This is a genomic window from Dyella sp. AtDHG13 (assembly GCF_003201105.1).
Taxonomy (GTDB): domain Bacteria; phylum Pseudomonadota; class Gammaproteobacteria; order Xanthomonadales; family Rhodanobacteraceae; genus Dyella; species Dyella jiangningensis_B.
In genome coordinates this window covers 1-57,671 of sequence record NZ_QICJ01000002.1, presented here as the reverse complement: position 1 = coordinate 57,671, position 57,671 = coordinate 1, and the positions used below count along the sequence as shown (strand labels likewise).

Here is a 57,671-nt window from a genome sequence, read left to right as displayed (position 1 = left end):
CGCGTGTAGTCGAAGTACGCGCGGCGACCGTCGACCGCGAAGCCGTCGGCGCGGTCGTGCCGGCCTTCGTCGACATCGACTAGGCGACCCACCTTGGTGGACAGGGTGTAGCTGGCGCGCTCGACGCCGGACAGCGCATCGCCGATGCGGGTCTCGCTGAGGCCGTATCCGTAATAAGGGGCGGTGTCGAAGTGCCTGATGCCGCGTCGCCATGCATGGGCGATGGCCTCGCGCGCCACCTCGTCGTCCACGCCGGCATAGAGGTTGCCGGCCGGCGCACCGCCGAAGGCCAGCGCCGCCACGCGCGCATCGGCCGGGGCCGGCGCGCCGGAGGAGTCGTGGGCTTCGTGCTGAACCGGCATCAAGACCCCCGAGCCAGCCTCCCAAGGGAGGAAAAAGTGGTGCCACCGAGGCCCCGGCATGGCCGCCGGGGATGTCCGGCCGCATCGTACTACTTGTGCATGGATAAAAACTAGGTTTATATGTGAGCACGAAACGGGGCGCGGCCGGGGAGCATCCGCGCCCGGATGCGAAGCGCTTCGATGCTTTCGGTCACCTAATAAATGTTCGGTTTGGCCATGAACATGTCCAGACGTGCGCTACCGGGGTGGAGTGATGACGCCGTTATCGGATCGGGGCTTTGAGCCTGTGCCTGTGGACCCATCGCCAAAGCTCGGTGAGCCGCTCTTCCTCGATGGCCTGGATCGCGGCGGGCCATCGGCATCGCCCTTCCTCGCCGCGGACGTCGGCGGCACGCATGCGCGCATCGGCCTGGTGATGCCCGATGCGCAGGGCGGACGGCCGGACATCCTCGCCTACAAGAACTATCGCTGCGCCGATCACGGTTCACTCGCAGACATTCTTGGCGTCTTCTGCCGCGATCACGGCGTGCATCCGCAAGCGCTGGTGTTGGCCTGCGCGGGCTTTGTCGAACGTGGCGCGGTGGTCAACGACAACCTGGCCTGGCCGGTGGTGCTGGAGCGCCTGCGGATCGAGGGCGGCTTCGCGTCCGTCGACGTGCTCAACGACTTCCAGGCATTCGCGCACGCCATCGGCCAGGTCGACCGGGACAGCACCACGGTCATCGTCGACGGCGTGGCCGACCCGAACGGCGCCGTCGCCGTGCTGGGGCCGGGCACCGGGCTGGGCGCGGCGCTGTGGTTGCCCGGTAGCCCGGCCCGCGTGCTGCATACCGAGGCAGGCCAGATGGAGCTGGCCGTGCGGCCTGGCATCGAGCAGGCGATCCGCGCCGAGCTGGGGCCGGTCGATGGCTATGTCTCGTACGAGCACGTGTTGAGCGGCCCCGGCCTGCTGCGTCTTTATCGCGCGCTGGCCTCGGTGCGCGGTGTATCGGCGACCTGCGCCGACCCCAGCGAGATCACCGCCATGGCGCTCGCGGGCATGGACGCGCTGGCGATGGAGACGGTCGATCATTTCTGCCGCTGGCTCGGCGCCTTCTGCGGCGACGTGGCCGTTGCCTTCAGCGCCAGCGGTGGCGTGTGCCTGGCCGGTGGTTTTCTCGCGCGGCTGGCCAGCGTGCTGCGCGCGGGGCCGTTCACCGAACGGTTCCTGGACAAGGGCGTGATGCGCTCTTTCCTCAATCGCACGCCCGTGTTCGTCGTCGAGCATGGTCGGCTGGGCGTGCTGGGCGCGGCGAACTGGCGGCTGGGCCTGTGATGATCGCCGCGCCACGGATGGTCAGGCGGCATGACGAACGACCATCGCGCATGGCGATCTTTCTTTCCATCGGGGGCGAACGAGCATGATGAAAGCGGCTGCGCACGGCGTACTGCTGGCAAGCGTGTTGCTGTGCACCGGCGCGCTGGCGCAATCGGCCACGGCACCGACGGCCGACACCTTGTCGCCCGCCGCGCAGGATCAGGCCTGGCAGCAGGCGAGCGCCCGATTCGCGCCGCAGCGGAACGCCATCCTGCAGCGCGTGGCGAAGGGCGCCAACCAGGATCCGTTCCGCAGCGACTGGGCTTCCCTTGAGAAGTACCGTTCACCCGCCTGGTACGACGATGCCAAGTTCGGCATCTTCATCCATTGGGGCGTCTATTCGGTGCCGGCCTTCGGCAGCGAGTGGTACTCGCGCAACATGTATCAGCAGGGCACCAAGGAGTTCGCCCATCACGTGGCCACCTACGGCCCGCAGGCGAAGTTCGGCTACAAGGACTTCGTGCCGATGTTCAAGGCCGAGCATTTCGATCCCGATGCGTGGGCCAAGCTGTTCCGCGATGCCGGCGCGCGCTATGTGGTGCCGGTAGCCGAGCACCATGACGGCTTCGCCATGTACGACTCGGCGCTGTCGGACTGGACAGCGGCGAAGAAAGGCCCGAAGCGGGACGTGATCGGCGAACTGGAGCGCGCCGTGCGCGGGCAGGGCATGCGCTTTGGCGTGTCCTCCCATCGGGCCGAGCACGACTGGTTCTTCGATGGCGGCCGCGACTTCGACTCGGACGTCAACGATCCGCGCAACGCGGAACTATACGGCCCGGCCGTGGCGCACCTGAGCAAGGACGACCAGAACCTCGCCGACGACTGGACCTATGTCTCGCCCGCCTGGCTGGAAGACTGGCTCGCACGCACGGCGGAGCTGGCCGACAAGTACCACCCGGACCTGATCTATTTCGACTGGTGGATCGGCCACCCGACCTTCCGCAATACGTTGCCGACCCTGCTGTCGTACTACTACAACGAAGGCGCGAAGCGCGACGGCGTGGTGGTGAACTACAAGCTGGGCGACTTCCCGGAAGGCGCCGGCACACTGGATATCGAGCGCGGCCAGCTGCGCGGCATCCACGCCTCGCACTGGCAGACGGATACCTCGATCAGCAACGACTCGTGGGGCTACATCGAGCACGACACGTACAAGTCGCCGACCTTCATCATCCATCTGCTGGCCGACGTGGTCAGCAAGAACGGCAACCTGATGCTCAACGTGGGGCCGCGCGCGGACGGCACCATCCCCGAAGGCGCGCAGGACACCCTGCGCAGCATCGGGCGCTGGCTGAAGGCCAACGGCGAGGCCATCTACGGCAGCAAGCCATGGCGCACGTTCGGCGAGGGTCCGACCGAAGTCGCCACCGGCACTTTCCAGGACACCAAGACCAAGCCGTACACCGCCGAGGATTTCCGCTTCACCACCGGCAACGGCAGGCTCTATGCGATCGAACTGGGCTGGCCCGCCACGCACCAGGCCACCATCCATTCGATCAAGCCCGAAGAGAAAGTGGCGCGCGTCGAGTCGGTGGCCGACAACCAGTCCATTGCCTTCACCCAGGACGCCGGTGGCCTGCACCTGCGCCTTCCCTCGCAACCCATCGGCAGCGACGCGTACGTCTACCGCATCACCTTCGCCTCGCCGAACTCGCTCAAGGCCACACCATGAAACGATGGATGTTCCCAGCCCTGTGGCTGTGTCTGGGGCTGGCGTCGACCAGCGCCTTCGCCAAGGCGCCGACTGCGCTGTTCTACATGATGGAATCGCAGAAATCGATCAACTCGCTCGAGGCGCACATCGACAAGATCGACCTGCTGGTGCCGACCTGGTACGGCGTGGACGGCAACGGCCTGGTCTCCGGCGGGCCCGACCTGTACGTGATGAAGCTTGCCAAGGCGCATCGCCTGCCGGTGATGCCCATCATTTCCGCGGGTGGCGACCGCAAGCAGTTCCACGATCTGCTGGCCAGCGAAACGGCCAAGAAGGCGATGATCGACAGCATGGTGGAGCAGGCGAAGCTGCATGGCTTCACCGGCTTCCAGTTCGACTTCGAGAACATCGCCTGGACCGATCGCGATGCGCTCACGCTGCTGGCGCGACAGACCGCCGAGGCGCTGCACAAGCACGGCCTCAAGCTCTCGATGGCGGTGGTGCCCAATGCGCCGGGTTACGCGGGCCAGGGGCCTTTCAGCAAATGGATGTGGGAATACTGGCGCGGCGCGTACGACCTCAAGGCGCTGGGGCAGGTGCTCGACCTGGTCTGCCTGATGACCTACGACCAGCACACCCGCTGGACCACGCCCGGCCCCGTGGCCGGCATGCCATGGGTGATGGAGCACCTGGACTACGCCATGAAACTGGTGCCGAAGGAAAAGCTCTCGCTGGGCATTGGCCTGTACGGCTACCACTGGTTTGCCGGCAACCCGGTGGGCGAGGACGGCAAGGAACACTCGAACATTTCCGCGCAATACATCGACGCGGACGAATCGTTCCCGCTGGCCAAGCAGTTCAACGCGACCATGCAGTGGGATCCGGTGGAGCACGAGTCGTGGTTCTACTTCTACCGCGACCAGATGCGCGAATGGGTGTTCCTGCCGGATGCCCACGCCTTCCGCGACCGCTACGACGTGGTCAACCAATACAAGCTGGAAGGTTTCTGCGCCTGGGTGCTGGGCGCGGAAGATCCCAAGATCTGGGAGGTACTGCCCGATGCCGTTCGCTAAGCCGGCGCGCCTTGCGTGGCGCGGATGGGCGATTGCTTGCGTGCTGGCGTTGCCCTGCATCGCGCATGCCGTCGGCACCTTGCCGATCATTCCGTTGCCCGCCCAGGCGAGCGTGAAGCAGGGCGGCTATACCGTGACCGCGGCGGACGCCATCCACGTCGCGCCCGGCGATCGTGCCGCGGCCAACGCGGCGCGCTATCTGTCCGACCTGCTCGCGCGCACGCGCGGGCTCGCCTTGCCGGTGATCGAAGACGCCACGGCTGCGCGTCGCGGCGGCATCGTCATCCGCAGCGATGCCGCCGCCAGCGTCGCGCAGGCCGAAGGCTATGTGCTCGACGTCGATGCGCATGGCATCGACATCCGTGCGCGCGATGCCGCGGGGCTGTTCTATGGCGCGGTGAGCGCCTGGCAATTGTTGACGCCGGACGCGGCCAAGGGCGCGGTCACGGTGCCTTCGGTGCACGTGGCCGACTGGCCGCGTTTTGCATGGCGCGGCCTGATGCTCGATTCGGCACGTCACTTCGAGCCGCCGGCCGAGGTCAGGCAACTGCTGGATGCGATGGCGCAGCACAAGCTCAATGTCTTCCACTGGCATCTCACCGACGACCAGGGCTGGCGGCTGGAAATCCGCCGCTATCCCAAGCTCACGCAGGTCGGTGCATGGCGCCAGCCGCCGGAAGGCGGCAAGCCCTATGGCGGCTACTACACCCAGACTGAGGTGAAGGACATCGTGGCCTACGCGGCGGCGCGCCACATCACCGTGGTGCCCGAGATCGACATGCCGGGACATGCGCAGGCCGCCGTGGCGGCGTATCCGGATATCGGCGTGACCGGCAAACAGCCGGCTGTGTCGATCGACTGGGGCGTGAATCCTTATCTGTTCAACGTCGACGATCACAGCATTACCTTCTTGCAGAACGTGCTGGACGAGGTGATGGAGCTGTTCCCGTCCACCTTCATCCATGTCGGCGGTGACGAGGCGATCAAGGATCAGTGGCAGGCATCCGCCGCGGTGCAGGCGCGCATGCGTTCGCTGGGCCTCAAGGACGAGAAGGCCTTGCAGAGCTGGTTCATCGAGCGCATGGGCCAATACCTGGCGAGGCATGGCCGTCGCCTGATCGGTTGGGATGAAATCCTCGAAGGCGGCATACCGCCATCGGCTTCGGTGATGTCCTGGCGCGGCACGCAGGGCGCCATCGATGCGGCACGCCTGGGACACGACGTGGTGTTGTCGCCGGCGCCGACGCTTTACTTCGACAACCTGCAAAGCCATCTCGACGACGAGCCTTCCGGCCGGCTCGGGGTGCAGACGCTGGCTACCGTCTACGCGTTCGAGCCGGTGTCGCCCGAACTCACCGCCGAGCAGGCGAAGCACGTGCTCGGCGCGCAGGCCAATATCTGGGCCGAGTACCTCACAGCGCCCTGGCAGATCGAGCACGCGGCGTTCCCGCGCATGGATGCGCTTGCGGAAGTCGCGTGGACGCCCGCCGACAAGCGTCATTTCGACGGATTCATCGCGCGGCTTCCCGCCCAGTTCGCGCGCTACCGACAGCTGGACATCCGCTACGCCGACAGCGCCTTCGCGGTCGGCATGCAGGCTAGGCGCACGGGCAAAGGCGTGGCCGTGACGCTCGCCACGCAGGTGCCCGGCGTCATCATCCGCTACACCACCGACGGCAGCGTGCCGGGCGCGGGCTCGCCCGTGTATCGCGGGCCGATCGACATCACGCTGCCCGCCACGGTCAGTGCTGCTTCGTTCGTCAGCGATGGCCTGCCATTGGCGCGCGTGCGCAGCCAGCGCTTCGACACGCAAACGCTGTCGAGCTTCGACGGTAGTGCGTTGCGCGGCTGCCCGAACGGCGATCTGGGTGTGCGCGTGCCGCTGCTGCCCGATGCCACCGCGCCCGCACCGGTCTACAACGTCGACGTGATGAACAGCTGTTGGACGCTGTCGCAGGTGTCGTTGGATGGTGTGTCCGGCATCGCCATCGATGGCGCGTGGCTGGCGCGCAACTACGGGCTTGCCCACGATGCGTCGAAAGTCGTCTCGCGTGCGGCGCATACGCCGGCCGGCGAGTTCGAAGTCCACCTCGATGGCTGCGGCGGCCCTGTGATCGCGAGTCTCGCCTTGCCGGTGGAAGCGCGTCCCGGCACGACCTATCGTGTCGCCGCGACGTGGGCCGCCCGCACCGGTACGCATGATGTGTGCGTCGTGTCCACGGCGCCGATCAATGGTTTGTTGTCGGCCATCAATCGCGTGTCGTTCACGGCTTCTGCCTCGGGAGAACGCTGAGGTGCCGGAGCATCGGGCCACGACAGGCGCCGGTTGCATGCGTGCGATCCGGTGCCTGGCCGTGGCGTTGCTGCTGGCTGCTCCCGCCGTTGCCATGGCAGCAACCGACCATGTGACCGAGCAGGCGGCGCAACTCGTCGCGCAGATGACGCCTGCCGAGAAGATCGCGCAGTTGCAGAGTGCGGCGCCGGCGATTCCTCGCCTTGGCATTCCGGCCTACGACTGGTGGAGCGAGGGCCTGCATGGCCTTGCGCGCTTTGGCGAGGCCACGGTGTTTCCGCAGGCCATTGGCCTGGCGGCGAGCTGGGATCCCGAGCTGCTGCATACGGTGGGTGGCGTGGTGGCGATGCAGGCGCGCGACAAGTTCCTGGCCACCGGGCAGCATCAGGATCACGGGCGCTACAACGGCCTCACCATCTGGTCGCCGAACATCAATATCTTCCGCGATCCGCGCTGGGGTCGCGGCCAGGAAACCTATGGCGAAGATCCGCGCCTGACGGCGACGCTGGCCGTGGCCTTTATCCAGGGACTGCAGGGCGATGACCCCGGGCATCCCACGGTGATCGCCACGCCCAAGCATTTCGCCGTGCATTCCGGGCCGGAGCCGGGCCGGCACGGTTTCGATGTGGACGTGTCGCCGCACGATCTGGAGGACACCTATCTCCCGGCTTTCCGCGCGGCCATTGTCGATGGCAAGGCGGGATCCATCATGTGCGCGTACAACGCCATCCATGGCGTGCCGGCGTGCGCGTCATCCTGGTTGCTGGGCGAGCGGCTTCGGCGCGACTGGGGTTTCAAGGGTTTCGTCGTCACCGACTGCGATGCGGTGGACGACATGACCGCGTTCCATCACTACCGCAAGGACAACGCGGGCTCCGCTGCCAGTGCGTTGCAGGCGGGCACGGACCTCAATTGCGGCGTCGCGTATGACGGCCTGCGCGCGGCGCTCGCCGACGGCCGGATCAAGGGCGAGGATCTCGATGCGGCGGCGACCCGCCTGTTCGCCGCGCGCTATCGGCTCGGCATGTTCGACGCGTCCGCGCCGGCGCTGCCTGACGATCCCGCAGCGGATCGCGCGCTGGCCTTGCGCGCGGCGGCCGAGTCCATCGTCCTGCTCAAGAACCGCGCGGGCACGTTGCCGCTGAAGGCCGGTGCCCGCGTCGCCGTCATCGGGCCGAATGCCGATGCCTTGTCCGTGCTGGAGGCGAACTACCACGGCACGGCACGCGACCCCGTCACGCCGCTCGATGGCCTGCGCCAACAGTTCGGCGCACGCAATGTGCGTTACGCGCAGGGTGCGGCGCTGGCCGAGGGCGTGCCCGTGCCGATTCCGGCGACGGCGTTGCGTGCCGGTGACGCGGACAACACGCAAGGCCTGAAGGGCGAATATTTCCGCGACACAAATCTGAGCGGCCCGGTGGCGGCTACGCGCGTCGATGCGCGGGTCGACATGGATACGGACCACGTCCCGCCGATGAAGGCGCTGGACGCGACGGCGTATGCCGTGCGCTGGACCGGACAGCTGTTGCCGCCAGGGCCGGGCGACTACACCTTGGTCGTGCGGGTGGATCGCTGTTTCGACTGCAAGGGGCACGATCCGGTACGGCTCTATCTGGACGGCCATCTGATCAGTGGCACGACGGGCGAAAGCGAGCCGCAGGCGGCAACGATCCATGTGGATGACACGCGTCCGCGTGATATCCGGATCGAATGGCAACACACCGGTGAGGACCAGGGCATCCACCTGCAATGGATCGCACCTGTGGAAGCGCAGCTGGCCGAGGCGCGCCGTGCCGCCGATGCGTCCGACGTGGTGGTCGCTTTCGTGGGCCTCTCGCCGGAGGTGGAGGGCGAGGAACTCAAGGTCGACGTACCCGGTTTCCTGGGCGGTGATCGCACCGATATCGGCTTGCCGGCCACGCAGCAGCGCCTGCTCGAAACCGTCGCCGCCAGCGGCAAGCCCCTGGTAGTCGTGCTGATGAGCGGCAGCGCCGTCGCCATGAATTGGGCCAAGGAGCACGCCGATGCCATCGTCGCGGCGTGGTATCCGGGCGAGCAGGGCGGCGCGGCCATTGCGCAGACGCTGGCGGGCGTGTTGAACCCCGCGGGCCGCCTGCCGGTGACGTTCTATCGAGATGCCCGCGAGCTTCCGCCCTTTATCGATTACGACATGAAGGGGCGCACCTACCGCTACTTCACGGGCGAGCCACTGTATGCCTTTGGCGACGGACTGAGCTACACCAGCTTCGCCTATGGCGCGCCGCATCTTTCAGCGACGCGAGTGAAAGCCGGCGAATCGATGGACGTGACCGTAAGCGTGCGCAACAGCGGCAGCCGCGAGGGCGCCGAAGTGGTGCAGGCTTATCTGGCGTATCCGGATGCGGCCGATGCACCGCGCCGCGCACTGGTTGGCTTTCGGCGCGTATCGCTTGCGGCGGGTGAGCAGCGCGAAGTGAGCTTTCATCTCGACGCGCGCGCCCTGAGCCTGGTGGATGCCGATGGCAAGCGCGCCGTGCGGGAAGGGCATTACGAGCTCTACGTCGGCGGCCGCCAGCCTGCGGCGGGGCAGGCGCCGGCACGCTTCACTGTGACGGGGCGGGCCGACGTGCCGCGCTAGGCACGTCGGTGGGCTATGCATTCGCCTTCGCGCGCACCGCACATCAGGCTGGCCACAGCCGATGCGCGACTACGCACCGGCTCATGGCGACGACAGCGGCGCCGCATTGAATACCTGGAACTCGCGGATGGATGCCGCGCCCACGCTGGACAGGATGTTCAGCCGCACGCGCTGCGCCGTGACCTTGGGGAACACGTCGATCTTCATGTGCCCGATCGCCTCGGCGCCAGCTACGGCGTGCCAGGCCTTGCCGTCGAAGACTTCGATGGCGTACTTGCGCACGTGCTGGCCGTCGTCCAGCCACTCCATCGCCAGCGTGCGGTCGAAGGTGACGGGATGGCCGAAATCCACTTCCAGCGTGGCATGGCGCGAATCCGCGGGCGCGGACCAGAACGTGTCCTTGTTGCCGTCGAGCGCGGCTTCGGTGTTCTCGTCCGTCGCCACGTGATGGCGCGCAAGATTGCTCGCGTCGCCGTAGCGCTCGCGCAGCGCCTTGCCGAAGGCTTCCAGGCGGGCGACGTCGGCATCGGGCAGCCGGCCATGCCGGTCCGGCGCGATGCCGAGCATCAACTGGCCGCCGCGGCCTACGCTGTTCTCCCAGGTGTCCACCAGTTTCGCCACGCTCTTGAGCGTGGCCTCGTCGTTGGGATGCCAGAACCAGTGCAGGTCGTGCAGCGGCGTGTCCACCTCGATGGGACGCCAGCGCCGGTAGCCGTGGCGATCGATGACGTTCCAGTTCTCGCCGCGGATATAGCCGTCTTCCTGGCCCACCCAGCGGATATCGCCGTATTCGAACAGCCCCATGTCGGCGAACACCATGGCGTTCGCCTGGTAGGTGCGCAGGGTTTCGATGTAGCGGGGGAAGTCATAGACGTGGCCCGCGCTTCCCGCGCCGTCCAGCCACCATTCGACCAGCGGGCCGTAGTGCTGCGCCAGCTCCTCGACCTGGGCCTGGTAGTAGGCGTCGTAGGCCTTGGGCTGGCTGTAGCGGGGTTCGTGGCGGTCCCACGGCGAGAGGTAGATGCCGAACTCGAGCCCGGCCGCGCGCGCCGCGTCGGACGCCATTCGCACAAGGTCGCCCTTGCCGCCCATCCACGGGCTGTTCTTCACCGAGTAGTCGCTCTGCGCGGTGGGGTACAGCGCGAAGCCGTCGTGGTGCTTGGCCACCATCACCATGTAGCGCGCGCCGGCTGCGCGGCTGGCGCGCGCCCATTGCGCGGTATCCACATGGTCGGGGTTGAACACCTTGGGGTCCGCCGTGCCGTCGCCCCACTCGCGGTCGAGGAAGGTGTTCGTGCCGAAGTGGACGATGACGCCGAATTCCAGATCTTGCCAGTGGATCTGCTGGGGAGACGGCCTGATGTCGTCCGTGCCTTGCGCTGCCGCCATCGGCGAGAGGGCGAGCGCCATGGCGGCACCCAGCAGAGATCGCGCGAATCGCTTCATGCTCCACCTTTGATCGGATCGTTTGGACGTAAAGACGTCCATTAGAGATAGGGCATTAAAGACAGTGTAGGAAGGCGTGTCAACGACATTCGAGCAGCTTGCTTGCGTGAAATCATGAGGGTTTCGCCGGAGGTGCCGGCTTGCTGTTCGTCAGTGCGGTAGTCGGCTCAATCGGTGGCTTGGTGGCGGGCGTGGCGCGGTCGGGACAGCGGCTTTCGGCTCGGTCGGTACCTTTCGGCTTTGGGGCATGGCTGGCCGGTGCCGCTCCGCCTTCCGGGCCGGACCGATCCGTCAGGCGCTTTAGAGGGCGCAGGGGCCGGGCGGTACGGTCGGGCGCGGCAAGTACCGAAAGTTCTTATGCGTCCGTGACTTAGGAGAGCGGCAAGGCTGGAGCAAGGTACATCCGCAAACTTCTGCTGCATTGCCCCTTTGCATCGATTCAAGTTCGGCCTATAAAGCTGCTAAGGTCACATATGAACTGAGAGTTCGTATATGAATACTATCTGTACGTGATGGAGGCGGGAGGGCCGGGTCGCGAACCGGTGCGGTGCAGCCCATGGGGAGTTGCGCGGCCTGGCGGTCTGGTCCACGCGGGGAAGCGCTTGCTGGCGCGCAAGTATCCCGTGTTCGCGGTTTGCGCGGGAGGCTTGACGGCAACAACGGCTACGGCATCGGCGGAGGTCCCGGGCGGCCGGGGTAGAGAGAACGGAGACGCCTGGTTCCGGTCAGGGGCCGCGAAAGCGGAGCGGAGCAGGCGGGCAAGGGCAGTGCACAAGAAGTGAGTCGTGCTGGCGGGCGCCATGCCCGGAAGCAACCACAACACCAGAGTTTCTCGGGGAGGACAAACCATGAACACCATCTGTTTGCGACGCAGCGTGCTCGCCAGTTCCCTTGCGTTGGCGCTTTTCGCGCCACAGGTTTTCGCGCAGTCGGCATCGTCCGCCGGCGATCAGTCGTCCGCGCAGCAGGCGACGGGCACGTCGTCGTCCGCCAAGCCTGAGAAGGCGGTGGAGCTGAAGGGCATCACCGTCACCGGCTCCATGATTCCGCGTGCGGAGGTCGAAGGGCAGGCGCCGGTGGTCTCCATCACCGCCGAGCAGATCAAGGACCAGGGCTTCACCACGCTGTGGGAATTTCTCGATTCGCTGCCGCAGGTGGGCCAGCAGCAGTCCGATCCCGCCTCGTGGGGTTCCAGTTCCGTCAATGCGCGCTCGGTCAACCTGCGCGGCGTCGGGCCGGGCTTCAGCCTGCTGATGATCGACGGCCATCGCGTGGTGGATTACCCGCAGCCGCTGAACAAGCAGAGCAACTTCCAGAACTACAACAACCTCCCCATCGGCATGATCGACCATGTCGAAATCCTTGCCTCGGGCGCCTCGTCCATCTACGGCTCGGACGCGGTGGCGGGCGTGATCAACGTGATCCTGAAGAAGAACTATCAGGGTGACGAACTGCAGGTCACCGGCGGCACCTCCACCCGTGGCGGCCGCAACTACGGCGACATCAACTTCTTCGGCGGCAAGTCCGGCAGCAACTGGCACATCCTCTACAACCTGGAGCAGTCCAACCGCACGGCGTTGTGGGGCAAGGATCGTCCGTATCAGGATTCGGTCTCCGACGCGGGCTACGGCGCCTGGGGCCCGGCGTCGCGCATGTTCGGCTACCAGTACGACGCGGCCGGCGCCATCGCGCTGTCCGCCACGGATGCCAACGGCATGTACATCACGCCGCCGGCGGGCACCTGCTCGAAGTTCACCAACTCGCAGCTGAGCCAGTCGCATTCGGTGACCACCAACGGCACGCAGATCACCGGCGTGACCAACAACGGCTACTACTGCTCGCAGCCGGCCCTGTTCCAGAACTGGGTGCTGACGCCCGGCAGCCGCAGCCAGAACGGCTACATCGCCGGCGAGTACGACTTCAGCAACGGCCTGCAGCTCTACGGCTCGGCCGCCCTGTACGACACGGTGGGCATTTCCAACACGCAGCTGCCGGTGGAAGTGACCGGCAAGTTCTACGACCAGACCACCGGGCAGGTGATCAACCAGGGCATCCGCCAGCTGACCGCACAGGAAATGGGTACCTCGGCCAACACGCACGACCGCGAGCAGAACTGGAACCTGCAGCTCGGCCTGAAGGGCACCTTCCTCGACGGCCGCTTCAACTGGGATTTCAATCTCAACAGCCAGAAGTACACGGTGCGCGAGGATTACACCGGCATCAACATCACGGCGATGAACAACTTCTTCCTCGGCCAGCAGAAGGGCACCACGGCCGACGGCCTGCCTATCTACGCGATGAACTGGCAGCAGTGGTGGAACCCGATCACGCCGCAGCAGTACGGCCAGTTCGCGGTGAACGGCGAGAACACGTCATCCTCGTGGCTGGACCAGGCGCAGTTCCGCATCAACGGCGAGCTGTTCAAGATGCCGTGGGCGGATGAATCCGTGGGTTGGGCCGCGGTGCTCGAAGCGGCGCACAACGGCTTCCTGCTTTCGCCCGATCCGCGCGCGCAGGATCCGAGCACGTTCCAGAACCCGTTCGGCGCCTACCTCACCGGCGGCGGCACCCGCCAGCGTTTCTCGCTGGGCACCGAGTTCCGCGTGCCGATCTTCAATCAGCTGACCTGGACCATCTCCGGCCGCGGCGACAAGTACAACGACGCCAGCAAGGCCGACGTGGCCAAGACCTGGGGCACCGGCCTGGAGTACCGCCCGTACGACGGCCTGCTGCTGCGCGGCAGCTACGGCACCAACTTCAAGGCGCCTGACATGCAGGCGATCTACCTGACCGGCTCCACCTCGCCGGTGGGTGATTACGTCGACCCCCTGCAGTGCATCAACGCGATCAAGGCCGGTCAGTCCAACAGCACGTGGTGCAGCCTGGTGCAGCGCCCGACCTCGCAGTACTACAACCTGAACACCAACGGCAGCCGCCTGCTGGAACCGCAGACCGGCCACTCCTGGACCTATGGTTTCGTGTGGCAGATTCCGGGCGTGCAGGGCCTGTCGGTGTCGGCCGACTACTGGCACATGGGCGTGGACAACGCCATCGAGTATCTGGACAAGGACACCGTGCTGGTCGACGAGGCGGGCTGCCTCACGGGCCTGCAGGCCAACGGCACCTCGGCGCTGTCGCCGTACACGGCGCACGTGCCGGGCTCGGCGTACTGCAGCATGGTGACGCAGATGGTCCAGCGCAACGCGGCGGGCCAGATCGTCTCCGAGGAGTCGGGCCCGATCAACGAAGCGTCGCTGTACGTGAGCGGCATCGATGCCTCGCTCGACTACAAGTTCCACACCGAGAACTACGGCAACTTCCGCGCCAACATCAACTACACCGACAACCTGTCGTACAAGCAGCGCGTGCTGGCGTCGGACCAGCTGCAGAACACCCGCTACAACTACGTGGCGAGCCGCATGACCTGGATCGCCGACTGGACCAAGGGCGACTGGAACGTGTCGATCTCCGGCGTGCGCGACGGCAGCATGCGCGCACCGAACTACGCCGGCTGCGTGGTGCTGCCCAACGGCATCCAGCCGGGCATGGTCAACGTGCAGAACGGCTCGGAGTCGATCAGCACCGGCGTGTGCCAGGTGACGCAGGATGGCGTCTCGGTGAACGTGCCCGATGCCACCTATCGTGGCCGCACGCCGGTGTGGATCACCTGGAACGCCGCGGTGGGCTGGCAGATGAATCCGGATACCAACCTGAAGCTCACGGTATCCAACATCTTCGACAAGGTGAGCTCCATCCCGTACTACGCGGGCGGCTTCGAGTTCGTCACCACCGGACAGACTGCCAGCGAATACAACGGTCGCGAGGTGTTCCTCACGTTCGACTACAAGTTCAAGTAAGCGAGCGTGTCTGACGTCGGGCCGGCACTGGCCGGCCCGATGGATTCGAGTCGCGCGGGTCCGTCCCGGCATGCCGGGACCGGTCCATCACGGATAACGCGGTGGAGGATGGTGCATGAGGTTCTGGAAGAAGGGCGGGGCAATCACACCCAGCGGCTTTTCGTTCGATGCCACTTCTTCACCGACATTGCGCCGCAGCCTTCGCTGGATGGCCATGGCTTGTGCGCTGGGCACGACAGTCGCCATTGCTGGCGAACAGCTGAAGGCATTCACGCCACCGGATGCGGTCGCCATCGAGCGCCAATGGGTGGAAGCAAACCGTCCTTACGATGGCGCGCGCCAGGCCATCCTCGCGCAGGTCCGGAAAGTGGCGTGGCAAGGCCCGATGTCGCCGGACTGGAAAAGCCTCACCGCGTATCGCACGCCCGATTGGTATCGCGATGCGAAGTTCGGCATCTTCGTCCACTGGGGCGTGTATTCGGTAGCGGCGTACAAGGGCGAGTGGTACCCGCGCCACATGTACGAGACCACGGGTGAATACGCCAATTATCACCAGCATCAGGTGGACACCTATGGGCCGATGCCAAAGGTGGGCTACAAGGACCTGATCCCGCGCTTCAAGGCGGAGCATTTCGATCCGCAGGCGTGGGCGGCGTTGTTCCATGCGGCGGGTGCGCGTTATGTGGTGCCGGTGGCCGAGCATCACGACGGTTTCGCCATGTACGACTCCCACCTTTCCGATTGGACGGCCATGAAGATGGGGCCGCACCGGGACGTGATCGGCGAACTCGCCAAGGCCATCCGCGCGCAGGGCATGAAGCTTGGCCTGTCCTCGCACCGCGCGGAGCACGACTGGTTCTTCGAATACGGCCGCCGCTTCGACTCCGACGTCAACGATCCGAAATATGCCGCCCTGTACGGCCCGGCGCATCCCACCGAGGGCGCCAAGGGCGCGGATGGCAAGGACGTGGACTGGACCTTCGTGTCCGATGCCTATCTCGACGACTGGCTCGCGCGTTCCTCCGAAATCGTGCAGGACTACCACCCCGACCTGATGTATTTCGACTGGTGGGTGGGGCAGCCGCGCTTTCGCGGCGCGCTCGCCGATTTCGCGGCCTTCTACTACAACCAGGCCGCCTCGCGCGAGCAGGGCGTGGTGCTGAACTACAAGCTCGACAACATGATGCCCGGCACCGGCACGCTCAATATCGAGCGCGGGCAGGCTGCCGATATCCTCGCGCAGCCGTGGCAGACCGAAACCTCCGTGAGCCCGGATTCCTGGGGCTACGCGGAAGGCGACACCTACAAGTCACCCGACGAGATCGTGCAGCTGCTGGTCGACGTGGTCAGCAAGAACGGCAACCTGCTGTTGAACGTCGGCCCCAAGGCGGACGGCACCATTCCCGATGAAGCCAAGGGCATCCTGTTGGCGATGGGGCAATGGCTGAAGACCAATGGCGAGGCCATCTACGGCTCGCGGCCGTGGCAGCGTTTTGGCGAAGGCCCTACCCAGGTCGCGGCGGGCACCATGCAGGACACCAAGACCAAGCCTTATACGCCGGAAGATTTCCGCTTCACCAAGCGAGACGGGCATCTCTACGCCATCGAAATGGAATGGCCGGCGACAGGCCAGGCGGTGATTCGATCCGTCACGCCTTCGATGAAGGTACGCAAGGTCACGCTGTTGTCGACCGGAGCGACCATGGCTTTCCATCAGAAGGCGGATGGCCTGCATCTTGAGCTGCCGGGCAAGCCGGCGGGCCTGCATGCTTACGTGTATCGCATCGATATGGCGGACGCTGCGCACTGAGGGCAGCCACGCGGATCCGACCACCGAATCGCGCATGTACCCGGACCGCCCGGCCGTGATGGCCGGACGGTCGGTTCGCCCACGGCATCCACTCAGTGTGCAGCGGCGGCCTTTTCGATCAGGCGTGCCACGGCATCCGGATGCGACACCATCACGACGTGCGATGCACCCTTGACCACGACCACTTCTTTCGCCGCCGCGCGCGTGGCCATGAAGGCCATGGCCTGGGGCGGGATGTTCTTGTCCGCATCGCCATAGATCCACCACGACGGCAGGTTCTTCCACGAGGCATCGCCCGCCTTTTCATCCAGCGCCGCCTGCAGCAGCGGGCGCTGCGTCACGGCCATCAGCGCGGCGTCGGCCGCGGGCACGTCCGCGGCGAACTGCGCATGGAACTTGTCCTGCTGGATGTACAGGTCCTTGCCGCCGCCGGCGAGGTCGGCAGGCGGCGCCAGCGCCTGGCCGAGCGTGCTGCCCGGGAACTTGCCGGTGAGCTCGCCCAGGCTCTCGCCCGGCGCAGGCGCGAACGCGCTGACGTAGACGAGCGACTTCACGTTGGCATGCCCGTTGGCCGCCTCGGTGATGACATTGCCGCCATAGGAGTGCCCGACCAGCACCACGGGCCCCTTGAGGTCGGCCACCAGGCTGCCGATGTACGCGCCGTCGCTCTTTGCGCCACGCAGCGGGTTGGCGGCGGCAATCACGAAGTAGCCGTCCTTCTGCAGGATCCTGACCACGCCGTTCCAGCTGGATGCATCCGCGAAGGCGCCGTGCACCAGCACGATGAAGGGTTTGTCCATCGGCTTGGACATCTGCGCGGACGCATTCATGGCGAGCATCGTGACGATGCCGAACGCCAGGGCGATAAAGGCTTTCCTCATGGTTTGTCTCCTTGATGTTGGGCGGGGTTGCCCGGGATGAAATCGGCCGCGTGCGGCGGCGGCTACGGGGCGTAACGGGTGAATACCCGGTCGTGATCCTTCACCCTGGCCTGGTGGCAGCCATCACAAGTGCGATGCTGGGCTTCGTCGGCCGGCGTGCCGTCGATGAACCGGCCATAGCCCCAGCCGCCGGTCGACGCATAGCGCGCGGAATCCTTGACCATCACCTGCACCGTGGTGGCGGCGCCGGAAAGGTGGCCGAAGCGAACTCGGCGGATGGCGTGCGTTTCCACGCCAGCTTGACCAGCACGCTGCCATCGGGGAACGGCAAGCTGCCTTCCCGGTAAGCCTTGATCGCCACGGCATTGCCGACCACCACGCGCAATTCGTCGAGTGGCGCGGCTTCCTCGGCCGGGGCGATCAACTCCCATTGGCGATAGCCCTCAGGCAGCGTGACGCCATAGATCGGCGACGCCGGGTTCGTGCCGCTCCGTGTCGTGGCGAACGCCATGGCGGTCATGGCGGCAGCGGTACCGGCGACGGCAAGCAGCGCAACAAGCATCGGCCTCATGGCTTCGCTCCGGCGCGAGGGCTCAAAGGTGATCGGCGTCGATGACGGCCTTGGTGAACGCCTCGGGCGCTTCCTGCGGCAGGTTGTGGCCGATGCCGCCGGTGATCAGGCGAAACTCGTACTTGCCCGTGAACTGTTTCGCATACGCTTCCGGCGCGGGATGCGGCGCGCCGTTGGCGTCGCCCTCCAGGGTGATGGTGGGCACGGTGATCCTGGGAAGCTGCGCCAGGCGCTGTTCCAGCGGTGCATAGCGGGCTTCGCCCTGGGCCAGGTCCAGGCGCCAGCGATAGTTGTGGACGGTGATCGCGACATGGTCCGGGTTGTCGAAGGCGGCGGCGCTTCGGTCGAAGGTCGCGTCGTCGAAGTTCCACTTGGGCGATGCCAGCTGCCAGATCAGCCTGGCGAATTCGCGATGGTTCTTCGCATAGCCTTCCTGGCCGCGGTCGGTGGCGAAGTAGAACTGATACCACCACTGGTATTCGGCCTTGGGCGGCAGGGGCGCCTTGCCGGCCGCCTGCGTGCCGATCAGGTAGCCGCTGACGCTGACCAGCGCCTTCACGCGCTCGGGCCACAGTGCGGCGACGATGTCGGCCGAGCGTGCGCCCCAGTCGAATCCGCCGAACACCGCGCGCTTGACGTGCAGCGCGTCCATGAAGTCGATCACGTCCTGCGCGAGCGCGGCGGGCTCGGCGTTGCGCAGGGTGTCCGCGGAGAGGAAATGCGTGTCGCCATAGCCGCGCGCGTAGGGAACCAGCACGCGGTATCCCTTGGCGGCCAGCGCCGGCGCCACTTGCGCGTAGCTGCGGATGTCGTACGGCCAGCCGTGCAGCAGGATCACGACGGGACCGTTCGCCGGCCCCATCTCCGCATAGGCCACATCGAGCACGCCGGCGTGAACGTGCTTGAGCGCGCCCCAGGCGTCGGGCGCCGGTGCCGACTGCGCATGCGCCTGTCCGGCGAGAGTCATCGGAAGGGCGAGCGCGGCGCCCAGCGCCATGCGCAACAGGCCGCGGATGGGGAATGTCGTGTTGACGTGCATGGTCGTCTCTCCATCGAATGGGTGACAGGCGAAAGCCCGGGAACGTCCGTTACCGTTTGGCGTATTCGGTAAACACGTAGTCGCGACCCTTCACGATCGTGTGGCAGGCGAGCCCGCATTTCGCATCGTTGCCCTGCGGCGGGTTGCTGGCCTGCGTGCCGGGCGAAAAGGCGTCCGTGTCCTTGTCGCGGTCGAACACGGCGTAGCCCCAGCCACCGCTGTCCGCGAAGCGCTTGCTGTCCTTCACCATGAAGTCGACGTCGTGCTGCGTGGCGGGCACTGTCGCGGCGGGGAAGGTCTCGAGCTTCTTGGTGTTCCAGTGCACCTTGGCCATCTTCGAGCCGTCCGGGAACGGCTTGCCATTGCCGGGAATGCCGGACTTGAAGGCCTCGATCATGGTGGGGTTGGCCATGACCACGGCGAGCAGGCCGCCGTCTTCGCTGACGGAAACGACCTGCCAGCTCTCGTAGCCCCTGAACTCCGAGAAGGCCAGGCCGCCCGGCACCTTCAGTGCATACTTGTCCTGCGTGGAGACGGCAAAGGCCACGCTGGCGAGCGTGGTCACCATCAACAGAGTTCCCGCTATCACGAGTGTCGTCTTGCGCTTCATGGCTGATCCTGCCTCGCTGATTCCGGTGGGTGGGGTGAAGCTCTTGCTCAGGGCATGCTCATCGGTCTGGTGCGTGGTGCATCGATCAGGTTCGGTCCCTGCGCTCGGCCGGTGCATCGGGGTCATTGAGGACGACGCTGCGCCGGCCGAACATGCGTGCGTCCACGGAGTAGGCGCCCGGGCCGAGCAGCGCGAGCGCGACGGCGGCGAGCATGGAGATGCCCGCGCACTGCCACGCCGCGCCGCCGGTGCTGACCAGCGCGTACATCCCCGCCATGACGCAGCAGGAGGCGAGCACAGGCGTCGCCAATCCGATGATCAGCAGGAAGCAAAACACTTCCAGCAACCACGCCATGGCCGGAAACCGGGCCCGCACCGACTGCGTTGCCAGGCACAGCGACAGCGCCGCGGTGAGGCGCAGGCAAAGCAGGCCGACACCCGGCAAGCCGATGGGGAACATGGAGAAGAGACGCTGCATGGCCGTAGCCTAGGCGCGGGCCATGCCGGCAACAGCCCCACATGGTGGAGAGGCCCGCTCACCCTTTCGGGTGATGGCCGGAAACATTCGCCACGCAACCATCGGCCATGGCATTGCAATTGGCCTTACTTGGGCGAAGATCGATAACCAGCCGAGAGGTCGAGGAGAAGCGGGCAGTGGGGCAACGTGCGGACGGGGGTTCACCCCCGCATCAGCGTGAGCGTGCGTGGCTTCGGCGATGGGCCGCGCTGTTGTTGTGCGCCATGCTCGGGGCCACCGGTGCCGCTCATGCGGTAGATGCCAGCCGGCTGCTTTCGCAGTACGGGCATACCGCATGGCGCTTGCAGGACGGCGAGCTTCCCGCATCGGCCTATCCCATGGCCCAGACATCGGATGGCTATCTGTGGATCGGCACGCGCGCGGGCGTGGTGCGCTACGACGGCGCGCGATTCGTGCCGCTCGAGAGCTTGACCAGCGAACGCCTGAGCAGCTCCTTCATCATTGCCCTGCTTGGCGCGAAGGACGGCAGCCTGTGGATCGGCACGAACGCCGGGCTGAGCCGATGGAAGGACGGCCAGCTGACCGATTACCCGGGCGTGAATGCCGCCGTGGTATCGCTCGCGGAGGATCGCAGCGGCAAGATCTGGCTGCTTGCCAATGGCAGGGATGCCGAGCCGCTATGCGAGGTCACCGGATCGCGCGTGATCTGCCACGGCAAGAACGACGGGCTCGACGTGCCAGGCCTGTGTTGCGATCGCATGATCACCGACGGCGACGGCACCTTCTGGATGGGCACGGATACGTCGCTGGTCCAGTGGCGCGAACACACGCCATCGAGGGCCTTTCCCCTCGAGGCGAAGATCAACGCCGGCACGCCCGGTGCGCTGATCCTTGCGCGGGAACCCACGGGCGAGCTGTGGGCGGGCCTGCCCATGACCGGCGCGGGCCTCGGCCTGCAGCGCCTGGTGGGCGGGCAGTGGGAAGCGTTCCAATACCAGGGCCTGGAGGGAAGCTCGCTGGCCGTGCAAGCCATGCTGCGTGATCGCGAAGGCGCGCTGTGGATCGGCACCATCGATCACGGCATCTACCGGCTTGCCGCGGGCCGCGTGGATCACTTCGATTCCCGGGATGGCTTGACCGGCGACAGCATCTATTCCTTCTACGAAGACAGCGAAGGGAACATCTGGGTCGCGACATCGGGCGGAGTGGACCGGTTCCGCGACTTCAAGGTCTGGAGCTACTCGACACGCGAAGGCCTGGCCGTGGACGAAGTCGACTCGGTGCTGGCCACTCGCGACGGCAAGATCTGGGCAGGCACGGCCAACAGCCTGGATGTTCTCGAGCAGGGGCAATTCCATTCGCTGCGTGCCGGCAAGGAGCTGCCGGGCACTCAGGTGACTTCGCTGTTCGAGGACAACGCCGACCGCCTCTGGGTCGGCCTTGACGAGGGGCTGTGGATCTACGCCTCCGGAAAATTCACCGCCGTGCTCGATCAGGAGGGAAAGCCCCTCAGGGGCATGGTGTTCGGGCTGGCGCAGGACGGCGCGGGAGATGTGTGGGTGGTACTGCGCGGGCGCCCGTCGAACCTGGTCCGCCTGCGTGGCGATCGTGTCGTCGAGACATGGAAAACGCCGGCGTATCCTTCGGTGCGGTCCGTGGCGCCTGATCGCGCCGGCGGCCTGTGGCTTGGATTGACCCACGGCGACCTGGCGCGTCCCGGTACGACGTGGCAGCAGGTGAAGACGGGGCTGGATACGCCCGTGCTCGATGTGGCCGTGGCGCGCGACGGGCTGGTGCTCGGCGCGACGGGAAAGGGCCTGATCGCCTTCAAGGATGGCGCCTTGCGCGTGCTCACCATCAAGGACGGCTTGCCCTGCGACACGGTGAACGGACTGGTCGATGACGAGGACGGCTCGCTGTGGCTGGCCATGGCCTGCGGCCTTGCCAAGCTCCAGCTCGCGGATGTCGAGAGCGCGCTGCGCGATTCCGCGCATGCGGTGAACGTCACCGTGCTGGACGCGCTCGATGGCATGCGTTCCGGCCAGGCGCCGTTCCAGCGCAAGGTGGCGCGTGCGCCGGATGGCCGGCTGTGGCTGGCCAATGGCGTGGTGCTGCAGTCGTTCGATCCGCATGCGCATGCGAAGACAGGCGGCGCGCTGCCCATGCACATCGAAAGCCTGACCGCCGACCGGCAGCGCTATGCACTGGCCGCAGACCTGACGCTTCCGCCGCTGACCCACGACGTGCAGATCGATTACACGGCGATAGGGCTGGCCGTGCCGCAGCACATCCGCTTCCGCTACCGCCTCGATGGCCTGGATCCGGATTGGGTGGACGCAGGCCAGCGGCGCCAGGCGTTCTACACGGATTTGCCGCCAGGGAACTACCGCTTCCGCATCGCGGCCAGCAAGGACAACGGCGATTGGGAAGAGGCGGCCGCACCGCTGGCCTTCAGCGTGAAGCCGGCCTTCTACCAGACCAGCCTGTTCATGCTGCTGGTGGTGGCCCTGGCCGCATTGGCGCTATGGCTGCTGTTCGCCTGGCGGCTCGCGCAGGTCAAGGTGCAGATGCGCACGATATTCGAGGAACGGCATGCCGAGCGCGAGCGCATTGCGCGCGAGCTGCACGATACCTTCCTGCAGGCCGTGCAGGGTCTGATGCTGCGCTTCCAGTCGGCCATGGAGCGCATACCGCCGACGGAGCCGGCACGCGACCTGATGGAGCGCGCGCTCGATCACGCCGACGAGGTGATCATCGAAGGCCGCGACCGTGTGACCCAGCTGCGCGCGCTGGATCGCGCCGATACCAGCCTGGAAAACGCCATTCGCCACATGGGCGAGGAGCTGGCGCGCGATACCGCCACCACGTTCACGCTGACGGTGGAAGGCGCGCACCGCCCGCTCGATCCCGCGGCGAGCGATGAGATACTGGGCCTGGCCAAGGAGGCCATCGCCAACGCCTTTCGCCATGCGCGGGCCAGCTGCATCGACGTGAGCATCGGTTACGGGCGCAAGGGCCTGACGCTGGGCATTGTGGACGACGGCGTGGGCTTTGACGTGGAAGCGATCGCTGGAAACCGTCCCGCGGGACACTGGGGCCTGAAAGGCATGCATGAGCGCGCGCGGAACCTGCGCGCGCGGCTGGCGCTTTCCAGTCGCCCCGGCGCAGGCACGGCGCTGGAGTTGAGCGTGCCGGCGAGCATCGCGTTCCGTCCCTCGTTCAGGCGGTGGCGCCGCTCGCTGGATCTCGTCGGGCGCATGTTCAATAGACGCAGCGCGAAAGCCCGGCCCATCGATGACGACGAAGTGTGAAAGACGATGTCCACGAATGATTCCCACGTGATTACCGTGCTTGTGGTCGATGACCATCCGCTGCTGCGCGATGGCGTGGCGTTTGCGCTGTCCGGCGAACCGGACATGCGCATCGTGGCCTATGCGGCGGATGGCCGTTCGGCGATCGAGGCGTTTCGCGAGCACCGTCCGGACGTGACCCTGATGGATCTGCAGCTGCCCGACATGAGCGGCGTGGATGCGATGTGCGCCATCCGCTCGACGTTTCCGGAGGCGCGCATTCTTGTGCTGACCACGTATCGCGGCGACGTGCAGGTGGCCAATGCGCTGAAGCACGGCGCCAGCGGGTTTCTGCTCAAGGCGTCCCTGCGCAAGGAGCTACGCGATGCGATTCGTGCGGTGAAGGCGGGGCGCCGCGTCATTTCCCCAGACGCGGCGGCCGACCTTGCCGAATACATCGGTGGCGACATGCTTTCCGAGCGCGAGCTGCAGGTGCTCGAACGCGTTGCCCGCGGCTATGCGAACAAGCAGGTGGCTTCCGACCTCGGCATCAGCGAGGACACGGTGAAAGCCCATATGAAGAACATCATGTCCAAGCTCGATGCCAAGGACCGCACGCACGCCGTGGTGACCGCCGCGAAGCGTGGCTTTATCCAGATATAGGGCGCGGGGCGTTCAACCGGGCTTGAGATCGCCAACGAGGGTTGGCAGCAGTTCCGACACGGTGGGATGGATCGGCACGGCCCACTTCAAGGCGTCGAAAGGCTGATCGGCGCTCATCAGGTCGATCAGGCCATGAATGGCCTCGTCGCCGCTCACGCCCAGAATCGCGGCGCCCAGGATGCGCCGGGTATCGGCATCCGCCACCACTTTCATGAAGCCCTGCGTTTCGCCGCGCTCCACCGCGCGGCCGACGCGCGTCATGGGGCGTTTGGACATCAGCAGTCGCTTGCCGCTGGCCCGCGCCTGCGCATCGGTCATGCCGATCCGCCCCAGCGGCGGGTCGGTAAACAGCGCGTAGCCGGGGATGCGCGATGAAACGCGCCGCTGTTCTCCGTCGAGAAGATTCGCGGCGATGATCTCGAAATCGTTGTAGGCCGTATGCGTGAAAGCGCCACGGCCGTTGCAGTCGCCCATCGCCCAGATGCCGGGCACGTTGGTGGCGAGCGCATCGTCCACGACGATGTAGCCGTGCTCGTCGGTTTTCACGCCGGCATGTTCCAGCCCCAGATCGTCGGTGTTGGGGCGTCGGCCCACGGCAAGCAGTACGTGGCTGGCGACGACTTCCCTGTCGCCGGAAGTGCAATCGACCTTGACGATCGCGCCCTCGGCATGCGGTGCAAAGGCGATGCATTCGCTGTCGGTGCGTATGGCAATGCCCTCGGCTTCGAGCATGTTTCGCAGCGCTTCGGACACGTCTTCGTCTTCGCGCGCAATCAGTCGCGACTGGCGTTCCACCACCGTGACGCGGCAGCCGAAGCGCCGGAACATCTGCGCGTACTCCAGCCCGATGTAGCTGCCGCCGACCACGGCCAGATGCCGGGGCGGTTCGGAAAGCTGGAGTATCGAGGTATTGGTGAGATAGTGGATGTCGCCGATGCCGGGCATGTCTTCCGGTACGCGCGCACGGCCGCCCACGTTGAGGAAGATGCGCGGCGCGCTGATCACCTCGCCGTCGACGCGCAGCGTGTCGGGGCCCTCGAAGCGGGCATGCCCGCGCAGCACGGTCATGCGGTCCATGCCGGCGAGCCAGGCTTCCACGTTGCCACGCGCGGTTTCCGTCACCTTGTGCGCCCGCGCCATCACGCGCGGAAAATCGATGCCGACGTCGCCGTTGAGCACCACGCCATAATCCGCCGCACGCCGCACCTGATGCGCTACGCGCGCGCTGGCCACCAGGGTCTTGGTGGGCATGCAGCCGGTATTGACGCAGGTGCCGCCGAAGAGATGGCGCTCCACCAGCGCCACCTTCATCCCCGCTGCGGTCAGGCGGCCAGCCAGCGACGGACCGGCTTGCCCGGCGCCAACGATGATGGCATCGAAAGAACGAGTCATGGCTGAGTTCCGGATAGTGGGCGCGTGATGCCTGAGTGAGGCGGCGATACGCGCGCATCGCCATGCAGGATGCTGCACCATCGCGGGCTGCACGTGGTGAAGGGAAGATGACGTCGCCGCCATGCGCAGGCGACGACGCCTCTCCGTTCACGCCATCACGACCGAACGTGCCGCTTCGATCAAAGGCCGATGATGCTCTTGGGCTCCAGATACGCCTCCAGGCCAAAGACGCCGTATTCGCGTCCCAGACCCGATTGCTTGAACCCGCCGAACGGCGCCTTGGGTTCGTGGGTGAGCGTGTTGATCATCACGCGGCCCGCGTCGATGCGCGCCGCCACGCGCGCGCCGCGCTCGATGTCGCTGGTAGTCACGTAGGCGGACAGGCCATAGCTGGTGTCGTTGGCGATGGCGATGGCTTCCTCTTCGTCGTCATAGGCGATGATCGACAGCACCGGCCCGAAGATTTCCTCGCGGGCGATGGTCATGTCGTTGCGCACGTCCGTGAACAGGGTGGGGCGCACCAGCCAGCCGCGCGTATGGCCGTCCGGTCGGCCCTCGCCGCCGGCCAGCAGGCGCGCGCCTTCCTCGATGCCCTTGCGGATGTAGCCCTGCACGCGTTCCCACTGTTTGCGGCTGACCATGGGGCCCACCACGGTGTCGGGATTCGCGGGATCGCCCGCCACCGTGGCTTCGACCACGGTCTTCGCAAGCGCCTCGAATTCCGCCAGGCGAGCGCGCGGCACCAGGATGCGCGTGCCGGCGATGCAGGCCTGTCCGCTGTTCATGAAACCCGCCTGGATCGCCAGCGGCACGGCGGTGGCGAAGTCGGCGTCATCCAGGATCAGGGTGGGCGATTTGCCGCCGAGTTCCAGCGTCACGCGCTTCACGTCGTTGCCGGCAGCGCGCAGGATGCCCTTGCCCACGGCAGTGGAGCCGGTGAAGGAGATCTTGCGCACGTCCGGGCTTTCCACGATGGCCGCGCCAACGACATCGCCGCGGCCGGTCACGATGTTGAACACGCCGGCGGGCGCGTTGGCTTCGTGCAGCGCCTCCGTCACGATGCGCGTCTGCAGCGCGCTCATCTCGCTGGGCTTGATCACGGCGGTGCAGCCGGCGGCCAACGCGGTGGAGAGCTTGCTGGCGATAAAGCCGGCGTTGCTGTTCCACGGCGTGATCATGCCCACCACGCCTGTCGGCTGCATCACCACGCGCGCCGTGCCCAGCTGGCGCTGGAAGTCGTACGCCTCCATGGTGTCGATGGCCTGCAGAAACACCTGGGCCGCGTTGCGTGCCGTCCACCGCGCGAAGGCGGCGGGAGCGCCGTATTCCTGTGTTATGGCGGCAAACAGTTCGTCCTCGCGCGCGGCCATGGCGGCGTGCATGCGGCGCAACAGCGCGGCACGTTCCGCCAGCGTGGTGCGCGACCAGGCGGGCAGGGCGCGTTTGGCGGCCGCGATGGCGCGGCGCGCGTCCTCGGCGTCGGCAAGGCGCACGGTGCCGATCACGTTTTCGGTGGCGGGGTTGAACAGGTCGAAGCGCTCCTCGCCGTGCGGGGTGGCGAAGGCGCCGTCGATATAGACGTGGTCGATGTGGAACATGGTGGTTCTCCTTGGAAGGGGTGCCTGCCAAGGATGCGGGTCGCGCATTGCCTTGATAAGCTGCACAAAGAAGAATGCGGCGTTAAGCGGGGGCGGATAATGCGCAGTGGCCTGACCGAGCTCGAAGCCGTGCTGGCGGTGGCCCGGCGCGGCAGTTTTCGCGCGGCCGCGGCCGAGCTGGAGATGTCCACCTCCGCGCTGAGCCAGTCGGTGGCGGCGCTGGAAGCGCGAATCGGCACGCGGCTGTTCCATCGCACCACGCGCAGCGTGCGCCTGACTGAAGCCGGCGAGCGTTTCGTGGCGGAAGTGGCTCCGGCGGTATCCGGCATCCGCAGTGCGATGGAGCGTGCTGGCGAGTCGGCCGATGCACCCGCCGGCACCCTGCGCCTGAACACGTCGACGGGTGCGGCGCGTCGCCTGATGAAGCCGCTGCTGATCCCGTACATGCATCGTTACCCGCGCGTGCAGCTGGAACTGGTCACCGAAGCCCGCCTGATCGACATCGTGCGGGAGGGCTATGACGCCGGCTTCCGCACCCTGGACATCGTGCCGGGTGACATGGTGGCCGTGCCGGTCGGGCCGCCCATCCGCCACGCGGTGGTCGGTTCGCCCGCGTATTTCGCCAGGCATGGGCGGCCACAGCATCCCGGCGATCTGGTCCGGCACGTGGCGGTACGCGCGCGCCTACCGTCGGGGCATATCTACCACTGGGAGTTCGAGCGCCGCGGTGAAACCCTGGCCGTGGACGTGCCGGGCGTTGTCACGCTGGACGAGCCCCACCTGCTGCGCGAAGCGGCCCTCGCCGGATTGGGGCTGGTCTATTTGAGCGAATACGACGCCGAAGCCGACCTCGCCGCCGGACGGTTGCAGCGTGTGCTGGAAGACTGGACGCCTCCCTACGACCGACTGGCCCTCTACTACCCCGGCCGCCACCACTTGCCCGCACCGCTGCGCGCGCTGGTGAACATGATCAAGGAGATGGGGTAGGCGAGCGCGGCGTGTGCTCGACACGAACGACCCAGAGCGGATAGCTATAAGTCTGGGACGTGGTAGGCCTCGCGACCTGGGTTAGTCTTCGGATTTCGAATGTGCGATTTGGGCGAGCCATGAATCCGCCATCCAGCGCTGACCGCGATACTCCGGCTTCCTTTCACGAAGAAGTGATTGTGGGGAAACCAATTGCGGTGGTTTGGAACCATCTGGTCAACCTTCACAGCATGCGTGAATGGCTCGGCGGTGACGATTACTCCGTGGAGGTGGAAACGACGTGGATGCGGGGAAGAGCGATTATCATTCGCGGCACGCACCACCTTCCGTTCGAGAACAGGGGTGTGGTCCTGGCATTTCAGCCGTGCGAAGAGGTGAGCTTCACGCATCTCAGTTCGTTGTCCCGCCTGCCGGATCATCCGTCGAACTATACGAAACTGCGTTTTGCGGTTCATGCCGATGGGCAAAGTGCGGTCTTGAAATTCGAGGCATCAGGATTTCCCACGATGTCCATCTATCGACATCTGCAGTTTTACTGGGCTAGAACGCTTGATGCGTTCAGGCAATATGTAGAGTCGCAATAAGTCGTTGGATGGGAAGCACGCGCTTTTGGCCCAAAAGCCGCAGGCGCGACGCATGCGGTCAGGGGAAGATTTTTCGGCGAATTTGGTGCCGATCGTCGGCAACGACCTAACGCCCATGCCGCGGTAGATGGCGGCTGCGGCGCGTGGCTAGGTCTTTGGCGCAAGCCCCATCTTGGCCAACGTCAAGGTTTCATCCGCTCTCCCCCAGCCGCCGTCTGTCACTTCCTCGACGAGCACCATGGAGTAAGGCCGAACGCCTTCGCCGAAGTATTCGACAAACATGGCGGTGGTTCGATGGATGATTTCCTCCTTGCGGGTCGCATCAATGACACCTTCAGGAAATTTGAAATTGGCGAACGGCATTGGGCAATCCTCGTGTGAATGGAAAAGTCTGTTTCCGTCTATAGGGCGGCTATGAACGGAAACGCGAGGTATGTTGGCGTTCCCTCTGGCGCGCATAAATAGCGGCAGGTCGAAATCACTATTCCGTCGCAACGAACAATCATTTGTGGAATAACCGTGCCTTGTTCGCAGGCCCACGTGTCGTTGGCCGCGGTGTCGTTACTGGATGGCGCGCTTGGCGATGTCCTCCACGAGGGCATCGGAGTCGATCACGCTCGTATTGCCCAGCATGATGATCGTGATGTCCCGGTCCATCACATGGAAGAACTGAGCCTGTGTGCCCATGATGAGGCCGGGGCGCTTGATTACCGGATGCCTGACGCCCTTGACGGTGAGCTGGTAGGACCATAGGCCGTCACCGTATTCATCCAGCCCGGGCTTGATCATCCGATCCAAGGTGGCTGGTGCGATCAGCTGGCCGCCGAACAGGGCATGGGCGAACTTCAACAGATCGCCCGTCGTGGAGTACATGGCGCCCGCGGCATACCAGTTTTCGGGATATACCGGCAGCTCCCGGGAGAGAACTTTGTTGTCGTCGGGAAACCAATACGAATCGGCGAGCCGGTCGACGATGTCGCCATGGTGGAGTACGCCGCTGTCGGTCATGTGCAAGGGGTCGAGGATGCGCTCCTTGAGCACCTGCTCGTAGGGTTGGCCACACAGACGAGTGATGATCTTGCCGAGGACGACGTAGTCGGCGTTGTTGTAATTGAACTTCTCCCCAGGCGTGCTGACCAGCTTGCCTGCGCTGAACTGGGCCAGCAGCTGATCGCTGGTGTGCGGCAGCTGGTAAATGGGCATGCCCTCCCTCAGTGCCGTGGCCTGGTCGATGATCGCATCGAAACTCGGTAGGCCTGAGGTGTGGTTGAGCAGCTGTTGGATCGTCACCTTGCTACCTGCCTCGCCGGGATAGTCCGGCAGGTAGGTCTTGATGGGTTGATCGAGATCGATACGACCCTGTTCGACCAGTTGCAGGATCAGTACCGAAGTAAAGAGCTTGGTGACGGAGGCAATCTTGAATCGCGTCTGCGGCGTATTGGCGACTCGAAAAGGGATGTTGGCAAGGCCGTAACTCCGGACGAGTTGGCTTCCATCGTGCCATTGCACCAGGATGGACCCGCTGTAGTGGTGGGCATCTGCATACTGGTCGACAAAGTCCCTCACGGCTCGGGTCTGGGCAAACAGATGGGCGGAACACAGCAGGCAGATCATCGCGACCATGCAACGCATAACTGACTCCCGGGCAGAGGACAAGGATGGATCGGTGGTTGCAGGCTCAACGCTGAACCGCGCGATTCAGTCGATTGCATTGAGCTTAGTCACCACGATCCCGCGCTGGTGATTCCATGCGACGAAAGCGGCCATGGAGCGACGAAGCGGGCGAAGGCCGGGATGAAATGCGTGGGTGCCCCGGATTCGCCGCGATTGCCGGTGGGGTTCTGACCGCGCCAGGCCGCGCAAGGTAAAGAACCCGCCGCCAAATGGCGCAGCATCTGCCGAAACAGGCTTTTCAAGAAGCCTGGCGATTAGCCACGGAAGGAAGACGGTTTTTCCTGAAGGTCAGCCATAGCGCGGACAGCAGGAAATACAGGCCGCCGAACGCCGCGTAGGGTGCAAGTTGTGCAATGCCCGGGGCGATGCCGAAAGATCGCTTGATGAAGAAGATCCCGGCCAGTGCTGACTGCGCGCCGCTGAGTATCATGAAGGCTTGCCCGCCCAGTTTTCGGCGGCCGACGCCCACGGCAAGTTGAAACAGCCCCGCAAGCAATGCCCACGCTCCAAATACCAGCACGGCTCCGGCATTGCCGCGCAGGGCAAAGGCCGCGGCCATGCAAACCGCCGTGACGATGCTGGTGAGCGCGTTGAATCTCTGGCCCGGGTTCGCTTTTAGCCCTCCGCTTCGTCGTGCATCGATCACGTTGGCGGCGGCATCCCATGCGGGATAGAGCACCAGCAGCGTGCCCACGACGAGCGCGGGCGCGGATCCCGAGATGACGGCGAAAGCGGCCCAGGCGAAGGCGACGCCTGCACGAAGAAAGTAATAGTTGCGAAGTGAGTCCATGAGCGGGTCCATGTGTTGGCGAAATAACCGACTTACAGGTAGGCACTTCGTCGCCTGGACCGGTTTGGTTACACCTGATGCAAATCGCGCGTCGCGGGCATCCGGCTCGCGGATGCGTGCATCGCCATGTCACACAACGGACAATTTCATTGTCATATTCGCGAACCCATGACGATGCCTTGATAATGCCTCGCGTTACTGAACTGACATAAGTTACCGTTACCATCCTTGAGCATTGTTTCGCGTGGCGGCGTTCGACGCAGGGACCAGTCATCGGGTCTTGGGGAAGTACTTCATGTCGCACGCCTGGTGGGCGCTCGCGTTGTCGGGTTGGCTTTGGTGGGGGGCGAGCCATGCAGATGAATTACGGTCGACGGTCGACGTGGCGGCGGACGCCTCGGCAAGCCTCTACCGATTCGATATCGGGCCGCAGCCCTTGAGCGCGGCGGTGAAGTCGTTCAGTGATGTGACCGGGCAGTCGCTGCTGGTGGACGAGCGCCTGCTTGCCGGAAGAATGTCGCCCGGCGTGCGCGGCGAATTCACTGCGGAAGATGCCCTGCGCCGTTTGCTGGCCGGCACCGGTTTGCGCGAGCGCTACGCATCGGAGAAGGCCTTTACGCTCGAATCCTTCGACAGCGCAGCCGCTCAGGCTTCGGGCGATGCCGACTCGCCGGATTCGAGCAACGCGATCTGGGAAGCCTACGGCGCGTCTCTTCAGGCATCGCTGGAGCGCGAGCTCTGCCGCGTGCCGGGCGCGAAGCCGGGCAGCTATCGGCTGGCCTTGCAGGTATGGGCGGATGACGGGGGCAGGGTGAATCGCGTGCGCCTGCTGGGCAGCACGGGAGAGCAGGCGCGGGACGCCGCGATCGATCGCGTGCTGGAGGGCGTGAAGGTCGAGCCCCCGCCGGCCGGCCTCGGCCAGCCGATGACCTTGCTGCTGCTGCCCACGGGCGCATCGCATGCCTGGCATTGCGCGACGCCGGTCGCGTCACGCGCCTGAGGTTGGCGAATGGAAGCGCCGACGTTGTCCCTGCTCGGTCTTTTCCTGGAATGGCAACCGGAGCTGCGCCGCCGCCTGCGCCGCCGGCTGGGTTCCGACGAGCTGGTCAACGACGTCTTGCAGGAAACCTATCTGCGCGTAGAGCGGATGGGCGACGACTCAGTGGTGTCGCACAACCCGGCGGGCTACCTGTTCCGCATGGCGCTGAACGTGGCGGCCGACCAGCGGCAGGCGGAGTCGCGTTATCTCACGGGCGAAGAGGTCGACGAGCTGCTGCATTTCGCCGACGACTCGCTGGACCCTGCGCGCATCGTCCATGCGCGCATGGAGGTGGCAGCGCTGGAGCGGGCGATGGGGGAACTGACCGAGCGCCAGCGCGCGATCCTGATCGCCGCCCGGGTGGATGACTTGCCGCAGCAGGAGATTGCCGACCGTTTCCGCATTTCCGTGCGCATGGTGGGCAAGGAGCTGCGGCGGGCGCTCGAACATTGTGGACGGCGTCTCGATCGCCGTGTGGTCCAGCGGTTCGGTCCCGGCGCGGGAAAAGAGTCTTGAGGGTATGAGCCTGCCTTCTTCCCGCCTGGATCACGACTCCCCGCTGCACCGCGAGGCGCGCGACTGGCTGCTTTTGCTCACCTCAGGCCGCGCCACCACGGACGACGCCACGGGCTTCAAGCGCTGGTGCGGCCTGAGTGCCGAGCATGCGCAGGCGTTCGCGGAAACCCGCCTGATGTGGGAAAACCTGCAAGTGGCGGCCCGCCACGTGTTGCAGAAGGAACAGGCGGCGAAGGCGCCGGCGCCCCGGCGCATGACGCGGCGCGCCTTCCTGGGTGGCGCGGTGGCGGCATCGGCGGCGCTGCTGGTTGCGCGCTCGCCGCTGCACATGTGGCCCAGCCTGCCCGATGCCCTGGCCGACTATCGCACCGCCACCGGCGAGCAGCGGCAGGTGGCGCTGGCCAATGGCGTCGTGGTGGAAATGAACACGCAGACCGCCATGAACGTGCGCATGGCCGGCGGGCGCGCTGTGGGCATCGAGTTGCTGACGGGGGAAATCCAGTTGAAGGTGCCCAGCACGCTGCCGGGCAGCTTCGACGTACAGGCTTTGCAGGGAGGCATCCACGCGGCCTCGGGCGCGCTGTGCAACGTGCGCTGCCTTGATGGCCAGGTCCAGGTCACGGGCTTGGACGGCAACGTCCGCGTGGAATACCAGGGACGGTCGGAGCTGCTGGGGCAAGCCCAGCAGGCTGCCTATGGCGAGCAGGGCCTTGGCCCCGCGGTGGCCGCCGATACGGATGAGACGGTTGCGTGGCGTCGCCGCGTGCTGGTGTTCGACAACCGGCCGCTGTCGGACGTCATCGCGGAGATCAACCGCTACCGGCCCGGCCGCATCATCCTCACCAACGACGTGCTGGCGGCACGCAAGGTGCACGCGCAGGTATCGCTCAACCAGCTGGGCGACGTCGCATCGCTGATCCACCAGGCCTTTGGCGCGTCGGTGCACAGCTTGCCCGGCGGCATCGTGCTGGTGAGCTGAGTTTTCCTTCCTGTTGCCGAATCGTGGCGTGCTTTGCGGGCGCGGCGTTGCCGCGTCATGCCCGGGTGCATGACGGCGCAGATGACAGATTCGTGTCTTGCCGGGCGAAAAGTGCCTGAAACAGTCGCTGACATGAATTTTTCGTGACTTGAGTTCAGTCCCGCATGCGGTCCTCCGTCTTTCTGGGCAAGGACGAATGCAAGGGCTCGGATGCCCACTTCTTCTTCCGCCCGGACCCGTCCGGGCGGCCATATCGGCAAGAGGGAAGGGCGACCCCGGCGGGTGCGCCCGGGGACGATTTTGCGTGATGGAAACGAACGACGTATGGCCGTATGGAAGGCCATCTCCGCGGCGGTCAGGCAGCCTCGTTCATCGTCGCTGTGCGCCTGTTGTGCCTGCCATGGATCGGACACCTGCCTGTCGTCTTTCGGTTAGAAACGCCAGCCTAACCTCCCGTTTCGCGCTCGCGCGAACCACGCTGCGAGTCAACCGGAGGCGGGCGTGCGCATGAGCGGCAAGGGAATGGCGTGGCGGCAGTGGCCTTTGAAACCCCTGGCTCTGGCCCTGCTGTGCGCGTGCGGCGCGGCGCAGGCCCAGCCGCAGAAGGCCGCCGCCGGGCAGCCGCCGGCGCGCTTCGACGTGAACGAGTACCTGGTGCGCGGCAACCACCTGCTCAACGCGGTGGAGATCGAGCAGACGGTGGAGCCGTTCCTTGGTCCCAGCCGCAGCCTGGATGACGTGCACGCGGCGCGCGATGCGCTGCAGAAGGCTTACCAGGCGAAGGGCTATCAGTCCGTGGTGGTGGAGCTTCCGCCGCAGCAGGTGAAGAACGGCGTGCTGTTGCTGCAGGTGGTGGAGAACAGCATCGGCCGCGTGCGCGTGGAGGGCGCGAAGTATCACTCGCCCGAGGCCATCCGGGACGCGGTGCCGTCGCTTGCCGAGGGCTCGGTGCCCAATTTCACCAAGGCCCAGGCGGAACTGGCCCAGGTCAATGCGCAGCCCGGGCAGCAGGTGGTGCCGGTGCTCAAGCCCGGTACCTTGCCGCAGACCATGGACGTGACGCTCAAGGTCACCGATACGTATCCGTTGCATGCCAGCCTGGAGGTCAACAACGACCACAGCGCGGACACGCCCGAGCTGCGCACCATCGCCAACGTGCGCTACGACAACCTGTGGCAGGCGGGGCACGCCATTTCCGCCACCTATATCGTGGCGCCGCAGAACCGCAACGCGGCCGAGGTGTATGCCTTGTCGTACCTGGCGCCGCTGAGCACCAGCTGGAGCCTGCTGGGTTCGGGCTACAAGTCCAACAGCAATGCGAACACGCTGGGCGGCACCAACGTGCTGGGCAAGGGCCATGCGTTCACGCTGCAGGCCACGCGCAACCTGCCGCTGCTGGGGGCTTACAGCCAGTCGATCTCGTTCGGCATCAACCACAAGCACTTCGACCAGAACATCACCCTGGGCGAGCAGACCTCGAAGGTGCCGATCACCTACGACCCGGTGTTCGTGTCCTACACCGGCCAGCGCAGCGGCGACAAATCCAACCTGGCATTTACCGCCGCGCTGAACCTCGGCATCAGCGGCCTGGGCAGCTCACGCACGGAGTTCGACAACCTGCGCTACAAGGCTAAGGACAACTACGCCTACCTGCACACGGACCTGACCTATACGCACTTGCTGGGCGGCGATTTCGCGCTGGCCGTGCGCGGCAGCGTACAGCTGGCCGACTCGCCGCTGATTTCCAGCGAGCAGTTCGCGGCGGGCGGTGCGAGCAGCGTACGCGGCTACCTGGCCGCGGAAGACACCGGCGACAACGGCGCCGTGGCCTCGGTGGAACTGCGCAGCCCGTCGGTTGCTGACAAGCTCGGCAGCTTTGTCGACGACTGGCGCTTCCACCTGTTCCTGGATGGCGGGCGCGTGCTGCTGATCGATCCGCTGCCCGACCAGCGCAGCCGCTTCAGCCTGCTCAGCACCGGCGTGGGCACGCGCTTCAGCCTGTTCCGCGCGGTGAATGCCGAACTCCAGTACGCCTATCCGCTGCATGACGGCGCGCGCACGCGCAGCCATGACGGGCAGGTGCTCTTCAGCCTCAAGGCCAGCCTGTGAGAGGCGCGCCCATGACTTGCTCATTCAACGGATTCTTGCCGCATAGGGGTGGAACGACGATGCGTTACCTGATCTTTGCTTGCCTGCTATGCCTCTCGTGGCTGGCGCGCCCAGCCATGGCTGCCGACGTGGCGTGGTGGAACGACGACTGGACCTATCGAAAGGCCATCACCATCGACACCACGCCCAAGGGCGCGGCCCTCACCTCGGCCACCGGCCGCGTGGCCCTGCTGGTGCGCCTGCATTCGGGCAATTTCCAGTTCGACGGCGTGGCGAAGAACGGCGCGGACCTGCGCTTCATCGCCGCCGACGGCAAGACGCCGCTGAACTACGAAGTGGAAACCTTCGACCCAGTGATGGGCGTGGGGCAGATCTGGGTGGACGTGACCGATCTGCCGGCCAATGCCCAGCAGACCATTTGGATGTACTACGGCAACAGCAAGGCGCCGGCGCAGAGCAGCGGCGCGGCGACCTTCGATGCCGACTACACCCTGGTGTATCACTTCGACGACGCGGCCGGCAGCCTGCCCAGGGACGCCACGGCCTACGCCAACAATGCGCTCAAGGGCGCCGCGCGCACGGTGGACGGCGGCATCGTCGGGCGCGCAGCGCGCTTCGACGGCAACTCGGTAATCGAGATCCCGGCCAGCACCTCGCTCAACGTGGCCGACAACGGCAACTTCAGCTTCAGTGCCTGGGTGAAGCTCGATGCGCTGCCCACGGCGCCGACCGCGATCTATGCGCGCCGCCAGGAAGGCCGCGCCTTCGTCATCGGGCTGGATGGCGGCGTGCCGTTCGTGGAGGTGGATGGCGCACAGCCGCAGCGTTCGTCGGCGGGCGAGCCGCTGAAGGCCGGGCAGTGGACGCATCTTGCGGTGACGTCCGGCGCGGGCCATGTGCGCCTGTACGTGGACGGCCACCCCTACGGCGACATCGCGGTGGCGATGCCGGCCTTGAGTTCCGTCGCCACGCTCGGCGGCGACGCCGCTGGCGCGGCCACTCCGCTGGCGAACTTCAGCGGCGAGCTGGACGAGGTGCGCCTGTCGCGCGTCGCCCGTCCGGACACGCTCATCGCCGTGGAAGCCGCGTCGCAGGGCGCGGAGTCGCGCCTGCTGCAGTACGGCGAGGACGAAAAGAAATCGGGCTTCGGCTTCGGCTACTTCGGCATCATCGTCAAATCGGTCACGGTCGACGCCTGGGTGGTGATCGGCATCCTGCTGGTGATGGCGCTGATCTCCTGGGTGGTGATGTGGAACAAGGCGCGCTACGTCAGCAGCGTCACCAACGCCAATGACCGCTTCCTCGACCGCTTCCGCGGGCTGGGCAGCGACCTGCTCGGCATGGGCGACGAGCGCAGCCACGCCAGCGAGTTCGCGGATTCCTCGCTGTATCGCCTGTACGAGATCGGCAAGAAGGAAGTGTGGCGCCGCCGCGACGGCCACGGCCGCGTGGTGATCGCCAGCGAGTCGATCGAGGCGATCCGCGCGGTGATGGATTCCACCCTGGTACGCGAGAACCAGAAGCTGTCGCGCTCCATGGTGATGCTGACCATCGCGATATCCGGCGGCCCGTTCCTTGGCCTGCTCGGCACCGTGGTGGGCGTGATGATCACCTTCGCCGCCATCGCGGCGGCGGGCGACGTCAACGTCAACGCCATCGCGCCCGGCATCGCCGCCGCCTTGCTCGCCACCGTGGCCGGCCTGTTCGTCGCGATTCCCGCGCTGTTTGGCTACAACTACCTGTTGACGCGCAACAAGGCGGTGACGGCGAACATGCAGGTGTTCGTGGACGAGTTCGTCACGCGCCTCGCCGAGCTTCATCGGGACATCGACCAGACCACGGTCACGGCCTGAGGAGAGCGGCCATGCAGGTTCAAGACGACGACAAGCCGTACGACGACATCAACATCACGCCCATGCTCGACCTGGCGTATGTGCTGCTGGTGATCTTCATCATCATGACCACGGCCTCGGTGCAGGGCGTGAAGGTGAACCTGCCCAAGGCCAGCGCGTCGGTCAGCCTGGCCAAGCCGCAGACCAAGGCGATCACCGTGTCCGACAGCGGACAGATCTTCCTGGATGCCTTTCCGGTGACGCTGGGCGAGCTGGAGCAGCGCCTGCGCACGCAGAAGGCGATCACGCCCGATTTCCCGGTGATCGTGAAGGGCGACTCCAACGTGCAGTACCAGAAGGTGGTCGACATTCTTGACCTGCTGCGGCGACTGGACCTGTCGCAGGTCGGCCTGGTCACCGGCAAGCAGCAAGGTTGACGGTGCGAGGGCCAGCCATGAACGCACCGGCACCAAGCAATGGCGGATGGAAACGCTGGCGCGGGCGTCTCGTCGTCGCGGCGGTGGCGATCGCCGCCGGACTGCTGCTGTGGCATTTCGCGGGGCACCAGGTGGGCGTGCGGCGATCCGCGCCGCGCATCGCCACCATCACGCCGCTGCCGCCACCGCCTCCGCCGCCCAAGGAAAAGCCGCCCGAGCCGAAGAAGGTCGAGGAGACCAAGCAGGACGTGCCCAAGCCCAACGAGCCGATGAAGCCGGTCGAAGCGCCGAAGCAGGCGCCCGATCTCGCCAAGCAGGTGACCATCAATGGCCCGGCGCAGGCCGGCAACGACTCGTTCAACATCGGCGCCGGCGATGGCGGCGGCATGGTGGGCAGCGGTGGCGGCAACGGCGTTGGCGGCGCCTCCTACGAGCAATACCTCGGCTATGCGCTGCAGCAGGCGATCGAGCGCGACGACCGCACGCGCCGGCTGGCGTTCGACGTCAAGGCCAGCCTGTGGATCGAACCCGATGGCCGCGTGTCGCGCGTGGAGCTGGTGACGCCCAGCGGCTCGTCCAACACCGACCAGGCCTTGATCAGCGTGCTGCAGGGCCTGCGCATCGACACGCCGCCGCCATCCACCTTGCACATGCCGGTGCGCGCGGCCATCCGCGGGCGGCGACCGGCATGAACACTTCGATTTTGTTCTTCCCTTGCTTGCCGCACGGCAACACCACGCATTGGAGAAAGTCATGAGTTCCAGGAATGTCCTCCGCGCGGGCGCGCGCCTGTCGCGCCGCGCGCTGTGCGCCAGCATCGCCCTGTTGCTGGCCGCCCACGCCGTGCCCGCGCTGGCGCAGGATGCCGCGCCGTCGCCCAACGCCACCATCAACCTGATCCGCCTGATGGTGAAGAAGGGCCTGATTTCGCAGGCCGATGCGGATGGCCTGATCACCCAGGCGAACGCCGAGGCGAAGCAGGCGCAGCGCGTGGCCGCCGCCGCGCCGGCCGCGCTGCCGCCGGCGGACGGCGCGCAGCCGGGCGACGTGCGCGTGACCTACGTGCCGCAGAGCGTGCGCAACGAGATCCGTGACCAGGTGAAGCAGGAAGTGATCGCGCAGGCCAAGACCGAGCACTGGGCCACGCCAAACGCCTTGCCGGAATGGCTGGACCGCATTAGCTGGTCCGGCGACATCCGCGTGCGCAACGAGTGGTGGCTGTACAGCCGCAACAACTCGCCGTACTTCATCGACTACGCGTCGTTCAACCGCAACGGCCCGTTCGACATCAATAAGATCTCGCAGGGCGTCAACCCGCCCATCCTCAACTCGCAGCAGGATCGCCTGAACATTCTCGACATGCAGGCGCACCTGGCGATGACGGCGAAGGTGGCCGACACGGTGACGGCCGGCGTGCGCATCGGCACCGGCAACGACAACAACCCGGTGTCCACCACGCAGACGCTGGGCGGCGGCCTGGTGAAGAAGGACATCTGGCTGGACCGCGCGTGGATCCAGTGGCAGCCGTACAGCTGGGGCTCGCTGACGTTCGGCCGCATGGCCGATCCGTTCTTCGTCACCGACCTGATCTACTCGCCGGAACTCAACTTCGACGGCATCGCCGGCAAGTTCAAGGTGCCGTTCAACAACGACTTCGAAGGCTTCGCCACGGCCGGCATGTTCCCCATCCAGTACACCGGCAACAACACGCCGTCGCAGGGCTTCGGCTACGACAAGAACGCGAGCAACAGCCGCTGGCTGTCCGCCGCGCAGCTGGGCCTGACCTGGCACATCGACGAAGACATGAAGTGGAGCACCGCGCTGGCGTACTACTTCTTCGACGGCATGCGCGGCAAGCTGTCGGCGCCGTGCCCCATCTACACCGGCGTGGACTATTGCAGCACCGACGACAACGCGCCCTCGTACATGCTCAAGGGCAATACGCTGTTCCTGCTGCGCGACATCGTGCCCGATCCGTCCTCGCCGAGTAACTACGCGCAGCCCCAGTTCGTGGGCCTGTCGTACGACTACCACTTGGCCAACATCACCTCCACCTTCGATTTCAAGATCGGCGAGACGCCGGCCCGCATCCAGGCGGACTACGTGCGCAACATGGCCTACCACGCCAGGGATGCGCTGACGCGCTACGCCAACGGCCTGGGCGCGCCGGTGAACAACTACGAGAGCGGCGCCTCGGCGACGGAGTCGGGCCCGTACAAGAGCGGCCCGGTGGGCTGGCTGGTGCGCGGCATCGTCGGCAATCCGAACCCGATGGCGGCGAACGACTGGAATGTCACCTTCGGCTACAAGTACCTGCAGCCGGACGCCGTGCTCGATGGCCTGACCGACGTGAACTTCCACCTTGGCGGCACCAATGCCAAGGGCTTCATCCTCACCGTCGACTACGGCATCGCCACGCGCACCTGGCTGTCGGCGCGCTACTTCAACGCCAAGCAGGTGTACGGGCCGCCGCTGTCCATCGATGTCGTGCAGCTTGAGATCAACACCAAGTTCTGAGGAGATGGCGCATGAACACCTTCACTCGCCTGGCGACGTCGCTCGCGCTGCTCGGCCTGGCCGGTTCGCTGCACGCGCAGACACTGGAGGAACAACTGCGCAGCCAGCTGCGTGATACCCGCAGCCAGCTGCAGGACCTGCAGAACGAACAGGCCAGCTGGCAGGCGCAGAAGGCGTCCGTGGAGGGCGAACGCGACCAGGCACGCAAGGCGCTGGAACAGGCGCAGGCGGAGCTGGCGCGCTACAAGTCCGGCGCGGCTGGCGACGGCGCAGCGCTGAAGAGCGAGCGCGATGCGCGCCAGCGCGCGGAGGAGGCCGTGGCGCAGGGGCGCACGGCTGCCGCCGAGAGCGCCGCGCGCCTGCAGGAGCAGCAGTCCCACAACGCGGCGTTGACCACGCAGCTCGACGGCGTGCGCAAGGAGCTGTCCACCTGCACCGCGCGCAACGAGGCGATGTACAAGATCGGCAACGAAGTGATCGACGCCTACGCGCATATCGACATGGGCACGGTCATGGCGTCGCGCCAGCCCTTTGCCGCCTCGTCCCGCGTGAAGCTGGAGAATGCGGCGCAGGGCTACGGCGACCGTCTCTACGAGCAGCGCTACCGTCCCGCCGCCGAGGCGCCGCAGCCGTGATCGCCTTGGGCGCGCGTTGGCGAAAGCCGCTGCGCGCGTTACGGCGAGTCGTCGGGTGGATGGCGTTGTGCTGCCTGTGCGGTTTGCCGGCGATGGTGCAGGGGCAGGCGGTGGCATCGTCGACGGCTGCGGCCAGTTGCGTGGACGTCAGCATCAACCAGCAATCGGTGCTGGCGTTCGATTGCCTCAGCCGCGTGCTGGCGGCAGGAGCGGCGAGTTCCGCTGCGCCGGCGCCGGCGCTCGATGCGGTGGCCAACGAGCCTTCCAATCGCCAGGTGGGCCAGTACAACTTTTCCGCGCTCAGCCATCGCATGGGTTCCAACCTGGGCAAGTCGGTGCTGCCGCAGCGGCCGCCGCCGACGTATGCGCCCACGCCCGCCGCGCAACTCGCGCCGGTGCATTGAATGCCTGCGCATGACAGCCGATGTGACGGTGCGATGTCGGCGTCGCAAGCCGATCCGAGCGGGCCGGATGCTTATGAAGTTTTGGTGACAAAGGTTCAGTCGAGCCGCGCAGCGGACGTCTTTACTTCCGACACTCGGCGTCTTTTCGAGCGGCCTTCGCGGAAGCGGGAGCGTCTCGTCGCGTCCAGGACGCACACGCCTGTAGCCATGAAATGACAAGGGATAGGGGTCTCGTGAGCAAGACGGTCAGGTCGCAGCAGGTTTCCGCCACATCGTCGCGCGCCGTACCCGGCCGACGCCCCCTGGCACAGTGGATCGCCGCCGCGCTGGCGATGGGCGCCATGCATGCCCACGCGGGTGCGCCGCCGCTCAGCCAGGCATGGCTGGCAGGGCAGCGCGCCAACGCCGCGCCCGCGCCCAATCCTGCAGCGGCCGGCATGCCGGACACCAGCGGCCTGGCGGCGCAGACGTCCGGCCAGTTGCTGCAGCAGCGCGTGGTGCAGCAGTCCATCGCCAACCTCAACAATGCGGCGGCCGCGGTTGCCGCGCAGCTCAGCGCACAGCAGGCGGCGCAGCAGGCTGCCCAGCAACTCGCCTCGCCGGTCCCCGATGGCATCGCCGCGGGCGGCCTGCAGGTCGCGGCCGGCGCGGCCACCCATCCCTTGCTGTGGCAGAACGCCAACGCGCCGGTGCAGACGCTGGCCGCGGGCAAGACCACGGTGCAGGTGAAGCAGACCGCGCAGAAGGCCATCCTCACCTGGGACAGCTTCAACATCGGCCGCAACACCACGCTCTATTTCAACCAGAGCGGCGGCACGCAGTCCGACGGCAGCAACAACTGGATCGCGCTCAACCGCATCCAGGATCCCAGCGGTTCGCCCAGCCAGATCTTTGGCCAGATCAAGGCCGAAGGCACGGTGTACCTGCTCAACCGCAACGGCATCCTGTTCGGCTCGGGTAGCCAGGTGAACACGGGGTCGTTCCTGGCCAGTTCGTTGAACCTGCTGGGGAGCGATGTCGCGACGAGCAATGCGGCTTTCCTGGCCGGCGGCATCAATAGCCCGTCGACCATCAACGGCTTCCTGTTCGATGGCGCCTTCACCGATGGTCGCAACCACGACGTGGTGATCCAGAAGGGCGCCTCGATCACCACGGGCCCCCAGGGTTTCGCACTGATCGCCGCACCCAATGTTTCCAACGCCGGCTCGGTCATCGCCGACGATGGCCAGGCGATACTGGCGGCCGGCGCGCAGTTCAGCAATGCCTCGGCGGGAAGCCCGCTGAGTTCGTTGCAGGTATACGCCAGCGATGGCGGCCGAGCGGGCCAGCCATACATCCCCGGTACCGTCACCAACACGGGCCTGGTGCAGTCGCGGCGCGGGCAGGTGCACATGCTCGGCTACAACGTCAATCAGGCCGGCGTGGCGCTGGCGTCGACCAGCATCAGCTACCCCGGCAGCATCGAGCTCAACGCCGCGGATCGCGGCGGCTGGAATACCAACACCAACTCCGTCAGCTACCAATACAATGGCTCGCTGGTATTGGCCCCCGGCTCGGTGACCGCCATTCTCCCGGAGAAGGATGGCAGCACGACGTCTTCCACGGCGGCAGCGAATACCGCGTTCAAGAGCAGCCGGCTCTCGCTCTCCGGTGGCATGGTCACGCTGCAGTCCAACGCGCTGCTCGAGGCGCCGAGCGCGTCGCTGTCGCTGACGGCCACCCTGGACAACAATGACACTCGCCCGACCGCCGGCCGCATCTATATCGACAATGGCGCGGTGGTGGACGTTTCCGGCCTTGCCGACGTCAACCTGCCGATGTCGGCGTTGCTGGTCAGCGTGCCGCGCATTGGCCAGAACGAGCTGGCGGACTCGCCGCTGCTGCGCAACAGCTTTCTCTATACGCAGAAGAATGTGCTGATCGACAGCACGCAGAGCGGCACGCGCGCCGATGGCCTGAACTGGGTGGGCAGCCCCATCCTGAATGTCGCGGGCTATGTGCAGAACATGCCGCGCGACATCGCCCAGATGATGACGGCGGGCGGCAGCGTTTCGCTCAACGGTTCGGAAGTCATCGTGCGCAGCGGCGCACAGCTCAATCTGGATGGCGGCTTCCTGTCGTATCAGCCCGGCTGGGTGAGTACGCCGAACCTGCTCGGCGCCAACGGGCGTATCTACAACATCGCCAGCGCCGATCCCAACGTGGATGTCGTCGGCTTCGCCGGCAATTTCACCGCGGACCACGCGCGCTGGGGCATCAGCGAGAACTTCACCAATCCGCTGCTTGCGGGCATCGGCCGCTGGGATCCGGGCTTCATCGTGGGCAGCGATGCGGGCGCGCTGAACATCAATACGACCAATGCCCTGGTGCTCGACGGCCTGATCACCGCACAGGCCTTTGCCGGGCGCGACCAGGCGGGGCAGGGCAAGCAGCCCGATGGCGGCAGCCTCAGCCTGAACTCCTCCATCGCGGCCAGCACCAACCGCACCCAGTACGCCGCCGGCATCATGCTGCAGCAGTCGGCGCTGGTGCTGGAAGATCGCGTCCCCGATTTCGATGCGCAGACACCTTGGGATTCGGCGCTGTCTTCGCAGGCCAGCCATACGCCGACGGACGACGACCTGCGCTACTGGGTGCCGGTGTCGGCCGACATGGTGCGCAACGGCGGCTTCTCGCACTTCACCATCGCCGGCAGCGCCACCGGGCAGATCACGGAGAAAGCGGGAACGCAGCTGAGCGTGATGCCGGGCGGAAGCATTTCGCTCAACGGTTCGCACATTGACATATTCGGTTCCCTGAGTGCTCCCGCGGGCTCCATTGCCATCGCGTCCGGCAATACATCGACTGTCTGGGGGAATAGGTCCGATCCCACGCTGGTGATCAACCCTGAGCTCACGCCCGACAACGACATCACCATCGGTGCCGGCGCGGTGCTCAGTGCGCGCGGCCTGTGGGTGAACGACATGGGCAAGTCCGCCGATGCGCTGATCGGCGACCGCTACGCCAATGGCGGCAGCATCTCGCTGACCGCGGGCCAGGTTTATGCGCCGGGGACGAATAGGGATGGCACCGGCTCGGTCATCCTGCGGCCGGGCAGCACGCTGGACGTATCCGGCGGCGGTTACGTCAAGCCCAGCGGCGAGGTGGAACTGAACCAGGGTGTCCCGGTGGGTCATGGCGGCGACATCGCCCTGCAGACCTATGGCTCTTCCCAGGGGAGCGATGCTTTCAATGGCAGCGGCGGCACACCCCCGCCGGTGCTGGACAGCGGTGCGCTGGTGCTGGGCGGCAACCTGCTGGGTTATGGCTTCAGTGGCGGTGGAACACTCACGCTGCAGGCCGCTTCCATCCAGATCGGCGGCGACCCCAGCGCCTTGTCGACGTCGAACGGCCTGTATCTCGATCCCTCGTTCTTCAGTGGCAAGGGCTTCGACCATTACGCACTCACCGCGGTCACCGACGGCATCATCGCGCCCGGCGCGCAGATCCACGTCTCCCGGCAAAACCTGCTGCCCGACTACCAGGCGCTGCTTGCCGCGCCGACCGGAACGGACCTGTACGCCGCGGATGCAGCGCACCCGGGCGGCATCTATGCAACGGTGGGTGCACTCGATGTCTACCATCGCTACGTCACGCGGGATATCTCGGCAGGACACGGGCCCGGCTTTTCGCTCAGTGCGGGCCGCTATCTGGATTGGCAGGTCAGCTGGGCTAATCCCGAGTTGGGCGCGCCGGTCTATCAGGGCGTGAGCGGCTCCGTGGTGCTGGGCGAAGGGGCCAGCATCGCGACCGACGCGGGCGGCGATGTGGCGCTGCAGGGTACGCAGGCGACCACGGTGCTCGGCAGCATCGATGCGCCCGGTGGCGCCATCGATCTTTCCACCCGGCGACTGGTGCGCGGAGCCGGTCTTCCCAGCGTGACGCCGGAGCTGTGGCTGGGCTCGTCGTCCGTGCTGGACGCCTCCGGCGTCTCGCTGATCAATCCGTGGGCCAGCGCGGTCAACACCATCGATCCGGCGACAGGCCGGCTGGGTCTGGTGGTTCCGCGCAGCGGCACCGTGCTCGATGGCGGCAGCGTCACGCTGACGGCCAACAACGGCTATCTGGTGGCGCAGCAGGGCAGCGAGATCAATGTGTCCGGTGCTTCGGACCACTATGACCTGCCGGCGAGCGGCAGCGTCCTGGGCGGTACGAACCCGTACGTCAGCACGCCGGTGTGGAGCGATGCCGGAAGCATTGACCTTGCCGCGCAGGCGGGGCTGTTCTTCGACGCGGGCCTCTCCGCGCATGGCGGCAGTGCCGAGGCCGAAGGCGGCAGCCTTGGCATCGTCGGCCTTACCCGCACCAACCCGATCCAGCGCGAGGCACCTGCGGCGACCGCCATCGTGTTCCAGTCATCGGGCAATCTCGTCCCGACGGGTCTGGCCCCGGGCAGCGCGGTGGAATCGGGCACGCCTTCGGGGGTGCTCCATTTCGCGGTGGATCGCCTTGCGGGCTCCGGCGTGACGTCGGTGTCGGTCGGTCCGGATCTTTCCACGTTGTACAGCTCGTCGGCGAAGCAGGTCGTGCTGCCGCTGGCTTTCGCAGGCGACACCAACCTCACGCTGGGCCGCTCCTTCACCGCCAATGTCTCCGCGCTGCAGGCGCTTCCCGCGGGCGCGACGGCGCCGGGTGCGGCTAACGGCTACACCACGGGCAACGCGAACGTACAGATCAACGCGCCCTACGTGGGCATCACCGGCGTGGGCGTCAATGCCGACGGAATTGCGGTGGCGACCCCGATGACGCCGGCGGCGCTGGCGGGCGATGGGCGGCTGCAGGTCAACGCGGACTTCATCGACCTGGGTGGCTGGCTGAACCTGCAGCGCTGGGCCAACGCCGACTTCCATTCCACGGGCGATATCCGCTTCTACGAAACGCCCGCGTTTGCCTACTCGGGCGGCGCCGGCAACGCGGGGCTGCTGTTCACCACGGGCAACCTGCAGTTCCAGGCTGCGCAGATCTACCCTGCGAGCGACTACGCCTTCATCGTCGATGCCAACGCTTCCGGTTTGAAGGATGCGGCGGGACAGGCACTGACCACCACGGTCACCTTCCTCCCCAACGGCAGCAGCACGACGCCGCTTTCCGCTGGCGGCGCACTGCTGGTGGCAGCGGATCACATCGAGCAGCAGGGTACGCTTCGTGTGCCGTCCGGCACGCTGGCGCTCGGCGTGAGCGATCCCGTCGCGCAGGCCCGCGCCTTTGGCGTGGATCCCAGCCTGTATCCGCTGGCGGTCACGCAGTCGGTGCATCTGGCGCCGGGCAGCCTTACCTCCGTTTCGCTGGGCGGGCAGACCGTGCCCTTCGGCACCACGGTCGATGGCGTGGAGTGGCGCTACAACGGCGATCCCAACAGGGACTCGGCCGACCTCACGGCCGCGCCGGCCAAGCAGATCGAGATCAACGGCAGCGCGCTGTCGCTGGATGCGGGCGCCGGCGTGGACGTATCGGGTGGCGGCCATTTGCAGGCGTCCGAGTGGGTCACGGGCACCGGCGGTTCACGCGATGTACTGGCGCAGTACCAGACCAGCTACGAGAACAGCACTGCGGGCATCAAGGTGCCGCAGTACGCGGATGGCCGCGCCGTCTATGCGATCGTACCGGGCTATGCCTCGCCCGTCGCGCCGCACGATGCGGCATTCGACAAGCTCGGCAACGCCGCGCCCGCGGTAGGGCAGCAGGTCTATCTGTCGGGTGCGCCCGGCCTGCCGGCGGGCTACTACACGCTGCTGCCGGCGCAGTACGCCACGCTTCCGGGCGCCTATCGCGTAGTGCAGGACACCAGCGCGACGGATACGGTGTTCGGCCGCAGCGCGGTGCAGGCCGACGGCACGCTCAGCGTCAATGGCTACTTTGCCGACGCCCTGACCGGTGCCCGCGGCGCCCGCAACACCACCTTCCTGCTGCAGTCGGAAAGCGTGTGGCAGCAGTACTCGCAATATCGCCTCACGGACGCGGACACCTTCTTCTCCAGCCTCGCCACCAAGGCCGGCCAGATCGCGCCGCCGGCCGTGGCTGATGCGGGCCGCGTGGCGCTGGCCGCCACGCAGTCGCTCAACCTCGGCACGACCTTGACGGCAACGCCAGCCGCTGGCGGGCGCGGTTCGCTGGTGGACATTTCCGACAAGGCAATCGAGATCGTCGACGCAGGGCAGGCCGGTACGGACGGCTATCTCACGCTGTCGGTGGATGGTCTCAATGCGCTCGGTGCGGGCAGCCTGTTGATCGGCGGTTCGCGGCAGTTCACCGGCAGCGGCTACCAGGTCAGCGTTTCGGCCGACAGCGTGGTGCTGGCCAACGACGCGGCGCATCCGCTGCAGGGCCCGGAGGTTCTGCTTGCGGCGGACGGCAACGGCAACCCCGGCGCGCAGGGCGTGGTGCTGCAGGGCGGCAGCGCCCTGGCGGCCACCGGCAGCGGCAACGGCACCGGCAGCATTCCGCTGATCTTCGGCCAGGTGGCCGGTACGGATGCCGCCGGCAATGCCCTCGCCGCGGTCAAGGGCGACGGCGCGTTGCTGCGCGTGTCGCAGAACGGCACGGCCGCGGTGGTGCGCAACAACACCTCGGCGGCGGGCGTGGGGCAACTGGTGATCGGCGCGGGCGCGCGCGTGGATGGCGGCAGCGCGCTGACGCTGGACGCCAGCGGCGCCACCAGCGTGGATCCGACCGCGGCCCTGTCGGCGCAGGCCATCGACAGCTACAGCAACCAGATCTCGTTCCTCGGCGCTGGCGCCACGCTGGCGCCGGGCACTGGAGGATTCGTCATCGGCGCCGACACGCTGGGCCTGCTGCGCAACGCGCAGAGCCTGACGCTGCGCAGCCGCAACGGCATCAGTTTCTACGGCAATGTCGATATCGACCTGCCGCACGACCTCAGCCTGAGCGCGGGTACCTTCATCGGCAACGGCGGCTCGGTCACCATCGCGGCGGACCGCCTGAGCCTATCCAACGACCTCGGCGCGAGCAGCGCAGCGTTCTCCAACGGCCCCGGGCAGTTCACGGTTCGCGCCAACGAGCTGGACTTCGGCAACGGCAGCACCGGCCTGAGCGGCTTCGGCAGCTTCAGCGCCACGGCCGCGCAGAGCGTGCGCGGGCAGGGCAACGGCGCGTTCCAATTCGGGGCGGCCAATGTCAGCCTCGCCACGCCGTTGCTGCTGGCGGACAACGCTTCGACCATGCAGTTGACCACCAGTGGCGCCCTCGATGTCACCGGCTCGGCGGGCGTCGCGCCTGCGGGCGTGATGGGCGGTGCGCTGCAGCTGACGGGCGGCTCGGTATCCATCGGCACGGCGGTCGCCGCGCCGGCCGGCAACCTCGACATCGAAGCGACGAATGGCGATGTCACCGTAAGCGGTGGCGGCAGGCTCTCCGTGGCCGGCATCAACAAGACCTTCTACGACACCACCACCTATGCGCCGGGCGGCGCGCTCAGCATCACGTCCGACCATGGCGCGGTGAATCTTGCGCCGGGTTCGGCCATCGACTTTTCCGGCGCGAGCGCGGGCGGCGATGCAGGCAGCCTTACGCTTCAGGCCGGCACTCAGGTGGCGCTGGGCGGCCGCTTGTCGGGCGGCGCCGGCAGCGGTTACCGCGCGGGCTATTTCACCGTAGGCAGCGGCGGGGCGCTCGATCTGGATGCGCTGGTGGACATCGCCGGCGGCGCGGGTGCCACCGGGCTGTTCCAGGCGAGCAGCGGCGCGGGCAACCTCGTGCTTTCCGCCGGCCACACGCTGGCGGCACAACGCGTCTATCTCAACGCCAACGGCGGCGGCGCGGGCGATGCCGGCGGCGGACAGGTGCTGATCGACGGCACCGTGAACGCGGCGGGCGCGTCCGGCAGCAACATCTCGCTGTACGGCAACAAGGGCGTGGACATCGAAGGCCGCCTGATCGCGACCAGCAGCATCCCCGCGCAGCGTGGCGGCACGGTGGCCATCGGCACGAGCGGCACGCCGGGCGGCGGCTACAACGGCACCTACGGCTATGAAAACGTGGCTGCCGCCGACTCGGGCTATATCCACCTGGGCAGCGGGGCGGTGATCGATGTGTCGGGCGGTTCGTCCGACAGCTTCTCCGGCGGCTCGGTCAGCATGCGCGCGCCGCTGCTGTCGGATGGAGACGTGCGCATCGCCGTGGACAACACCTCGTCGATCAAGGGCGCGCGCGTCGTCACCATCGAGCCGTATGCCATCTGGAGCACCAAGGATACGACATCGGGCAGATACCATTTCGACGGCGTGATCGATCCGGCTGGCTGGTACGGCGATACGCCGCTCAGCGGTGCGCCAACCCTGGTCGCCGGCCAGTGGGCCGATGCCAAGGGCAATTTGCTTGCCGCGCCCACTACCGCGGACCAGCTGCAGCAGTACCTGCAGAACGACTATTTCATCCCCACCCAGGCCAATGGCGATCACGCCGGTTTCTACGGCTACATCGACGGCGACGCGAGCAAGGGCGCCGGCACCTTGATGGGCTACGTGCAGCAGCCGGGCTACACCTTCGGCAACCGCTATGCGGGCATCGCCAACGTGCAGCTCCGGCCGGGGATCGAGCTGGACAACCCGGCGGATGGCGCGCTGCAGGGCAAGATTTCCGTCCTCACCAACTGGAACCTCGGCGCCGGCACCACGCAGCCGGACGGCAGCATCGTGCTGGCGTATCGCTACCAGGGGCTCGCGCCCATCCTCACGGTGCGCGCTGCCGGAGACCTGGACATCCAGGCCAGCATCACCGACGGCTTCTATCAGCAGAACAGCGGCGCGCAGCTTGCCGACCCACCGCCACCGCCGGCGCCGCCCGCGCCACCGCCGTCGGACAACGGCTATGCGACCGCGCTTGCCGCGTACCAGGCCAGCCAGCAGTACCTGGATGCCAACAACCTCTGGAACGGCACCATCAACCTGCATGCCGGCAACGCCGCGCAGGGCTATACGCCGGGCGGCGGCAAGGCAAACATCACCGCCGACCCGTATTACCAGGCGGTGCAGGCGCCGTTGACCGCGCAGTCGGCGAACTACTACACCAACTACGAGGCCTACATCGGCGACATCGGCAAGGGCCAGGTCGGCACCTGGGCCTACGATTTCTACCTGATCAACAACGTTCCGAGCCGCTACTTCCTTGCCTATTCGCCAACGACGCTGGTGGCGCCGCAACCGGGCGCCTATACCGCGTATACCGATTACGTGTCGGCCTACCAGAGCTGGCTGCAGTCCAACTTCGGCAGCGCCCCCATCGCCAAACGCCTGACCACGCCTTCGCCCCTGTTGTTGCCGCTGGACACGGACTACACCGCGTATACGACCGACTACGCGAGCTACATCACGGGACACAAGGCGTATTTCGGCTACGTGTTCCAGCGCGTGGGCTCCCTTTCCATCGGCACGCAGCTTTTCTACGCGCCGTTCGCGCCGGCAGCCGATCCGGTTGAACCCGCCTACAACCAGGCGCTGACCAACTATCGGGCCACGCTGCAGTACCTGGATGCCAATGGCATCTGGAACGGCACCATCAACCTCAAGCCGGGTTCGGCCAGCGTGGGTTACACGCCGGGCGGCGGCAAGGCCAGCCTGGCCAACGATCCGTATTACCAGCCGCTGCAAGCGCCCCTGGCAGGCCAGTCCGCCAATTACTACACGAACTACGAGGCCTATATTGGCGAGATCAACACCAACAAGAATCCTCAGGGCCTCACCTGGGCCGGTGCGTTTGCCGCGTACAACAACAACTCGGCTCGCTACTTCCTGGCCTACCAGCCCACGCCGCTGATCGCTCCGCAACCGTCGGCCTATACCGACTACGCCGATTACGTGTCGGCTTACCAGGCCTGGCTGCAAGGCAATTTCAATGCGACGAGCGCAAAGCGAAGCACCACACCGTCGCCGCTGCTGCTTCCCACCGACACCGACTACACCGCTTACACCAGCGACTACGCGACGTACATCACGGGGCATCTGAACTACTGGAGCTACGTGTACAACCGCGTCGGCAGCACATTGATCGGCTCGCAGCTTTTCTATGCACCGTTCGCACCGGCGGCCAATCCGTTCACGTCCGGTGGCGGCACGCCACCGCCGCCCACCCATGTGGATGTCCCGGCGAGCGCCGTCAACAACAGCCCGTCGAACATGCCGTCGCTGGGCAGTCCGGCATCGCTGCAGTCGGCCACCTTGCTCGGCGGCTCCAGCTCGTCCTACCGCTTCGTCGCCGGAGCGGCCGCCGGCGGTGCCGACCCGCTCGCCACGGTGGCCAACAGCGGCAATGTCTCGTTCGATGGCCATTTCGCGTTCGTGGACAGCCTGACCGCACCCTCTGCCAGCCCCTACAACGGCAAGACGTGGTTGTTCCCGACCACCGTGCGTACCGGCAGCGGATCCATCGACATCGCCTCCGGTGGCGATATCGACTGGCTCGACGCCGCCTCGCCGGCAGCCGTCTATACCGCTGGCGTGCCTGCCGATGGCACCACCGCCAGCACGGCCGTGTCGGCCATCCGTCCGTCCTGGATCGATTCGTTGTCTGATCCGTACATGCCGAACATGCTGAGCACCGGCCAGGTGAATCCGGTGCAGGGCGGCGACGTGAGCCTTGCCGCGCAGGGCGACATCAACGCCATCCAGTCCGTGGTCGATACGACGGGGCGCGTGACCAAGGGGGCTTCCGGCACCGACATTTCGCAGTACTGGTGGCAGTGGATGCAGACGGGCAATGCCGCGGACGGCAGCGCATCGTCGATCAACTTTGCCAACTTCGACCAGGGCGTGATGAGCGTGGGTGGCAATGTATCGGTGACGGCCGGCGGCGACATCAGCCAGCTTTCCGTGTCGCTTCCCACCACGTGGTATGCGAACGCCAGCCGCACCGGCATCACCACCGTGGGCGGCGGCAACCTGAGTGTGGATGCGGGACGCAACATCCTCAGCGGCGCGTACTTCGTCGCCAAGGGTACGGCCGACATGCACGCGGGCGGGCTTATCGGCAGCAACCTCAGCTATACCGTGCCATCGTCAAATTCCAACTTTGGCGGCATCACCAGCGGCGTGTCGACGCTGCTGGCGCTGCAGGACGCGCAGTTCAACGTGCAGGCCAGGCTGGGCGCCGATATCGGCGGCATCTACAACCCGTCTTACCTGGCGGGGGGCGGCAACACCAACACGGCATCCATCAACAGGCTGCTTCCTGCGCAACGGTTCGATTCGCAGAGCTACAGCCCCAACTCGTCGGTTCAGGTGGCTTCCGCGCAGGGTGACGTTGTCCTCGACAGCCTCAGTGTGCCGGCCATGCTGTTCGACACGGCCAATGCCCAGCTCACAAGCGAGTCCGGCCTCAATCCGGGCGCCATCCTGCCTTCGACGATCGACCTGCAGGCACTGTCGGGCAACGTGGACATGCGGGGCGCGGGCGCGCTGTATCCGTCGGCCACGGGCAACCTGAGCATGCTGGCCGGCGAGAACGTCAAGCTCAGCCAGCAGGTCTACACCATGCAGGCCAATGGCGTGGATGTATCCAACCTTGGCCTGATCGACGCGTCGGCCGACCTGCTTCCCTCGGCGCTGCAGCCCAGCGGCTCGGGCGGTGCTTCCGCCTCCAATCTGTGGGCGGCGAGCTACCTCATGGGTGCCGACCCGTCGCTGTTGCACCAGGCCGACCCGTTGCACGCCGACGATGCGGATCCGGTGCGCATCTACGCCATGGGCGGCGATCTGACCGACGGCATCACTTCGCCCACGGGTTTCCTGTATCGCTCGCTCCTGCTGTTGCCCAACAAGCCGGCCTTGGTCTACGCCGGCAGGGACGTCGTGAACCTGTCCTTCTCGGGACAGCACCTGCGAGACGCGGACGTCACCCGCATCGTCGCGGGGCGCGATATCTACGACGGGCAGATCAGCACGAACTTCTTCATTAACGGCAACAGCGGCAAGAAGGACTATGGCGCCTACACGCTTGCGCCGGCGTTGCTGCTCGGTGGTCCCGGCAGTTTCCTCGTCCAGGCCGGGCGCAACATCGGCCCGCTGGCCAACCAGACGGAGGTTGCGGGCAATGCCGCAGTGGCGACCATCAACCAGGGCGGCTATACCGGCATCGAGACCATCGGCAATCTGATCAACCCGTACCTGCCGCATGAGAGCGCGGACATCGACGTGCTCTATGGCGTGGGACCGGGCATGGAGGTCGGTCGCTTCATCGCCAGTTACGTGGACAGCACCACCGATGGCGTCAACCTGATGCCCGAACTGGTGCAGTTCATGGAAAGGCGCGTGGCCGGCCAGGTGGTCGATACCGGTTTCGCGCAGGACAAGCTCACGGTGAACCTGACGCCGCAGCAGGCGCGGGAACTCTTCGGCGAACAGCCCGACTACGTGCAGCGCCAGTTCGTATCGCAGTCCCTGTTCAAGATCCTTGCGCAGGTGGGCGCCGACTACAACGACCCTTCCAGCCCTTACTACGGCAAGTACGCGCGCGGCTACGCGGCGATCGGCGCGCTGTTCCCCGCGTCGCTGGGCTACACCTCCAACGGCGCCGGGCAGGGCGGGGTCAACGGCGCCGCCACCACGGTGGACACTGGCGACCTGGATATCCGCAGCTCCACCATCCAGACCCAGCAGGGCGGCGACATCACCATCCTGGGGCCGGGCGGACAGGCCCTGCTCGGCAGCACGTCGGCGCCGCCTGTCATCACCGATAGCAGCGGCAACGTCATCGCGGGCCCCAACAGCATGGGCGTGCTGACGCTGGAGAAGGGCGACATCAACATCTTCACCGACCGCAGCGTGCTGCTGGCGCAGAGCCGCATCTTCACGGAGCAGGGCGGCAGCCTGGTGATGTGGAGTTCCAACGGCGACATCAATGCCGGCCAGGGCGCCAAGACGACCGCGGAAATTCCGCCGCCGACCTATCTGTGCACGTGGGACGCATGGTGCCGCATCGATGCGCGCGGGCAGGTCAGCGGCGCCGGCATCGCGACCCTGCAGACGATCCCTGGCGCACCGACCGGCAACGTGTACCTGATCGCGCCACGCGGCACGGTGGACGCCGGTGATGCGGGCATTCGCGTCTCGGGCAACCTGATTGTCGCGGCGGCGCAGGTGGCGAACGCGGACAACATCCAGGTGCAGGGCGAAAAGATCGGCGTGCCGGTGGCGGCCTCGGTGAACGTGGGTGCGCTCAACGCTGCTAGCGCCGCGGCCAATGCGGTGACCAAGGCCGTGGACGACGTGAACAAACAGCAGCAGGACGATGCGCGCAACAAGCTGCCCTCGGTGATTTCGGTGCAGGTGCTCGGCTTCGGCGATGGCACCGGCGCCATCAACGACAAGGATCGTCGCCGGCGTTACGACCCCAACAGTCCGGTGCAGGTACTGGGCGCGGGGCAGCTCAGCCTGCGCGCAAAGGAACAGCTGACGCCGGAGGAGCGCGCACGGCTTGCCGAATAAGCGCGTGGCTGCGATGGCATGGACTGGCGGCCGGTGGTGTTTCATCCCGGCCGCGCATAAACCGAATGGAAAATCCCGGATTGACCATTCGAAAATCGGCAGTCAAGCGAATCCGGCGCGCCCCGTGCGCCGGCCTGGGTTCCTTATTTCCGGTTAATCGATATCGAACCCGTGCGATGTAATGGATTATTCATTCCAATGGCCATGGAAATACCCGGAGAGCTTCGGGATAACGGCCGCCTCGCGGCATTTTCCCAGGCGTTGCGACAGCTTATCGACGCGCATCAGGAAAGGGCGGCGGAGCGTTTGATCGGACAATGCAGCCGGGCATTTTCGAGACGGCTGCTCGAATATCCCGTGGTGGCCTGGCATGCGCGCTCCAGCTACGTGGTGCGAAACCGGCTGCGGCGCAAGATCGACGCGGTGCCCGAGGCGCTGGCCGCCGACACGCTGCTGCCGCTGGTGCCCGTGCTCAATGTCTGGTGCCAGGAAGGCCGCCGCAGCGCGGTGCGCGGCGTCGTGCGCGAGATGGACAGCCGTGATCTTCACGAGCTTTCGTCCAAGCCCGGCCTCGATCCGGAGGTCGCGACGATGATCCGCGAATTTATCGATTGACGCGAAAGTGTGATTTGCGTCGTGATTTAAATGCTCGCAAAACTTTCATGCATTCATCACCTGCGTGACATCGTTTGTGTCATGCCAAATTTGTCCAATAAAAAACGGCGAATATCGGTAATGCCTGCGTCATTTTCATTTACTTCAATTCTTAATCGCCGCGTCACTGTTGCAACGTAAAACATATTTGGCCTCCATTCCGGAGGTATTTCTGCCAAGGGGTTTGTCATGATTTTCGGGTCCAATGGAAATACCCGCATGAAGGCGCTCGCGGGCGCGCTCGTTCTTGGTATGGCCGCTGTTGCATCGGCCGCTCAGGCTGGCACCAACCTCGTGGGCGGCGGCGCTACGCTGCCGGCCCTCGGCTACACGGGTGCGGACGTTTCGCATCGCCTGCTGTCGCCGGTGGAAGGTTCGCTGCTTGCCGCGTATTCCGCCCAGACGGGCAACCCGCAGACCTACTACTGCCAGACCGGCAGTGGCGCGGGCAAGAACATCCTGGCCGGCGGCACGATCGGTGGCGTGAGCTACAACGTGCAGAACGCCTGCCCGGACAGCCCGACGCCGACGGGCTTCGGCGCCAATGACACGGGCGTCGGCCGTCCCGACCTGACCCAGCCGAACTTCGCCGGTGCGGATTCGCCGCTCAGCGCCACCGACTACAACAACTACCGCACGAATCGTCCCACCAGCTACCCGGTGGAGTTCCCGGCCGTCGCCGGCGCGGTCGCCATTGCGTTCAACAAGTCCGGCGTGAGCTCGCTGGCGTTGAACGACACGCAGGTCTGCCAGATCTTCTCCGGCAAGATCACCGACTGGAACCAGATCTCCAGCGCTTCCGGCCCGATCAAGGTCGTCTACCGCTCCGACGGCAGCGGCACCAGCTTCGGCTTCAGCAACCACCTGTCCGCCGTGTGCGGTGGCACGGCCAGCCAGCATTTCGTGACCGACCAGGCCTTCACCAACGTCGTCGCCAAGTTCTTCACCAGCGGCCTGCCGTCCACCTGGAGCGGCCAGAGCGGCAACCCCGCCGTTGCCAACGCCGTGGCCGCCACGGACGGCACCATCGCCTACGTCGAAGCGGCCAACACGCTGCCGCCGGGCGTCGGTGCCGCCACCGTCAACGGCAAGGATCCGTTCAATGACTTCGGCGCTTCGCCGCTGTCCATCAGCAGCACCAGCATCAACTACAACAGCGTCATCAACGGTGCCGACGCCACCACCGGTCGCCCGGTGATCGCCGCTATCTCCGGTGCGCCGTCCACCCAGTGCATCGCGCTGGTCGATCCCTCGGCTTATGCCAACCCGTCGTCGGGCTATCCGATCGTGGCGGTGTCGTACCTGCTGGCCAACAGCGCGCACAACGGTTCGGACACCACCGCTGTGAAGAACCTGATGTGGGCGCCGTACAACTCCGCGATCACCAGCCAGGTCAGCACCATCGGCCAGTTCACCGGCCTGTCGTTCCTGAGCACCAGCCTCACCCAGACCCAGGTGCAGGGCTGCGTGGGTACCTGATCGACTTAGCAGTGGTTGTTTTGCCGTGGAACGTGGGAGAGGGCGGGGGCTCTCTCTCACGTTCTTTTGCATGTAGGACAAGCTGTCATGCGCGCGTGGCAGCCTGTGGCGAATCATGGCGTTCGAGTAGGCTTATGTCTTCGCAGGCGGTTGCACTTCATCGTAACGACTCGGCGTTGGCCGACGAGGCGCCGCTGTTTCGCCAACTGCTCGCCAAGGGGCGGCTGAAGGATACCGACCTCGCCCGCGCGCGCCGCCTGCACGAGGAATCCCCCGACGGCACGCTGACGGCCTTGATGGCGCGGCTGGGCCTGGTGTCCGAACGCGACCTGGCGGAAGCCTGGTCGGAGTTGCTCGATACGCCGCTCTTGTCCGCGCGCGAGGCGCCGGACATGCCGCCGGCGGAGCTGGATGTGTCGGTGCGTTTCCTGAAGCAGCAGCACGTGGTGCCGGTGCGGGTGGGGGAGGAGGGCCTGGCGCTGGTGGTGTCGGACCCGGCCGATCCGTATCCCTTGCAGGCGATGCAGCTGGCGGCGGGGCGGCCGGTGGCGATGCGCATTGGCTTGCGT

36 protein-coding genes and 2 pseudogenes (1 of these 38 running past the window's edge) are annotated in these 57,671 nt (G+C 66.2%); 25 read left to right on the top strand and 13 right to left on the bottom strand.

All coding sequences use genetic code 11. The annotated features are described in order from the left end of the window. A protein-coding gene (locus BDW41_RS03045; RefSeq protein WP_074546497.1) for an aldo/keto reductase crosses the window boundary here: on the bottom strand, positions 1 to 362 show its start. The gene continues 664 nt to the left of window position 1, outside the view; the window shows 362 of its 1,026 coding nt (coding positions 1-362); the start codon lies at positions 360 to 362; its stop codon lies beyond the left edge, outside the window. 292 nt (positions 363 to 654) lie between these two features. On the opposite strand from BDW41_RS03045, the gene BDW41_RS03040 reads away from it, so the two are divergent. From BDW41_RS03040 to BDW41_RS03020, 5 genes are all read left to right on the top strand, one after another. After that, positions 655 to 1,677, top strand: coding sequence for a glucokinase (locus tag BDW41_RS03040; protein ID WP_233496754.1), 1,023 nt, complete (start codon positions 655 to 657; stop codon positions 1,675 to 1,677). Between the two features lie 88 nt (positions 1,678 to 1,765). Then, positions 1,766 to 3,391 (top strand): alpha-L-fucosidase, encoded by a 1,626-nt coding sequence (locus tag BDW41_RS03035; RefSeq protein ID WP_233496785.1) that lies wholly within the window; start codon positions 1,766 to 1,768, stop codon positions 3,389 to 3,391. Between the two features lie 8 nt (positions 3,392 to 3,399). Beyond that, positions 3,400 to 4,446 carry a glycosyl hydrolase family 18 protein gene (locus BDW41_RS03030; protein WP_110301522.1) on the top strand — a complete coding sequence of 349 codons (1,047 nt, stop codon included), beginning with the start codon at positions 3,400 to 3,402 and terminating at the stop codon, positions 4,444 to 4,446. Then, positions 4,433 to 6,739, top strand: coding sequence for a family 20 glycosylhydrolase (locus BDW41_RS03025; RefSeq protein ID WP_074546491.1), 2,307 nt, complete (start codon positions 4,433 to 4,435; stop codon positions 6,737 to 6,739). Before BDW41_RS03030 ends, BDW41_RS03025 begins: the two co-directional genes overlap by 14 nt. A 94-nt stretch (positions 6,740 to 6,833) precedes the next feature. Then, entirely contained in the window at positions 6,834 to 9,356 is a 2,523-nt protein-coding gene (locus tag BDW41_RS03020) for a glycoside hydrolase family 3 C-terminal domain-containing protein (RefSeq protein ID WP_233496784.1), read from the top strand. 81 nt (positions 9,357 to 9,437) lie between these two features. On the opposite strand, the gene BDW41_RS03015 is transcribed toward BDW41_RS03020, so the two are convergent. Then, positions 9,438 to 10,802 carry an alpha-L-fucosidase gene (locus BDW41_RS03015; RefSeq protein WP_083337486.1) on the bottom strand — a complete coding sequence of 455 codons (1,365 nt, stop codon included), beginning with the start codon at positions 10,800 to 10,802 and terminating at the stop codon, positions 9,438 to 9,440. A gap of 848 nt (positions 10,803 to 11,650) precedes the next feature. Between BDW41_RS03015 and BDW41_RS03010 the strand changes: the two genes are divergently transcribed. Continuing rightward, positions 11,651 to 14,659: a TonB-dependent receptor gene (locus tag BDW41_RS03010; RefSeq protein ID WP_083337485.1), complete on the top strand. Its 3,009-nt coding sequence runs from the start codon at positions 11,651 to 11,653 to the stop codon at positions 14,657 to 14,659. 115 nt (positions 14,660 to 14,774) lie between these two features. Continuing rightward, positions 14,775 to 16,469, top strand: a complete 1,695-nt coding sequence (locus BDW41_RS03005; protein ID WP_233496753.1) for an alpha-L-fucosidase — start codon at positions 14,775 to 14,777, stop codon at positions 16,467 to 16,469. A gap of 92 nt (positions 16,470 to 16,561) precedes the next feature. On the opposite strand, the gene BDW41_RS03000 is transcribed toward BDW41_RS03005, so the two are convergent. The 5 genes and pseudogenes from BDW41_RS03000 to BDW41_RS02980 form a co-directional block, all read right to left on the bottom strand. Then, positions 16,562 to 17,350 carry an alpha/beta hydrolase gene (locus BDW41_RS03000; protein WP_074546483.1) on the bottom strand — a complete coding sequence of 263 codons (789 nt, stop codon included), beginning with the start codon at positions 17,348 to 17,350 and terminating at the stop codon, positions 16,562 to 16,564. A 62-nt stretch (positions 17,351 to 17,412) separates the two neighbouring features. Beyond that, a pseudogene (locus tag BDW41_RS23645) lies at positions 17,413 to 17,861 on the bottom strand (cytochrome P460 family protein). An 82-nt stretch (positions 17,862 to 17,943) separates the two neighbouring features. Beyond that, the gene (locus BDW41_RS02990; protein WP_083337484.1) at positions 17,944 to 18,960 is read right to left on the bottom strand and encodes an alpha/beta hydrolase; all 1,017 of its coding nucleotides are present in this window, start codon (positions 18,958 to 18,960) and stop codon (positions 17,944 to 17,946) included. Between the two features lie 49 nt (positions 18,961 to 19,009). After that, positions 19,010 to 19,570: a cytochrome P460 family protein gene (locus BDW41_RS02985; RefSeq protein WP_074546481.1), complete on the bottom strand. Its 561-nt coding sequence runs from the start codon at positions 19,568 to 19,570 to the stop codon at positions 19,010 to 19,012. A gap of 85 nt (positions 19,571 to 19,655) precedes the next feature. After that, the gene (locus BDW41_RS02980) at positions 19,656 to 20,048 is read right to left on the bottom strand and encodes a hypothetical protein (RefSeq protein ID WP_074546479.1); all 393 of its coding nucleotides are present in this window, start codon (positions 20,046 to 20,048) and stop codon (positions 19,656 to 19,658) included. Positions 20,049 to 20,311: 263 nt separating this feature from the next. Between BDW41_RS02980 and BDW41_RS02975 the strand changes: the two genes are divergently transcribed. Together BDW41_RS02975 and BDW41_RS02970 are read left to right on the top strand one after the other, a co-directional pair. Then, complete coding sequence (locus BDW41_RS02975; protein ID WP_074546477.1) at positions 20,312 to 23,359, top strand: sensor histidine kinase; 3,048 nt, start codon at positions 20,312 to 20,314, stop codon at positions 23,357 to 23,359. 6 nt (positions 23,360 to 23,365) lie between these two features. Further along, complete coding sequence (locus BDW41_RS02970; RefSeq protein ID WP_074546475.1) at positions 23,366 to 24,001, top strand: response regulator transcription factor; 636 nt, start codon at positions 23,366 to 23,368, stop codon at positions 23,999 to 24,001. Between the two features lie 12 nt (positions 24,002 to 24,013). Here the strand turns inward: BDW41_RS02970 and BDW41_RS02965 are convergent, their stop codons facing one another. Together BDW41_RS02965 and BDW41_RS02960 are read right to left on the bottom strand one after the other, a co-directional pair. Then, entirely contained in the window at positions 24,014 to 25,393 is a 1,380-nt protein-coding gene (locus BDW41_RS02965; RefSeq protein ID WP_074546473.1) for an FAD-containing oxidoreductase, read from the bottom strand. Positions 25,394 to 25,572: 179 nt separating this feature from the next. Next, positions 25,573 to 26,991, bottom strand: coding sequence for an aldehyde dehydrogenase family protein (locus BDW41_RS02960; protein ID WP_074546471.1), 1,419 nt, complete (start codon positions 26,989 to 26,991; stop codon positions 25,573 to 25,575). Positions 26,992 to 27,090: 99 nt separating this feature from the next. On the opposite strand from BDW41_RS02960, the gene BDW41_RS02955 reads away from it, so the two are divergent. Then, positions 27,091 to 27,978, top strand: a complete 888-nt coding sequence (locus BDW41_RS02955; protein ID WP_074546469.1) for a LysR family transcriptional regulator — start codon at positions 27,091 to 27,093, stop codon at positions 27,976 to 27,978. Positions 27,979 to 28,097: 119 nt separating this feature from the next. Next, the gene (locus BDW41_RS02950; RefSeq protein WP_083337482.1) at positions 28,098 to 28,562 is read left to right on the top strand and encodes an SRPBCC domain-containing protein; all 465 of its coding nucleotides are present in this window, start codon (positions 28,098 to 28,100) and stop codon (positions 28,560 to 28,562) included. Between the two features lie 147 nt (positions 28,563 to 28,709). On the opposite strand, the gene BDW41_RS02945 is transcribed toward BDW41_RS02950, so the two are convergent. From BDW41_RS02945 to BDW41_RS02935, 3 genes are all read right to left on the bottom strand, one after another. Then, positions 28,710 to 28,925: a tautomerase family protein gene (locus BDW41_RS02945; protein WP_074546465.1), complete on the bottom strand. Its 216-nt coding sequence runs from the start codon at positions 28,923 to 28,925 to the stop codon at positions 28,710 to 28,712. Positions 28,926 to 29,123: 198 nt separating this feature from the next. Continuing rightward, on the bottom strand, positions 29,124 to 30,185 hold the full coding sequence (locus tag BDW41_RS02940) for a serine hydrolase domain-containing protein (RefSeq protein WP_233496752.1): 1,062 nt from the start codon (positions 30,183 to 30,185) through the stop codon (positions 29,124 to 29,126). Positions 30,186 to 30,474: 289 nt separating this feature from the next. Next, positions 30,475 to 31,026 carry a hypothetical protein gene (locus tag BDW41_RS02935; protein WP_199535261.1) on the bottom strand — a complete coding sequence of 184 codons (552 nt, stop codon included), beginning with the start codon at positions 31,024 to 31,026 and terminating at the stop codon, positions 30,475 to 30,477. A 295-nt stretch (positions 31,027 to 31,321) separates the two neighbouring features. Here BDW41_RS02935 and BDW41_RS02930 point away from each other — a divergent pair, with 295 nt between their 5' ends. The 12 genes from BDW41_RS02930 to BDW41_RS22905 all read left to right on the top strand — a co-directional run bounded on the left by BDW41_RS02930 (position 31,322) and on the right by BDW41_RS22905 (position 55,584). After that, positions 31,322 to 32,026, top strand: coding sequence for an STN domain-containing protein (locus BDW41_RS02930; protein WP_110301521.1), 705 nt, complete (start codon positions 31,322 to 31,324; stop codon positions 32,024 to 32,026). A gap of 9 nt (positions 32,027 to 32,035) precedes the next feature. Further along, positions 32,036 to 32,581, top strand: a complete 546-nt coding sequence (locus tag BDW41_RS02925; RefSeq protein ID WP_074546457.1) for an RNA polymerase sigma factor — start codon at positions 32,036 to 32,038, stop codon at positions 32,579 to 32,581. Between the two features lie 4 nt (positions 32,582 to 32,585). Then, the gene (locus BDW41_RS02920) at positions 32,586 to 33,560 is read left to right on the top strand and encodes a FecR domain-containing protein (protein ID WP_074546455.1); all 975 of its coding nucleotides are present in this window, start codon (positions 32,586 to 32,588) and stop codon (positions 33,558 to 33,560) included. Between the two features lie 543 nt (positions 33,561 to 34,103). Further along, positions 34,104 to 35,669, top strand: coding sequence for a ShlB/FhaC/HecB family hemolysin secretion/activation protein (locus tag BDW41_RS02915; protein ID WP_233496751.1), 1,566 nt, complete (start codon positions 34,104 to 34,106; stop codon positions 35,667 to 35,669). A gap of 59 nt (positions 35,670 to 35,728) precedes the next feature. Then, positions 35,729 to 37,522, top strand: a complete 1,794-nt coding sequence (locus BDW41_RS02910) for a DUF2341 domain-containing protein (protein WP_074546450.1) — start codon at positions 35,729 to 35,731, stop codon at positions 37,520 to 37,522. Positions 37,523 to 37,533: 11 nt separating this feature from the next. Then, positions 37,534 to 37,938, top strand: a complete 405-nt coding sequence (locus BDW41_RS02905; RefSeq protein WP_074546448.1) for a biopolymer transporter ExbD — start codon at positions 37,534 to 37,536, stop codon at positions 37,936 to 37,938. A 17-nt stretch (positions 37,939 to 37,955) separates the two neighbouring features. Further along, complete coding sequence (locus BDW41_RS02900) at positions 37,956 to 38,630, top strand: TonB C-terminal domain-containing protein (protein ID WP_074546446.1); 675 nt, start codon at positions 37,956 to 37,958, stop codon at positions 38,628 to 38,630. Positions 38,631 to 38,691: 61 nt separating this feature from the next. Continuing rightward, on the top strand, positions 38,692 to 40,455 hold the full coding sequence (locus BDW41_RS02895; RefSeq protein ID WP_074546444.1) for a putative porin: 1,764 nt from the start codon (positions 38,692 to 38,694) through the stop codon (positions 40,453 to 40,455). An 11-nt stretch (positions 40,456 to 40,466) separates the two neighbouring features. Next, a complete protein-coding gene (locus tag BDW41_RS02890) occupies positions 40,467 to 41,090 on the top strand; it encodes a hypothetical protein (RefSeq protein WP_074546442.1) in 624 nt (207 codons plus the stop codon). A 59-nt stretch (positions 41,091 to 41,149) separates the two neighbouring features. Beyond that, positions 41,150 to 41,494 (top strand): hypothetical protein, encoded by a 345-nt coding sequence (locus tag BDW41_RS02885; protein WP_146217293.1) that lies wholly within the window; start codon positions 41,150 to 41,152, stop codon positions 41,492 to 41,494. Positions 41,495 to 41,727: 233 nt separating this feature from the next. Continuing rightward, positions 41,728 to 54,969, top strand: coding sequence for a filamentous haemagglutinin family protein (locus BDW41_RS02880; protein WP_074546438.1), 13,242 nt, complete (start codon positions 41,728 to 41,730; stop codon positions 54,967 to 54,969). Between the two features lie 198 nt (positions 54,970 to 55,167). Then, on the top strand, positions 55,168 to 55,584 hold the full coding sequence (locus BDW41_RS22905; RefSeq protein ID WP_146217292.1) for a hypothetical protein: 417 nt from the start codon (positions 55,168 to 55,170) through the stop codon (positions 55,582 to 55,584). Positions 55,585 to 55,640: 56 nt separating this feature from the next. Here BDW41_RS22905 and BDW41_RS23640 read toward each other — a convergent pair whose 3' ends face one another. Continuing rightward, entirely contained in the window at positions 55,641 to 55,814 is a 174-nt protein-coding gene (locus BDW41_RS23640) for a hypothetical protein (RefSeq protein ID WP_233496750.1), read from the bottom strand. Between the two features lie 28 nt (positions 55,815 to 55,842). Here BDW41_RS23640 and BDW41_RS02870 point away from each other — a divergent pair, with 28 nt between their 5' ends. Further along, a complete protein-coding gene (locus BDW41_RS02870; protein ID WP_074546431.1) occupies positions 55,843 to 57,102 on the top strand; it encodes a substrate-binding domain-containing protein in 1,260 nt (419 codons plus the stop codon). Between the two features lie 134 nt (positions 57,103 to 57,236). Beyond that, a pseudogene (locus BDW41_RS02865) lies at positions 57,237 to 57,671 on the top strand (type II secretion system protein GspE); the annotation flags it as partial.

Bases quoted from the DNA above. Each gene is read 5' to 3' on its own strand.
- BDW41_RS02970 (WP_074546475.1), top strand. From the start codon at position 23,366: ATGTCCACGAATGATTCCCACGTGATTACCGTGCTTGTGGTCGATGAC.
- BDW41_RS03010 (WP_083337485.1), top strand. From the start codon at position 11,651: ATGAACACCATCTGTTTGCGACGCAGCGTGCTCGCCAGTTCCCTTGCG.
- BDW41_RS22905 (WP_146217292.1), top strand. From the start codon at position 55,168: ATGGCCATGGAAATACCCGGAGAGCTTCGGGATAACGGCCGCCTCGCG.
- BDW41_RS02925 (WP_074546457.1), top strand. From the start codon at position 32,036: ATGGAAGCGCCGACGTTGTCCCTGCTCGGTCTTTTCCTGGAATGGCAA.
- BDW41_RS02985 (WP_074546481.1), bottom strand. From the start codon at position 19,570: ATGAAGCGCAAGACGACACTCGTGATAGCGGGAACTCTGTTGATGGTG.
- BDW41_RS02955 (WP_074546469.1), top strand. From the start codon at position 27,091: ATGCGCAGTGGCCTGACCGAGCTCGAAGCCGTGCTGGCGGTGGCCCGG.
- BDW41_RS02930 (WP_110301521.1), top strand. From the start codon at position 31,322: ATGTCGCACGCCTGGTGGGCGCTCGCGTTGTCGGGTTGGCTTTGGTGG.
- BDW41_RS03015 (WP_083337486.1), bottom strand. From the start codon at position 10,802: ATGAAGCGATTCGCGCGATCTCTGCTGGGTGCCGCCATGGCGCTCGCC.
- BDW41_RS02990 (WP_083337484.1), bottom strand. From the start codon at position 18,960: ATGCACGTCAACACGACATTCCCCATCCGCGGCCTGTTGCGCATGGCG.
- BDW41_RS02935 (WP_199535261.1), bottom strand. From the start codon at position 31,026: ATGGACTCACTTCGCAACTATTACTTTCTTCGTGCAGGCGTCGCCTTC.
- BDW41_RS23640 (WP_233496750.1), bottom strand. From the start codon at position 55,814: ATGACAAACCCCTTGGCAGAAATACCTCCGGAATGGAGGCCAAATATG.
- BDW41_RS02945 (WP_074546465.1), bottom strand. From the start codon at position 28,925: ATGCCGTTCGCCAATTTCAAATTTCCTGAAGGTGTCATTGATGCGACC.
- BDW41_RS02975 (WP_074546477.1), top strand. From the start codon at position 20,312: ATGCTCGGGGCCACCGGTGCCGCTCATGCGGTAGATGCCAGCCGGCTG.
- BDW41_RS03030 (WP_110301522.1), top strand. From the start codon at position 3,400: ATGTTCCCAGCCCTGTGGCTGTGTCTGGGGCTGGCGTCGACCAGCGCC.
- BDW41_RS03020 (WP_233496784.1), top strand. From the start codon at position 6,834: ATGGCAGCAACCGACCATGTGACCGAGCAGGCGGCGCAACTCGTCGCG.
- BDW41_RS02920 (WP_074546455.1), top strand. From the start codon at position 32,586: ATGAGCCTGCCTTCTTCCCGCCTGGATCACGACTCCCCGCTGCACCGC.
- BDW41_RS02895 (WP_074546444.1), top strand. From the start codon at position 38,692: ATGAGTTCCAGGAATGTCCTCCGCGCGGGCGCGCGCCTGTCGCGCCGC.
- BDW41_RS02890 (WP_074546442.1), top strand. From the start codon at position 40,467: ATGAACACCTTCACTCGCCTGGCGACGTCGCTCGCGCTGCTCGGCCTG.
- BDW41_RS03035 (WP_233496785.1), top strand. From the start codon at position 1,766: ATGAAAGCGGCTGCGCACGGCGTACTGCTGGCAAGCGTGTTGCTGTGC.
- BDW41_RS02900 (WP_074546446.1), top strand. From the start codon at position 37,956: ATGAACGCACCGGCACCAAGCAATGGCGGATGGAAACGCTGGCGCGGG.
- BDW41_RS02965 (WP_074546473.1), bottom strand. From the start codon at position 25,393: ATGACTCGTTCTTTCGATGCCATCATCGTTGGCGCCGGGCAAGCCGGT.
- BDW41_RS03025 (WP_074546491.1), top strand. From the start codon at position 4,433: ATGCCGTTCGCTAAGCCGGCGCGCCTTGCGTGGCGCGGATGGGCGATT.
- BDW41_RS02905 (WP_074546448.1), top strand. From the start codon at position 37,534: ATGCAGGTTCAAGACGACGACAAGCCGTACGACGACATCAACATCACG.
- BDW41_RS02980 (WP_074546479.1), bottom strand. From the start codon at position 20,048: ATGCAGCGTCTCTTCTCCATGTTCCCCATCGGCTTGCCGGGTGTCGGC.
- BDW41_RS02940 (WP_233496752.1), bottom strand. From the start codon at position 30,185: ATGGTCGCGATGATCTGCCTGCTGTGTTCCGCCCATCTGTTTGCCCAG.
- BDW41_RS02885 (WP_146217293.1), top strand. From the start codon at position 41,150: ATGGCGTTGTGCTGCCTGTGCGGTTTGCCGGCGATGGTGCAGGGGCAG.
- BDW41_RS02870 (WP_074546431.1), top strand. From the start codon at position 55,843: ATGAAGGCGCTCGCGGGCGCGCTCGTTCTTGGTATGGCCGCTGTTGCA.
- BDW41_RS03005 (WP_233496753.1), top strand. From the start codon at position 14,775: ATGAGGTTCTGGAAGAAGGGCGGGGCAATCACACCCAGCGGCTTTTCG.
- BDW41_RS03000 (WP_074546483.1), bottom strand. From the start codon at position 17,350: ATGAGGAAAGCCTTTATCGCCCTGGCGTTCGGCATCGTCACGATGCTC.
- BDW41_RS02910 (WP_074546450.1), top strand. From the start codon at position 35,729: ATGCGTTACCTGATCTTTGCTTGCCTGCTATGCCTCTCGTGGCTGGCG.
- BDW41_RS02960 (WP_074546471.1), bottom strand. From the start codon at position 26,991: ATGTTCCACATCGACCACGTCTATATCGACGGCGCCTTCGCCACCCCG.
- BDW41_RS02950 (WP_083337482.1), top strand. From the start codon at position 28,098: ATGAATCCGCCATCCAGCGCTGACCGCGATACTCCGGCTTCCTTTCAC.